The sequence below is a fragment of the Pseudomonas sp. NPDC087185 genome, assembly GCF_044744955.1.
Taxonomy (GTDB): domain Bacteria; phylum Pseudomonadota; class Gammaproteobacteria; order Pseudomonadales; family Pseudomonadaceae; genus Aquipseudomonas.
The window spans coordinates 452,745-500,302 of sequence record NZ_JBIUZK010000006.1; the positions used below are offsets into that span (position 1 = coordinate 452,745).

The 47,558-nt window shown below is 63.2% G+C and carries 42 protein-coding genes (1 of these 42 only partly in view); 22 read left to right on the top strand and 20 right to left on the bottom strand.

Annotation, left to right across the window (positions count from 1 at the left end):
- Positions 1–856, bottom strand: the 5' portion of a protein-coding gene (gene radA, locus ACIPIJ_RS22295) for a DNA repair protein RadA (protein WP_401080573.1). Its footprint begins 512 nt before the window's first position; the window shows 856 of its 1,368 coding nt (coding positions 1–856); its start codon is at positions 854–856; its stop codon lies off the left edge, out of view.
- 177 nt (positions 857–1,033) lie between these two features.
- On the opposite strand from radA, the gene mscL reads away from it, so the two are divergent.
- A complete protein-coding gene (mscL, locus tag ACIPIJ_RS22300; protein ID WP_346613910.1) occupies positions 1,034–1,453 on the top strand; it encodes a large-conductance mechanosensitive channel protein MscL in 420 nt (139 codons plus the stop codon).
- A 32-nt stretch (positions 1,454–1,485) separates the two neighbouring features.
- On the opposite strand, the gene ACIPIJ_RS22305 is transcribed toward mscL, so the two are convergent.
- Positions 1,486–2,262 (bottom strand): ferredoxin--NADP reductase, encoded by a 777-nt coding sequence (locus ACIPIJ_RS22305; RefSeq protein ID WP_401080575.1) that lies wholly within the window; start codon positions 2,260–2,262, stop codon positions 1,486–1,488.
- A gap of 212 nt (positions 2,263–2,474) precedes the next feature.
- Between ACIPIJ_RS22305 and ACIPIJ_RS22310 the strand changes: the two genes are divergently transcribed.
- Positions 2,475–3,188 carry an autoinducer binding domain-containing protein gene (locus ACIPIJ_RS22310; RefSeq protein WP_401080577.1) on the top strand — a complete coding sequence of 238 codons (714 nt, stop codon included), beginning with the start codon at positions 2,475–2,477 and terminating at the stop codon, positions 3,186–3,188.
- 93 nt (positions 3,189–3,281) lie between these two features.
- Positions 3,282–4,406 carry a methyltransferase gene (locus ACIPIJ_RS22315; RefSeq protein ID WP_401080579.1) on the top strand — a complete coding sequence of 375 codons (1,125 nt, stop codon included), beginning with the start codon at positions 3,282–3,284 and terminating at the stop codon, positions 4,404–4,406.
- 33 nt (positions 4,407–4,439) lie between these two features.
- On the opposite strand, the gene ACIPIJ_RS22320 is transcribed toward ACIPIJ_RS22315, so the two are convergent.
- From ACIPIJ_RS22320 to ACIPIJ_RS22330, 3 genes are read right to left on the bottom strand one after another with little or no spacing between them, the layout of a single operon-like run.
- Positions 4,440–4,595, bottom strand: a complete 156-nt coding sequence (locus ACIPIJ_RS22320; protein WP_081663495.1) for a DUF2474 domain-containing protein — start codon at positions 4,593–4,595, stop codon at positions 4,440–4,442.
- 9 nt (positions 4,596–4,604) lie between these two features.
- Positions 4,605–5,612: a cytochrome d ubiquinol oxidase subunit II gene (gene cydB / locus ACIPIJ_RS22325; RefSeq protein WP_401080581.1), complete on the bottom strand. Its 1,008-nt coding sequence runs from the start codon at positions 5,610–5,612 to the stop codon at positions 4,605–4,607.
- Positions 5,613–5,615: 3 nt separating this feature from the next.
- Positions 5,616–7,052, bottom strand: coding sequence for a cytochrome ubiquinol oxidase subunit I (locus ACIPIJ_RS22330; RefSeq protein WP_401080583.1), 1,437 nt, complete (start codon positions 7,050–7,052; stop codon positions 5,616–5,618).
- Positions 7,053–7,398: 346 nt separating this feature from the next.
- Between ACIPIJ_RS22330 and ACIPIJ_RS22335 the strand changes: the two genes are divergently transcribed.
- The 5 genes from ACIPIJ_RS22335 to ACIPIJ_RS22355 all read left to right on the top strand — a co-directional run bounded on the left by ACIPIJ_RS22335 (position 7,399) and on the right by ACIPIJ_RS22355 (position 12,675).
- The gene (locus ACIPIJ_RS22335) at positions 7,399–8,619 is read left to right on the top strand and encodes an MFS transporter (protein ID WP_387532317.1); all 1,221 of its coding nucleotides are present in this window, start codon (positions 7,399–7,401) and stop codon (positions 8,617–8,619) included.
- Between the two features lie 177 nt (positions 8,620–8,796).
- Positions 8,797–10,092, top strand: coding sequence for an NCS2 family permease (locus ACIPIJ_RS22340; protein ID WP_401080585.1), 1,296 nt, complete (start codon positions 8,797–8,799; stop codon positions 10,090–10,092).
- Positions 10,089–11,174: a tRNA (uridine(54)-C5)-methyltransferase TrmA gene (gene trmA / locus ACIPIJ_RS22345; protein ID WP_401080587.1), complete on the top strand. Its 1,086-nt coding sequence runs from the start codon at positions 10,089–10,091 to the stop codon at positions 11,172–11,174. Before ACIPIJ_RS22340 ends, trmA begins: the two co-directional genes overlap by 4 nt.
- 58 nt (positions 11,175–11,232) lie before the next feature.
- Positions 11,233–12,138, top strand: a complete 906-nt coding sequence (locus tag ACIPIJ_RS22350; RefSeq protein ID WP_401080589.1) for a LysR family transcriptional regulator — start codon at positions 11,233–11,235, stop codon at positions 12,136–12,138.
- Positions 12,139–12,240: 102 nt separating this feature from the next.
- Positions 12,241–12,675: a cupin domain-containing protein gene (locus ACIPIJ_RS22355; protein ID WP_401080591.1), complete on the top strand. Its 435-nt coding sequence runs from the start codon at positions 12,241–12,243 to the stop codon at positions 12,673–12,675.
- 36 nt (positions 12,676–12,711) lie between these two features.
- Here the strand turns inward: ACIPIJ_RS22355 and pcaG are convergent, their stop codons facing one another.
- Together pcaG and pcaH are read right to left on the bottom strand one after the other, a co-directional pair.
- Entirely contained in the window at positions 12,712–13,317 is a 606-nt protein-coding gene (gene pcaG / locus ACIPIJ_RS22360; protein WP_401080593.1) for a protocatechuate 3,4-dioxygenase subunit alpha, read from the bottom strand.
- Between the two features lie 10 nt (positions 13,318–13,327).
- Positions 13,328–14,047 (bottom strand): protocatechuate 3,4-dioxygenase subunit beta, encoded by a 720-nt coding sequence (pcaH, locus tag ACIPIJ_RS22365; protein ID WP_401080595.1) that lies wholly within the window; start codon positions 14,045–14,047, stop codon positions 13,328–13,330.
- 188 nt (positions 14,048–14,235) lie between these two features.
- Between pcaH and ACIPIJ_RS22370 the strand changes: the two genes are divergently transcribed.
- Together ACIPIJ_RS22370 and ACIPIJ_RS22375 are read left to right on the top strand one after the other, a co-directional pair.
- Positions 14,236–15,120, top strand: a complete 885-nt coding sequence (locus tag ACIPIJ_RS22370; protein WP_401080597.1) for a neutral zinc metallopeptidase — start codon at positions 14,236–14,238, stop codon at positions 15,118–15,120.
- 318 nt (positions 15,121–15,438) lie between these two features.
- The gene (locus ACIPIJ_RS22375) at positions 15,439–17,223 is read left to right on the top strand and encodes a methyl-accepting chemotaxis protein (protein ID WP_401080694.1); all 1,785 of its coding nucleotides are present in this window, start codon (positions 15,439–15,441) and stop codon (positions 17,221–17,223) included.
- 119 nt (positions 17,224–17,342) lie between these two features.
- On the opposite strand, the gene ggt is transcribed toward ACIPIJ_RS22375, so the two are convergent.
- The 3 genes from ggt to ACIPIJ_RS22390 all read right to left on the bottom strand — a co-directional run bounded on the left by ggt (position 17,343) and on the right by ACIPIJ_RS22390 (position 20,675).
- On the bottom strand, positions 17,343–19,010 hold the full coding sequence (gene ggt / locus ACIPIJ_RS22380; RefSeq protein WP_401080599.1) for a gamma-glutamyltransferase: 1,668 nt from the start codon (positions 19,008–19,010) through the stop codon (positions 17,343–17,345).
- A gap of 117 nt (positions 19,011–19,127) precedes the next feature.
- Positions 19,128–20,024 carry a LysR family transcriptional regulator gene (locus ACIPIJ_RS22385; RefSeq protein ID WP_401080601.1) on the bottom strand — a complete coding sequence of 299 codons (897 nt, stop codon included), beginning with the start codon at positions 20,022–20,024 and terminating at the stop codon, positions 19,128–19,130.
- Between the two features lie 60 nt (positions 20,025–20,084).
- The gene (locus tag ACIPIJ_RS22390; RefSeq protein WP_401080603.1) at positions 20,085–20,675 is read right to left on the bottom strand and encodes an NAD(P)H-dependent oxidoreductase; all 591 of its coding nucleotides are present in this window, start codon (positions 20,673–20,675) and stop codon (positions 20,085–20,087) included.
- A gap of 165 nt (positions 20,676–20,840) precedes the next feature.
- On the opposite strand from ACIPIJ_RS22390, the gene ACIPIJ_RS22395 reads away from it, so the two are divergent.
- Positions 20,841–21,155, top strand: coding sequence for a putative quinol monooxygenase (locus ACIPIJ_RS22395; protein ID WP_401080605.1), 315 nt, complete (start codon positions 20,841–20,843; stop codon positions 21,153–21,155).
- Here ACIPIJ_RS22395 and ACIPIJ_RS22400 read toward each other — a convergent pair.
- Complete coding sequence (locus ACIPIJ_RS22400) at positions 21,145–21,909, bottom strand: sulfite exporter TauE/SafE family protein (RefSeq protein ID WP_401080607.1); 765 nt, start codon at positions 21,907–21,909, stop codon at positions 21,145–21,147. The genes ACIPIJ_RS22395 and ACIPIJ_RS22400 overlap by 11 nt on opposite strands.
- 78 nt (positions 21,910–21,987) lie before the next feature.
- Between ACIPIJ_RS22400 and ACIPIJ_RS22405 the strand changes: the two genes are divergently transcribed.
- The 7 genes from ACIPIJ_RS22405 to ACIPIJ_RS22435 all read left to right on the top strand — a co-directional run bounded on the left by ACIPIJ_RS22405 (position 21,988) and on the right by ACIPIJ_RS22435 (position 28,783).
- Positions 21,988–22,875 (top strand): LysR family transcriptional regulator, encoded by an 888-nt coding sequence (locus ACIPIJ_RS22405; RefSeq protein ID WP_401080609.1) that lies wholly within the window; start codon positions 21,988–21,990, stop codon positions 22,873–22,875.
- A gap of 172 nt (positions 22,876–23,047) precedes the next feature.
- Positions 23,048–23,653: a CDP-alcohol phosphatidyltransferase family protein gene (locus ACIPIJ_RS22410; protein ID WP_401080611.1), complete on the top strand. Its 606-nt coding sequence runs from the start codon at positions 23,048–23,050 to the stop codon at positions 23,651–23,653.
- A 30-nt stretch (positions 23,654–23,683) separates the two neighbouring features.
- Positions 23,684–25,441, top strand: coding sequence for a bifunctional alpha/beta hydrolase/class I SAM-dependent methyltransferase (locus ACIPIJ_RS22415; RefSeq protein WP_401080613.1), 1,758 nt, complete (start codon positions 23,684–23,686; stop codon positions 25,439–25,441).
- Complete coding sequence (locus ACIPIJ_RS22420) at positions 25,438–26,787, top strand: phosphatase PAP2/dual specificity phosphatase family protein (protein ID WP_401080615.1); 1,350 nt, start codon at positions 25,438–25,440, stop codon at positions 26,785–26,787. Before ACIPIJ_RS22415 ends, ACIPIJ_RS22420 begins: the two co-directional genes overlap by 4 nt.
- Positions 26,784–27,215 carry a hypothetical protein gene (locus ACIPIJ_RS22425; RefSeq protein ID WP_401080617.1) on the top strand — a complete coding sequence of 144 codons (432 nt, stop codon included), beginning with the start codon at positions 26,784–26,786 and terminating at the stop codon, positions 27,213–27,215. Before ACIPIJ_RS22420 ends, ACIPIJ_RS22425 begins: the two co-directional genes overlap by 4 nt.
- A 10-nt stretch (positions 27,216–27,225) precedes the next feature.
- Complete coding sequence (locus ACIPIJ_RS22430) at positions 27,226–27,849, top strand: lysophospholipid acyltransferase family protein (RefSeq protein WP_401080619.1); 624 nt, start codon at positions 27,226–27,228, stop codon at positions 27,847–27,849.
- Position 27,850: 1 nt separating this feature from the next.
- A complete protein-coding gene (locus ACIPIJ_RS22435; protein ID WP_401080621.1) occupies positions 27,851–28,783 on the top strand; it encodes a phosphatidate cytidylyltransferase in 933 nt (310 codons plus the stop codon).
- A gap of 34 nt (positions 28,784–28,817) precedes the next feature.
- Here the strand turns inward: ACIPIJ_RS22435 and ACIPIJ_RS22440 are convergent, their stop codons facing one another.
- Complete coding sequence (locus ACIPIJ_RS22440) at positions 28,818–29,225, bottom strand: type II toxin-antitoxin system HicB family antitoxin (RefSeq protein ID WP_401080623.1); 408 nt, start codon at positions 29,223–29,225, stop codon at positions 28,818–28,820.
- Positions 29,226–29,517: 292 nt separating this feature from the next.
- On the opposite strand from ACIPIJ_RS22440, the gene ACIPIJ_RS22445 reads away from it, so the two are divergent.
- The 3 genes from ACIPIJ_RS22445 to ACIPIJ_RS22455 all read left to right on the top strand — a co-directional run bounded on the left by ACIPIJ_RS22445 (position 29,518) and on the right by ACIPIJ_RS22455 (position 31,634).
- Complete coding sequence (locus ACIPIJ_RS22445; protein WP_003258412.1) at positions 29,518–29,862, top strand: cupin domain-containing protein; 345 nt, start codon at positions 29,518–29,520, stop codon at positions 29,860–29,862.
- A 295-nt stretch (positions 29,863–30,157) separates the two neighbouring features.
- Positions 30,158–30,646, top strand: a complete 489-nt coding sequence (locus ACIPIJ_RS22450) for an Hcp family type VI secretion system effector (RefSeq protein WP_401080624.1) — start codon at positions 30,158–30,160, stop codon at positions 30,644–30,646.
- Positions 30,647–30,656: 10 nt separating this feature from the next.
- Positions 30,657–31,634, top strand: a complete 978-nt coding sequence (locus tag ACIPIJ_RS22455) for a hypothetical protein (protein ID WP_401080626.1) — start codon at positions 30,657–30,659, stop codon at positions 31,632–31,634.
- A gap of 483 nt (positions 31,635–32,117) precedes the next feature.
- On the opposite strand, the gene mmsB is transcribed toward ACIPIJ_RS22455, so the two are convergent.
- Together mmsB and ACIPIJ_RS22465 are read right to left on the bottom strand one after the other, a co-directional pair.
- Positions 32,118–33,005 (bottom strand): 3-hydroxyisobutyrate dehydrogenase, encoded by an 888-nt coding sequence (mmsB, locus tag ACIPIJ_RS22460; protein WP_401080628.1) that lies wholly within the window; start codon positions 33,003–33,005, stop codon positions 32,118–32,120.
- Between the two features lie 10 nt (positions 33,006–33,015).
- Positions 33,016–34,542: a CoA-acylating methylmalonate-semialdehyde dehydrogenase gene (locus ACIPIJ_RS22465; RefSeq protein ID WP_401080631.1), complete on the bottom strand. Its 1,527-nt coding sequence runs from the start codon at positions 34,540–34,542 to the stop codon at positions 33,016–33,018.
- 132 nt (positions 34,543–34,674) lie between these two features.
- Between ACIPIJ_RS22465 and ACIPIJ_RS22470 the strand changes: the two genes are divergently transcribed.
- Positions 34,675–35,625, top strand: a complete 951-nt coding sequence (locus tag ACIPIJ_RS22470; RefSeq protein ID WP_401080633.1) for a LysR family transcriptional regulator — start codon at positions 34,675–34,677, stop codon at positions 35,623–35,625.
- Positions 35,626–35,737: 112 nt separating this feature from the next.
- Here ACIPIJ_RS22470 and ACIPIJ_RS22475 read toward each other — a convergent pair whose 3' ends face one another.
- From ACIPIJ_RS22475 to recC, 6 genes are all read right to left on the bottom strand, one after another.
- Positions 35,738–36,229 (bottom strand): OmpA family protein, encoded by a 492-nt coding sequence (locus ACIPIJ_RS22475; protein WP_401080636.1) that lies wholly within the window; start codon positions 36,227–36,229, stop codon positions 35,738–35,740.
- A gap of 3 nt (positions 36,230–36,232) precedes the next feature.
- Entirely contained in the window at positions 36,233–37,504 is a 1,272-nt protein-coding gene (locus ACIPIJ_RS22480; RefSeq protein WP_401080638.1) for a diguanylate cyclase domain-containing protein, read from the bottom strand.
- Positions 37,501–38,067: a YfiR family protein gene (locus ACIPIJ_RS22485; protein WP_401080640.1), complete on the bottom strand. Its 567-nt coding sequence runs from the start codon at positions 38,065–38,067 to the stop codon at positions 37,501–37,503. Before ACIPIJ_RS22485 ends, ACIPIJ_RS22480 begins: the two co-directional genes overlap by 4 nt.
- 72 nt (positions 38,068–38,139) lie before the next feature.
- Entirely contained in the window at positions 38,140–40,215 is a 2,076-nt protein-coding gene (recD, locus tag ACIPIJ_RS22490) for an exodeoxyribonuclease V subunit alpha (RefSeq protein ID WP_401080643.1), read from the bottom strand.
- Entirely contained in the window at positions 40,212–43,883 is a 3,672-nt protein-coding gene (gene recB, locus ACIPIJ_RS22495; protein WP_401080646.1) for an exodeoxyribonuclease V subunit beta, read from the bottom strand. The genes recD and recB overlap by 4 nt, the downstream gene beginning before the upstream one ends.
- Positions 43,880–47,356, bottom strand: coding sequence for an exodeoxyribonuclease V subunit gamma (gene recC / locus ACIPIJ_RS22500; RefSeq protein ID WP_401080649.1), 3,477 nt, complete (start codon positions 47,354–47,356; stop codon positions 43,880–43,882). Before recC ends, recB begins: the two co-directional genes overlap by 4 nt.
- Between the last annotated feature and the right edge of the window lie 202 nt (positions 47,357–47,558).

Below are 47,558 nucleotides of genomic sequence, written 5' to 3' on the forward strand. Positions count from 1 at the left end.
GGTTGAGGAAAATCGCCGAAGGGTTGGACACCTCTTTCAGGCCACGGTCGGTCATACCAAACACGCCCAGCTCGTTGACCGCACCGAAGCGGTTCTTCACCGCCCGCAGCAGGCGCAGGCGGCCATCGGACTCGCCCTCGAAATACAGCACGGTGTCGACCATATGCTCCAGCACCCGCGGTCCGGCCAGCGAGCCTTCCTTGGTAACGTGGCCAACCAGGAAGATCGCCGTGCCGCTCTGCTTGGCGTAGCGCACCAGCAACGCCGCGCTCTCACGCACCTGAGCCACGCCGCCCGGTGCCGACTGCAACTGCTCGGTGAAGATGGTCTGGATCGAATCGATGACCATGACCCGCGGTTTTTCAACCCGCGCCGTGGCGATGATGGTCTCGATGCAGGTCTCGGTCATCACCTTGAGCTGGTCCTGCGGCAGGCCCAGGCGCCGCGAGCGCATGGCCACCTGCTGCTGGGATTCCTCGCCGGTGACGTACAGCGCCGGCATGCCCACGGCGATATTGCACAAGGTCTGCAGCAGGATGGTCGACTTGCCGATGCCGGGGTCACCGCCAATCAACACCACCGAACCATCGACCAGGCCACCGCCCAGCACGCGATCGAGTTCGGTGCTGCTGGTGGTAAAGCGTGGTATTTCCTCGACGCTGACTTCGGCCAGGGTCTTGATCTGCGCCTGTTGCCCGGTCCAGCCGGCGCGGCCGCTGGGCGCCGCCGCGCCGCCGCTCTCGATCATGGTTTCGACCAAGGTATTCCAGGCGCCGCATTCGCCACATTGGCCAGCCCATTTGGGGAAGGTCGCGCCACATTCGGTGCAGCCATACAAACGCTTGGCCTTGGCCATGGGCAGGGTCTCCTGGAAAAAACCGCCATGATAGCCGACACAGACGTGTCTCGAACGCGCCGGGATGCGACAAAACTATTCGTTATAAGCGCAGTCACTAGCCCTGAACACCACGCATGAAGCGTTTTAGTGGCTTACACTGCGTTAACCTCACCATTTGTTACAAAGGAATCGAACATGGGTATGATCAGTGAGTTCAAGGCCTTCGCGGTCAAAGGCAATGTCGTCGACATGGCGGTCGGTATCATCATCGGCGCAGCCTTCGGCAAGATCGTCTCCTCTTTCGTCGGCGACGTGGTCATGCCGCCATTGGGGCTGCTGATCGGTGGCGTGGACTTCAGTGACCTGGCCATAACCCTGAAGGCAGCCGAAGGCGACATCCCGGCCGTGGTGCTGGCTTATGGCAAGTTCATCCAGACCGTGATCGACTTCGTGATCGTGGCGTTCGCCATCTTCATGGGCGTGAAAGTGATCAACCGCTTGAAGCGCGAAGAGGCCGTGGCACCGAGCGTGCCGCCTGCGCCGACGCCGCAGGAAACGCTGCTGACCGAGATTCGCGACCTGCTCAAGACGCAGAACCAGGATCGCCTGCCCTGAAATGAGTGGGGGCGCCTCGCGCGCCCCCTGCATCACCAGTAGTTTTCCACCGCCACCTGACCCGGCCGTTTGCTCAGGCTCAGCTGCAGGTCGCGCGCCTTGAGCACCTTGCGCGTGTCATCAATCATCTGCGGGTTACCGCAGAGCATGATCCGCGAGTGCTCAGGCGAAAACTCAAGCCCCGCCGCCTTCTCCAGTTCGCCGTTCTCGATCAGCGTGGTAATGCGCGCGTTCAAGGCCCCTGGGTGCTGCTCACGGGTGACCACCGGAATGAATTGCAGCTTGCCGGCGAACTCGGCCAGGTAGTCACGCTGCTCAAGCCCGGCGATTTCGTCCACATACGCCAGTTCGTTCGCCTCGCGCACCGAATACACCAGTTTGATGTTGTCGAAGCGCTCCCAGGCCTCGAAGTCCTGCAGGATCGACATGAACGGCGCAATGCCGGTACCGGTCGCCAGCAGCCACAGGTCACGCCCGCCGACAAAGCGGTCAAGCGTCAGGAAGCCAAAGGCCTGGCGGTCGATCAGCAGGGAATCGCCCTCGCCCAGGCGGCTGAGCTCGCTGGTGAACTCGCCACCTGGCACCACGATGGAAAAGAAGTCCAGATGTTCATCATGCGGCGCGCTGACCATCGAGTAGGCACGCCAGACCACGCTGCCGTCGGCCTTGGTGACGCCCAGGCGGGCGAACTGGCCGGAACGGAAACGAAAACCCGCATCGCGAGTCACCCGCAGGCTGAACAGGTTCGGCGTCAGCGGCTGGACGTCGAGCAGGGTCTGGCGGGTAAACTTGTCGGCACTGGCGGTCATGACGGGCTCCAAAAATAGCGTGCGCACAGTGTCGCGCAAAGCGGCCTGGATAAAAACCACCTTAATGTAGGGGCACGGCAAGACGATCGTGCCGATTTGGCAGAGAAACCTGATCGCTATAACAAAAAAATCCCAACATAGCGCTCGGACTTTTCCTACAATCCTCCGGGTATGCGAACGGATTGGATCCGGAAATCGAGGGAGTGTAACGGATGCTTCAATGGAATCATGAGCATCTACATAGGCTGATCAGCGAGAGCACGCCGCAAAAGGTGTTCGACCTCGCTGTGCACCTGGCACAGGACATGGAGATGGACTTTCTGGGCCTTAAGATTCGCATTCAGCTTGCAGCCCAGTCCCCCAAGCTCTACCTCTACAGCAACTATCCGGTTGCGTGGATCGAGCGCTACCAGCGCGATGAGTTCTACAAGCAGGATGCGGCAGCGGCACGCAGCCATGCTTCGACCATGCCGGTGTTGTGGAGCGACGACCTGTACCGCGACACGCCGTATTTTCGCGAGCAAGCCTGCCAGCATGGCCTTCGCCATGGCTGGACCCAGTCACTGCACGATCTGCAGCACAACGAGAGCCAGGTCAGCGTGGCCAGGCCCATCGGCGAAGTGAGCATCGCCGAACTCTACGACAAAGCCGGCAAGGTGCAGTGGCTGTGCCACACCCTGCACGCGATCATCAGCGAGCATCACCTGGCCAGGCTCTGCTCGCCACAGCCGAAGATGAGCGAGCGGGAACTCGAGGTGCTCAAGTGGTCGGCCGCTGGCAAGACGGCTGCCGATGTCGCCTGCATCCTGTCGCTGTCGCAAAGCACGGTTAACTTCCATATCCGCAGTGTGATCACCAAGACCAATGCCTCGAACAAGGCAGCCGCCATTGCGATCCTCGCGATGCGCGGCCTGATCGATCAGTAGCCAGGCCTGCGACCGTCGGCAAAGCCCTGTAGAATCGCGGACCAAAGCCCGTGGCGATCCGCGACGGGCAGATCCGTACCCGAGCCAGACGCCATGCCCCTGTTGACCACCCCCTTTGCCGAACTCGACCTGATCCGCCAGCCGGACCAGGCCAACGACCCGCTGCAGGCCTTCGATGCCGCCGATGAGTACCTGCTCGAGCAGTTGCATGGGCAGCAGCTGGCTGCCGAGAGCCGCGTGCTGGTGCTCAATGACAGCTTCGGAGCCCTGGCCGCCAGCCTGGTTGGCCACCTGTCGGTGGTCAGCAGCGGTGACTCGCACCTGGCCCACCTGGCCCTTGAGAAAAACCTCGCGCGCAACGGCAAGGCGTTCGACAGCGTGCCGTTCGTGCCGGCCAGTGCGCACTGGCAAGGCCCGTTCGATTGCGTGCTCGTTCGCGTGCCCAAGACCCTGGCCCTGCTCGAAGAGCAACTGATCCGTCTGCAAGGCCACCTGGCCCCGGGCGCCCAGGTGATCGCCGGGGCCATGATCAAACACCTGCCGCGGGCGGCGGGCGACCTGCTGGAGCAATACATCGGCCCGGTGCAGGCTTCGCTCGCCCAGAAAAAGGCGCGCCTGCTGACCGCCACCGTCGCCGAGCGCCCTGCCGCACGTTCGCCCTACCCGACTCGCTATCAACTGGACACACCGGTGCTGGAACTGCTCAACCATGCCAACGTGTTCTGCCGCGATGGCCTGGACATCGGCACCCGCGCGTTCCTCCCACACCTGCCACGCGACCTGGGCAATGCACGGGTTGCCGACCTGGGGTGCGGCAACGGCGTGCTGGGCATCGCCAGCGCGCTGGCCAACCCGCAGGCGCATTACACGCTGGTCGACGAGTCGTACATGGCAGTGCAGTCGGCCCAGGAAAACTGGCAGGCGGCGCTGGGCGACCGTGCGGTGACAGTATTGGCAGGCGACGGCCTGGCCGGGGTGGAGAAGCAGTCGCTGGACGTGGTGCTGTGCAACCCGCCGTTCCACCAGCAGCAGGTGGTGGGCGACTTCCTGGCCTGGCGCATGTTCCAGCAGGCGCGCGAAGCGCTGGTGGTGGGTGGGGCGCTGTATATCGTCGGTAACCGCCACTTGGGCTATCACAGCAAGCTGGCGCGGCTGTTCCGGGGCGTTGAGCAAGTGGCGGCGACGCCGAAGTTCGTGATCCTCAAAGCCCGCAAATAAGCAAAAGGGGCGCAAAGCGCCCCTTCAGCCGTATCAGTGGGTGGTGAGCCCGGCAGCCCCCATGAACAGCCGCATCACATAAGCGGCCACACCCAGCGCCGCCACGCTCATCGCCCAGATCAGCAGCAGCCAGCCCAGCCGCTGCCAAAGCGGTTTCTTCTCTTCCAGGCCATGTTTGCCAGTCATCATGCGCCCCTCCTAGTGATAGCCGTCTTCGTGGGTCACCTTGCCGCGGAACACGTAGTAGCTCCAGAAGGTGTACCCGAGGATGAACGGCAGGATGAACAACGTGCCCACCAGCATGAAGCCCTGGCTCTGCGGCGGCGCGGCGGCCTCCCAGATCGAGATCGACGGCGGGATGATGTTCGGCCACAGGCTGATGCCCAGGCCGCTGTAGCCGAGGAAGATCAGCACCAGGGTCAACAGGAACGGCGTGTAGTTGGCACTGCGCGCCACCGCCTTGAACAGGCCGTAGAAGGTCACCAGCACCAGGATCGGCACCGGCATGAACCACAACAGGTTAGGCATGCTGAACCAGCGATCGGCAATCTGTGGGTAGGCGATCGGCGTCCACAGGCTGACGATACCGATCACCACCAGCAACACCAGTGCCAGGGGCCGGCCTAGCTTGTGCATCTGTTCTTGCAACGGCCCTTCAGTCTTCATGATCAACCACGTGCAGCCCAGCAAGGTATAGGCAACGATCAGCCCCAGGCCGCAGAACAGGCTGAACGGGGTCAGCCAGTCGAGCGTGCCGCCGGCGTAATGCCGGTCGACCACCTTGAACCCCTCCATGAATGCGCCCAGTGCAACGCCCTGGAAGAAGGTCGCCACCAGCGAGCCGCCGATGAACGCCTTGTTCCAGATGTGGCGCTTGTCATCCTTGGCCTTGAAGCGGAATTCGAACGCCACCCCGCGGAAGATCAGGCCGATGAGCATGAGGATCAGCGGCAGGTACAAGGCCTCGAGCACCACTGCGTAGGCCATCGGGAACGCCCCGAACAGCCCGGCGCCGCCAAGGATCAGCCAGGTTTCGTTGCCGTCCCACACCGGGGCGACGGTGTTCATCATCACGTCACGGTCACGCTCGCCCTTGACGAAGGGGAAGAGCATGCCGATCCCCAGGTCGAAACCATCCATCACCACGTACATCATGACGCCGAAGATGATGATCACAGCCCAGATCAGCGGAAGGTCGATACCCATGGCTCAGTTCTCCTTGCTCAGGCTGGCGTTGTTGGCCTCGCGGCCATCATCGGCGGCCGACAATGGCCGCGCCGGCGTGCGTTTCTGCCCCGGGCCGCCTGGCGTGTGTTCATCGCCCTCGCCGGTTTTCGGCCCTTTGCGCACCAGGCGCATCATGTAGCCCAGGCCCGTGCCGAACAGCGCGAAGTACACCACCACGAAGGCCACCAGAGTGAAACCGAGCTGTGCATAACTGTGGTTGGACACCCCTTCGGAGGTGCGCATCAGGCCATACACCACCCACGGCTGGCGGCCGATCTCGGTGGTAAACCAGCCGGCCAGGATTGCGATAAGGCCGGACGGGCCCATCCACAACGTCAGGTACAGGAACGGCCGTGAACTGTAGAGCGTGCCGCGCTTGCGCAGCCACAGGCTCCACAGGCCGACGAAGATCATCAGGAAGCCGAGCCCGACCATGACCCGGAACGACCAGAAGACGATGGTCGAGTTGGGCCGGTCTTCAGGCGGGAATTCCTTCATCGCCGGCACCTGTTTATCCAGGCTGTGGGTGAGGATCAGGCTGCCAAGTGCCGGAATCTCTACCTTGAAGCGTGTGGTTTCGGCTTTCATGTCAGGGATGCCGAACAGGATCAGCGGGGTCGGCTCGCCGGGGACGTTTTCCCAGTGGCCTTCGATTGCGGCAATTTTCACGGGTTGGTGCTTCAGGGTGTTGAGGCCGTGGAAGTCGCCAATCACCGCCTGCACCGGCGCCACGATCAGCGCCATCCACATGGCCATCGAGAGCATCTTGCGCACGGCCGGGTTATCGCGCCCGCGCAGCAGGTGCCAAGCCGCCGAGGCGCCAACAAAGAACGCCGTGGCGACGAACGCGGCCGTGGCCATGTGCATCAGCCGGTAGGGGAACGACGGGTTGAAGATGATTGCCAGCCAGTCCACCGGCACCACCCGGCCGTCGATGATCTCGTGGCCTTGCGGGGTCTGCATCCAGCTGTTGGAGGCGAGGATCCAGAAGGTCGAGACCAGCGTACCCAGCGCCACCATTACCGTGGCGAAGAAGTGCAGGCCGCGGCCCACACGGTTCCAGCCAAACAGCATGACACCGAGGAAGCCCGCTTCGAGGAAGAACGCGGTCAGCACTTCATAGGTAAGGAGGGGGCCGGTCACCGCACCGGCAAAGTCCGAAAAGCGGCTCCAGTTGGTACCGAACTGATAGGCCATGACCAGGCCGGAGACCACGCCCATGCCGAAGTTGACGGCGAAGATCTTCGACCAGAAGTGGTAGAGGTCACGGTAGACCTGCTCATGGGTCCTCAGCCAAAGGCCCTCGAGAACCGCCAGGTAGCTCGCCAGGCCGATGGTGATGGCCGGGAACAGGATGTGGAACGACACGGTAAAGGCAAACTGAATTCGGGCGAGCTCTAGGGCTTCTATTCCGAACATGGTGCTTCCTCTTCAGATAATCCGGCTTCCGGGCTTTTAGCCCCGTTGCCCACTGCCCCCACGTTTCAGTCGAGTGCGGCACGTTGGAATTGTTCTGTTCGATCGCAGGGATTTCGGCCCACAGGCCAACTCGTTGCTTCTGGAACGATTGATCCAGATCAACGATTGCTAGGAAGCATAGTCGCGAATGGCCCGTCGGGCCGTGTGGTTGATTGCCGCGTGACGGGTTGCCCCACCCTCTTTCGGAAAGCGTGAAAAAGTGCCGAATGTGGCAAACAGTAACTGTTTGTTACAAACAGATGATACGCTGCCGACCCCTCTACTGCGCCGAGGCCACAGGTTCACGATGTCCGATTCCGCACCGCAGTTATTGCGCCATCACCGCCCCTTCGTTGCTTTCTGGCTGGCCCGTGTGTTCACCGCCAGCGGCTTTCAGATGCTCACCGTGGCTATCGGCTGGCACCTCTATCAACTGACCGGCAATGTGCTCGACCTAGGGCTGGTCGGCCTGGTCGAATTCGCCCCGCGCGTGCTGTTCATGCTGCACACCGGGCATGTCGCCGACCGTTATGACCGGCGCAAGGTCGCCGCGCTGTGCCAGACCCTGCAGGGGTTGATCGCCCTGGCGCTGGCGCTGGGCAGCGCCACCGACAATGTCAGCCGCGAGCTGATCTTCGTGCTGGCGTTCCTGCTGGGCGCCACCCGCTCGTTCGAAATGCCCGCCACCCAGGCTCTGCTGCCCAACGTGGTGCCGCCCGGGCTGTTTCCGCGGGCCGTGGCGGCGTCTGCCTCGGCGACCCAGGCAGCGACCATCGTCGCCCCGGCCGTGGGCGGGTTTCTGTATGCCTTCGGCAGCATCTGGGTGTATGGGCCAACCGTGGCCTTGTACGCCATTGCCTGCCTGTTGATGCTGAGCCTCGATTCGCGCCAGCAAGTGCCCCAGCGCGGCCGCGCCAGCCTGGAGTCGCTGCTGGCAGGGATCCGCTTCATCCGTAGCCGCCCAGACATCCTCGGGGCCATTTCCCTTGACCTGTTCGCCGTGCTGCTGGGCGGCGCCACGGCGCTGCTGCCGGTGTTCGCCAAGGACATCCTGCTCACTGGCCCCTGGGGCTTGGGCCTGCTGCGCTCGGCCCCAGCGGTGGGTGCGCTGCTGATGTCGCTGTGGCTGGCGCGCTTCCCGGTGGAGCGCAAGGTCGGCCGCATCATGTTCACCGCCGTCGGGGTGTTCGGCGTGGCGACCATCGCCTTCGGCCTGTCGACCTCGTTCTGGTTCTCGCTGGCGGTGCTGGTGGTGCTGGGCGCGGCGGACATGATCAGCATGGTCATCCGTGGCGCGTTCGTGCAGTTGGAGACGCCGGATGAGATGCGTGGGCGGGTGAGCGCGGTGAACGGCTTGTTCATCGGTGCCTCAAATCAGCTCGGCGAGTTCGAATCCGGGGTCACGGCGCACTGGTTTGGCACGGTGCCGGCGGTGGTGCTCGGCGGTGTGGGTACCTTGGTGGTGACTGGGGTGTGGATAAAACTGTTCCCGACGCTGGCCAAGCGGGATCGCCTGCACAACGGCTGAGGCCGCTATTGATTCACGCGATGACCAGTCCCCAACGGCCATAGGCCCCCGCCACCCATGCTGGTATGATGCGCGGCTTTTTTCCTCCCCACACAAAACCACGGCACCCGGTACGGTCTGTGCTTTGCTGATGGGGTCGATACAATCACGGCGCCGGGGGCGCCTTGGGGAGCGGGCATGCTGGAAAGGCTGTTTCAACTAAGAGCACACAACACCAACGTGCGCACCGAGATTCTCGCGGGCGTGACTACCTTCCTGGCCATGGCCTACATCCTGTTCGTCAACCCGAGCATCCTCGGCGAGACCGGCATGGACAAGGGCGCGATCTTCGTCGCCACCTGCCTGGCTGCAGCCATCGGCTCGACCACCATGGGCCTGATCGCCAACTACCCGATCGCCCTGGCGCCGGGCATGGGCCTGAACGCGTTCTTCACCTACACCGTGGTCCTGCACATGGGCCACACCTGGCAAGTGGCGCTGGGGGCGGTGTTCCTGTCGGCGGTGATGTTCTTCCTGCTGTCGATTTTCCGCATCCGCGAATGGATCGTGAACAGCATCCCGCTGCCGCTGCGCTCGGCCATCGCCGCCGGTATCGGTCTGTTCCTGGCGCTGATCGCCCTGCATAACGCGGGCATCGTCGTCGATAACCCGGCCACCCTGGTGGGTATGGGCGACCTCAAGCAGCCCTCGGTGATCCTCGCCACGCTGGGCTTCTTCCTGATCGTCGGCCTTGAATCGCTGAAAGTGCGCGGTGCAGTGCTGATCGGCATCCTGGCCGTCACCGTCGCGTCTATCGCGATGGGCGTCACGCCGTTCGGCGGCATCGTGTCGATGCCTCCTTCGCTGGCACCGACCTTCTTGCAACTGGACATCGCCGGTGCCCTTGATGTGGGCCTGATCAGCGTGATCTTCGCGTTCCTCTTCGTCGACCTGTTCGACAACTCCGGCACCCTGATCGCCGTGGCCAAGCGCGCCGGCCTGATGGGCAAGGACGGCCACATGCCGAAGATGGGCCGCGCCCTGATCGCCGACAGCACCGCGGCCATGGCCGGTTCCCTGCTGGGCACCTCGACCACCACCAGCTACATCGAGTCGGCGGCAGGCGTGAGCGCCGGTGGCCGCACCGGCCTCACCGCCATCGTGGTGGCCGTATTGTTCCTGCTGGCACTGTTCTTCGCCCCGCTGGCCGGTAGCGTACCGGCCTTCGCCACCGCCCCGGCGCTGCTGTTCGTCGCCGTGCTGATGGCTTCGGGCCTGGCAGAAATAAACTGGGACGACGTCACCGAGGCCGCGCCAGTGGTGGTGACCGCCCTGGCCATGCCGTTGACCTACTCGATCGCCAACGGCATCGCCTTCGGTTTCATCTCCTGGACCGCCGTCAAGCTGATTTCGGGCCGCCATCGCGACCTGAACCCGGCACTGGTGATCCTTTCCATCCTGTTCGTCATCAAGCTGGGCTGGTTCAACGCATGAGTGCTGCATTCGACCCTAGCGCCTACGATGCGCAACTGCAGGGCAAGGTCGCGCGCCTGCGCGAGCTGCTGGCCCCCTTTGGGGCGCCGGAGCCGGCGGTGTTCGACTCGCCGCGCGAGCATTACCGGCTGCGCGCCGAGTTCCGCCTGTGGCGCCAGGACGGCCAGCGCCACTATGCGATGTTCGCCCCCGGCGATAAGCACAACGCCATCCTGATCGACGATTTCCCCATCGCCAGCGAGCGCATCAACGCCCTGATGCCACGCCTCAAGGCCGCCTGGCAGGCCAGCGAGGAACTGAGCAATCGCCTGTTCCAGGTGGAGTTCCTCACCACCCTGGCCGGCGATGCGATGGTCACGATGTGCTATCACCGCCCGCTGGACGACGCCTGGGAAGTGGCGGCACGGCAGTTGGCCGAGCAACTGGGGGTGAGCCTGATCGGCCGCTCGAAGGGAAAACGCCTGGTCATCGGCCGCGACTATGCCGTGGAGAAACTCGACGTGGCCGGCCGCGTGTTCAGCTATCGCCAGCCGGAAGGCGCGTTCACTCAGCCCAACGGCGCGGTGAACCAGAAGATGCTGAGCTGGGCGTTCGACGCCATTGGCGAGCGCGATGACGACCTGCTGGAGCTGTACTGCGGCAACGGCAACTTCACCCTGCCGCTGGCCACCCGCGTGCGCCAGGTGCTGGCCACCGAGATCAGCAAGACCTCGGTCAACGCCGCGCTGAGCAACCTCGACGAAAACGCTGTGGATAACGTGCGGCTGGTACGCCTGTCGGCGGAAGAGCTGACCCAGGCGCTAAATGACGTGCGGCCGTTCCGGCGGCTGGAAGGCATCGACCTGAAAAGCTACGAATTCGGCACCGTGTTCGTCGACCCGCCGCGTGCCGGCATGGACCCGGACACCTGCGAGCTGACCCGGCGTTTCGAGCGGATCCTGTACATCTCGTGCAACCCCGAGACGCTGGCGCAGAACATCGCCCAGCTGCAAGATACCCACCGTATCGAACGCTGTGCGCTGTTTGACCAGTTCCCGTATACCCATCATATGGAAAGCGGGGTGCTGCTGGTTCGGCGCTGATCCGCGCTGCGTTGGGGCCTCGCTGGCCCCAGCGCACGCTGCCAGGAGAGTTGTGCCGATGGACCAGTTCAGCGCCATGCAGTCCTTCCGCCGGGTCGTCGACCTCGGCAGTTTCAGTGCCGCCGCCAGCCAGGCGGGCGTCTCGCATACCGTCCTGTCACGCCAGGTAAAGCAGCTCGAACGCCACCTCGGCACGCAATTGCTTACCCGCACCACACGCCGGCTGCACCTCACCGAAGCCGGAGCACTGTTCTATCGCCATTGCGTGCAGATTCTCGAACAGATGCAAGCAATGACCCTGGAATTGTCCGAACACCAGCAGCAACCCACCGGTACCTTGCGCCTGGGCGTGGCCACAGCGTTTGGTGAACTGGAACTGGGGCGCTGGCTGCCGGATTTCGTCGAGTGCCATCCCCTGCTGCAGATCGAACTGCATTGCAGCGATCGCTTCGTCGACCTTCTGGAAGAGGAAATCGACGTGTGCCTGCGGGTCACCGACCATCTGCCCGACTCCAGCCTGGTGGCACGCCGGCTGGCGAGCAGCGAAGTGATCCTGGTCGCCGCCCCGGGTTATCTCGAACGCCACGGCACACCGGCTACGCTCGATGAACTCGCCAGCCACGCCCTGCTCGGCTACAGCCAGCTACTGCACCCACAGCGCCTGCAGCTGGCCAGCGCCAGTGGCACACAGCGCGACATCCTCATGCCCCGGCGCCTGAGTGCCAACTCGCCGATGGCCCTGCGCGCCGCCGCCATCGGCGCCCTGGGCATCGCCAGCTTCGACCGGTTCATCGTGCACGACGCCCTGCTGGACGGGCGGCTGGTGCCGGTGCTGGAAGATTGGAAGCAGCCAGCGCGCAGCCTTTACGCGGTTTATCCACAGAGCCGCTACCTGGCGCCCAAGGTGCGGGCATTGCTGGATTACGTGCAGGCGTACTATTCACAAGCGAGATGGGAATACTGATTTGTGCCTTATATGCACAGGTTATGACTAAATTGGCCTGTATTTGTGCACAGCTCGATTAGTTAGCCTTTGTTGGTCGTCATTCAACGAAGGAGTTCCATCATGAAAGCACTACAGGCAATTATCGCGGCCTTGACACTCAGCACGTTGGCCGTCGGCGTCAACGCGGGGCAAACGACCGTTTCCGTCACCGACAACGCGGCCTTGAAGTGGCAGGACGTGCCCAATACCAACGGCGCCGTCAGCTACGCCAATGTCGAAGGCGATATCTTCGGCAAGGGGCCGTACTCGGCCTATGTGAAATTCAGAAAAGGCACCGACAATGGCCTGCACCAGAACACCCAGACGCTGCCGACGGTCGTCCTGGGTGGAACCTTCTATGCGGTAATCGATGGCAAGCGCACCGAGTATACGGCTGGGTCGTATTACAAACTGCCGGCCGATCAGGTGCATGAAAGTGGCTGCACGGCAGTTGGCGATTGCCTGCTGTTCCAGTACCAGGAGGGCGCGTTCGACCTCAAGCCTGTGAAAGGCTGAAAGCTTGGGGCTGCTTTGGCAGCCCCGCGTTGCCTGTCAGAAGTCGAAGAACACCGTCTCCCCTTCCCCTTGGATACGGATATCGAAACGATACGCGGTCTTTCCATCCACTTCGCAACGCTTGGCAACCAAGGTCTCGCGGCGCTGCGGCTGCTCGATCAGGTTGAGCACGGGGCACTTGGCGTTGGCTTCGGCCTCGTCGTCGAAATACAGGCGTGTGTGCAGGTGGATGTTGATGCCACGGGCGAACAGGCTGATGTTGATGTGCGGCGCCATCGGCACGCCGGCGGCATTCTTCACCACACCCGGCTTGACCGTCTGCACGGTCCACTCGCCAGCGTCGAAGGTGGTGGCGGTGCGGCCGAAGCTGTTGAAGGCGTTTTCCAGGTTGTAATCATCCTGGTACTGGCCGGCGGCATCGGCCTGCCACAGTTCCAGGAACGAATCGCGCACCAGGTGGCCGTTGCCGTCATACACCTGGCCGATCAGCAGAATATGTTCACCCGGTGCCTCGGGCTTGGCCAGGCAGTTCCAGATTTCCTGGTCGCGGGTCGGGTTACCAGCCGCTTCCAGGGCAAGGCCGATGTGCACGTAGGGGCCGGCGGTCTGCGAAGGGGTTTCCGGCAGCAGTTCGATTGGCATGGCGGGGTCCTCAGCAGTTTTCGAAGTGGGTCTTGCGCTGGCCGCGCAGCACGATGTCAAAGCGGTACGCCAGGCAGTCCATCGGGTTGCCGTTGCTCATGTCGAGTTTGGCGATCAACTGCTGCACCGCTTCTGGGTTGGCGATCGACTTGACGATCGGGCACATCGGGATCAGCGGGTCGCCTTCGAAGTACAGCTGGGTGATCAGCTTGGTGGCGATCGACGGGCCGCTGACCGCCACGTGGATGTGCGCTGGGCGCCAGTCGTTGGGGCCGTTGCGCCATGGGTACGGGCCCGGCTTGATGGTGCGGAAGCTGTAGTAGCCGTCGCGGTCGGTCAGGCAGCGGCCGACACCACCGAAGTTCGGGTCCAGCGGCGCCAGGTAGCGGTCGTTCTTGTGGCGGTAGCGGCCGCCGGCGTTGGCCTGCCAGATTTCCACCAGGGTGTTGGCCACCGGCTTGCCATACTGGTCGACGACGCGGCCGGCAACGATGATGCGTTCACCGATCGGCAAACCACCGTTGTTGAAGTTCAGCAGCAGGTCATGGTCGTGGGCGCCGAAGCCCAGGTGGGTGAAGTCCGGGCCGGTGGTTTCGCTGATCGACTGCGGAATGCTGACCAGTGCCTGGCGCGGCGAGCGGGCAATGGACGTCTTGTAGTCGGGCGTCAGGGCCTTGGGGTGCCAGTTGCGATCACGGATCACGAAGCGGCTGTTGTCCTGGGCGGGCATGCCGTTTTCCTCTCTTGGAATTATCTGAACGCCTGGGCTAGGCAGGCGGACTTGCAGTTTCAGATAAGTCGGCAGGGATGAAAATTGAATTCAGCGGTCCGTTACTTAACCAAATGGTTATGCATTAGTCCCTTTGGCGGGTGTGAACTAATCTTTGACTTCATGTTTCAAGCTCGGGAGTGCATCTGATGGAATGGCGAAAAGGCCGGCGCAGCGACAACGTGGTCGATGCCCGGGGCGAAGGTGGCGGCGGCGGCATGCGCTTTGGTGGCGGCAAGGGGCTGGGCCTCGGTGCGATCCTGCTGATCGTCGGCATCGGCTGGCTGACGGGCCAGGACCCGCTGCAGATCCTCGGCCAGCTCACTGGGCAGTTGGAGCAGCAACAGCAGGCGCCCAGCGGCGCGGGCAACAAGGCGCCAGCGGCCAACGACGAGCAGGCGCAGTTCGTCGCCTCGATCCTGGGCGACACCGAAGACACCTGGAAGGCCCTGTTCTCCCAGGCCGGCAAGCAATACCAAGACCCCAAGCTGGTGCTGTTCAGCGGCCAGGTGAATTCCGCCTGCGGTTTCGCCTCGGCGGCGGTGGGCCCGTTCTACTGCCCGGCGGATCAGCGGGTGTACCTGGACATGTCGTTCTTCCGCGAGATGGAAACGCGCTTCGCCGCTGCGGGCGATTTCGCCCAGGCCTACGTGATTGCCCACGAGATCGGCCACCATGTGCAGACCTTGCTCGGCGTGTCGGCCAAGATCGACGCCGCACGCCGCAACGGCCAGCGCATGGAAGGTGACAATGGCCTGTTGGTGCGCCAGGAACTGCAAGCCGATTGCCTGGCCGGGGTATGGGCGTATCAGGCGCAAAAACGCTTGAACTGGCTGGAACCTGGGGATGTCGAGGAAGCATTGAATGCCGCCAACGCGATTGGTGATGACCGGTTGCAGCAGAAAGGCCAAGGGCGCGTGGTGCCCGACTCGTTCACCCATGGTACGTCGGCGCAACGGGTGCGCTGGTTCAAGGCCGGGTTTGCCCAAGGTGAAGTGAACAGCTGCGATACCTTTAGTGCGCGCAGCCTTTGAGCTTTACCCGTAAGGCGCCCTGAAAACACAAGCGTTTTCAGGGCGTTACAAATCAGCTGAAAAAGCGTTTCAGCTTCCCCGCCATTTGCCGATAACTCCTGCACGATTCAGCGGGCATCCAGAACAACAACGCCTGGCGATCGAAAAATGATCAAGTGAGCGAAATTTTTCTGGAGAGCGTGCATGAACAGCTGGTTCGCCAACATCAGCGTCAACCTCAAACTCGGCCTGGGCTTCGGCCTGGTGCTGGTCCTTACCGGCCTGCTGGCCCTGACTGGCTGGACCAGCCTGGGCAGCCTGATCGACCGCAGCAACTGGATGGGCGACATCGGCCAGCTCAACAAAGACCTGACCGACCTGCGCGTGGCGCGGCTGCAGTACATGATCGCCAACGGCGACGATACCGCTGCCGCCAATACCCAGGCCAAGCTGGACGCGTTCAGCAAACAGCAGGAATACCTGGTCACCACGTTCAAGAGCCCAGAGAACGTCAAGCTGCTCAAGGAGCTGGGCCAGACCATCAGCGAGTACAAAGTCTCGCTGAACAAGATGCGCGCCGGCTACAAGAGCTCGCTGGCTGCCCGTGACGCCATGAATGTGTCGGCGGCCAAGGCCGATGAGGCCATGGAAACCCTCAGCCAGGACGTCATGGCACGCCCCGAGGCAGACGGCGTGCGCCTGGCGCAATACCAGCTGATCAGCAAGGCGCGCCAGCAACTGCTGCAAGTGCGCATCGACGTGCGCGGCTACATCGCCGACAACACCGCAGCCAACGAGCAGGCCGCGCTGCGCCAACTGGAATCGGCACTGGTGGAAATCGATAACCTCAAACGCCAGTTGCCAGCCGAAGCCACACGTGTGCAGCAGTTCGAGCAGTCGGTTCAGGCCTACCGCGAGGCCGTGCGCCAATTCCGCGATGCCGTCGCCGAAATCACCACCTCGCGCGCGGAAATGACCGTGCAAGGCGCCGACATCGTCAAGCGCAGCGATGCGTTGTACAAGATCCAGATCGACCGCCGTGACGTCGAAAGCACCCAGGCCCGCAGCCTGCAGACCATCGCCACCTTGCTGGCGCTGCTGGCCGGCGTACTGGCAGCTGTGATCATCACCCGGCAGATCACCCGCCCTCTGCGTGACACCCTGCAAGCCGTGGAGCGCATCGCCGGTGGCGACCTGACCCACGACATGCGCGTCACCCGCCGCGACGAAATCGGCGTGCTGCAGCAAGGCATCGCGCGCATGGGCACCACCCTGCGCGAGCTAATCAGCGGTATCCGCGATGGCGTCACGCAGATTGCCAGCGCCGCCGAAGAACTGTCGGCCGTCACCGAGCAGACCAGCGCCGGTGCCAACAGTCAGAAGGTCGAGACCGACCAGGTCGCCACCGCCATGCACGAAATGGCCGCGACCGTTCAGGAAGTGGCGCGCAATGCCGAGCAGGCTTCGCACGCCGCCACCGGTGCCGATGACGAAGCCCGTGCGGGTGATCGCGTGGTCGGCGAAGCGATCAGCCAGATCGAACGCCTGGCCGAAGAAGTGCACCGCTCCACCGAAGCCATGACCCTGCTGCAGCAGGAAAGCCAGAAGATTGGCAGCGTGATGGATGTGATCAAGTCGGTGGCCGAACAGACCAACCTGCTGGCGCTCAACGCCGCCATCGAGGCCGCCCGTGCCGGCGAGGCTGGCCGTGGCTTTGCCGTGGTCGCCGACGAAGTGCGCGGCCTGGCCCAGCGCACGCAGAAGTCCACCGAAGAGATCGAAGTGCTGGTGGCCGGCCTGCAGCATGGCACCCAGCAGGTGGCCAACGCCATGCAGGGCAGCCGCACCCTGACCGACAGCAGTGTCGAGCTGGCGCGCAAGGCTGGGGTTTCGCTGGAGAACATCACCAGCACGGTGTCGAGCATCCAGTCGATGAACCAGCAGATTGCTGCGGCGGCCGAGCAGCAGAGCGCGGTGGCTGAAGAAATCAGCCGCAGCATTCTGAATGTGCGGGATGTGTCGGAGCAGACGGCGGCGGCCAGTGATGAAACCGCGGCGTCTAGCGTCGAGCTGGCGCGCCTGGGTGGGCACTTGCAGATGTTGGTCAGCCAGTTCCGGGTGTGACCTTTAGATAGACTTCGCGGGGCAAGCCCGCTCCCACAGGATTACCGCTGCCTTCCGTGAGCGGTGAACCTGTGGGAGCGGGCTTGCCCCGCGAAGAGGCCAGCACCGGGTTTACAGAATTACTTGACGATCATCCCCACCCCGCGCCCACGCGGATCCGAAGCGGTCTCAAGCTTCGCCCCGTTCACCCGGATCGCCTGGATATCGCCCATCTCCCAGCCCTGATCCTCCAACACATACCCCATTTTCTTCAGGTCATCCGCCACCGGCCCGGTCAGCGGCGCATAGCTGTCGAAGTAGAGGGTGTCCTTGGGCAGCAACTGATGGTGCACACGCTGCGCCGCCACCGCCTTCTCCAGCGGCATGCCGTAGTCGTACAGGTTGTTCATCACCTGGAAGATCGAGGTGAAGATCCGCGAGCCACCTGGCGTGCCGATTACCAGTTCGACCTTGCCCTCGCGGGTCATCAGGCTCGGGCTCATGGAGGACAGCATGCGCTTGCCCGGTGCAATGGCGTTGGCATCACCGCCGACTACGCCAAAGGCGTTGGCCGCACCCGGCTTGGCGCTGAAGTCGTCCATTTCGTCGTTAAGCAGGAAGCCTGCGCCCTTGACCACCACGCCGCTGCCGTAGTCGAGGTTGAGGGTGTAGGTGTTGCTGACTGCGTTGCCCTGCCTGTCGACGATCGAGAAGTGCGTGGTCTGGTGCGGCTCCAGCCCCGGCTTGACGTCGTCGGTCGCGGAAATGGCCTTCGGGTTGACCTGCGCGGCGCGCTTGGCCAGGTAGTCCTTGGCGATCAGTTGATCGACTGGCACCTGGGTGAAGGCCGGGTCGCCCAGGTAGTCGGCACGGTCGGCGAACACGCGCTTCTCGATCTCGGCCAGCAGGTGGATGTACTGCGCCGAGTTGTGCGCCACACCCTTGAAGTCTGCCGCGCGGTCTTCCTTGATGCCCAGCAACTGGGCCAGGGCAACGCCGCCAGAGCTTGGTGGTGGCGCGGTGTACACCACATTGCCGCGCCAGCTCAGGGCCATCGGCTCGCGCCAGAGCGCTTTATAGTCCTTGAGGTCGTCCTTGGTGATCAGGCCCTTGTCAGCCTGCATCTGCGCCACCAGCAGGTCGGCGGTCTTGCCCTGGTAGAACTCGCTCACGCCCTTGTCGGCGATGCGCTCGAGGGTCTGGGCCATCTCCGGCTGCTTGAACAGCTCGCCGACCTTCATGTTGCCGAAATAGTCGTTGAAGTTGGTCGCGGTCTTGAACAAGCCCTGGGCATCGTTGCGGTACTGGTACTGTTTTTCGGCAATCTTGAAGCCGTTTTTCGCATAGCCGATGGCCGGGGTCAGCAGCTCGCTCCAGGGCAGCTTGCCGAATTTCTGGTGCGCTTCCCACAAGCCCATCACCGTGCCGGGTACGCCAGCCGCGCGAACGCCGACCAGGCTGAGGTTCTCGATGACCTCACCCTTTTCATCCAGGTACATGTTGCGAGTCGCCGCCTTCGGCGCCACTTCGCGGTAGTCGAGGAAGTACGGTTTGCCGTCGACGAACAGGGTCATGAAACCACCGCCACCGATGTTGCCGGCCTCGGGGTAGGTCACCGCCAGGGTGAAGGCCGTGGCCACGGCGGCATCCACCGCGTTGCCGCCTTTTTTCAGAATGTCGGCAGCCACCTGTGCGCCATATTGATCAGGCGCGGCCACCGCGCCACCCTCCAGGGTTGCCGCATAGGCCGAGGAACAGCTCAGGATTGCGGCTGCTAGCGCGAGATACTGGAACGGGACGATACGCATGACACTTCCTTGGTGTTGTTTTTGTTGATCACTCAGTAAGGCTGAAGCGCCTCGACTGTGCAATCCGGCGCAGGAAGTTTCGCCGCCCTTGGGCAGGATTTGTCGCGTTCAGGCAACTCAGCAGGCGTACATCGCCAGCTTCTGCTGGATGAAATCGAGGAAGCACTGGATGCGCAGGGCCAGCTGCGTGTTGCGGTAGTAGACGGCGTGGATCGGCTGGCGGTAACCGTTGTTGGCGTCGCGCAACAGCACCTGCAGCCGGCCGGCGCGGATGTCTTCGTGGGTCATGAAGTGCGACAGGCTGACGATGCCCTCCCCGGCCAGGGCCAGTTGGCGCAGGGTTTCGCCGCTGGAGGCGATCAGCGCCGGGCGAATCGGCCAACGGTCGCCCTGGGCGTGGCGCAGCGGCCACTGGTTGAGGGATTCGGGCTGGCTGAAGCCGAGCAGGCAGTGGTTGTTGAGGTCTTCGACGTGCTGGGGTGTGCCGTGCTGCGCCAGGTAGGCCGGGCTGGCCAGTACCTGCACCGGGCTGCAACCCAGCGAGCGGGCATGCAGGCTGGAGTCGGCCAGCTCACCGATGCGGATCGCCACGTCGGTGCTTTGTTCCAGCAGGTCGATGATCAGGTCGTCGGTGTTCAGTTCCAGCTCGATACCAGGGTACTGGCGGCGGAACTCGCCGATCCACGGCAGGATGGCATGCAGCATGAACGGCGCGGCGGCATTGATGCGCAGGCGCCCGGCGGCGCTCTGGTGGTGCATCGACAGGCGCTCTTCCATGTCGTCCATCTGCTCCAGCACCAGGCGCGAGCGTTCGAGGAAGAAACGCCCCTCTTCGGTCAGGTCCATACGCCTGGTGGTGCGGTTGACCAGGGTGGTGCCAAGCTTGGCCTCCAGGCGCGATAGGGTGCGGCTTACCGCCGACGGGGTCTGGCCCACCTGCTCGGCGGCGGCAGAGATCGAGCCGCAGTCGATCACGGCGACGAATACCTGGAGTTCTTCGGATCGGGTTTTCACGGCGGCGCCTGTGTCTGCTGTTCGCGGTGATTGATAGCCGCTTGCTGACGGCAAGTCCAGTTATTCGGCCTTGCCGAACACCTGGTCCAGGTGCGCTTCATAGGCGGCCAAGGCTGCCGGCACATCCGGGCGCTTCATCACGTCCACTGCGAGGTAGGTCGGCAGGCCGGTCATGCCGAGGAACTGGTTGGCTTTGTGGAACGGGAAGTACACCGCGTCCACGCCTTTGCCTTCGAAGAAATCGCTTGGGTCGTCGAAGGCCTGCTGCGGGGCATTCCAGGTCAGCGACAGCATGTACTGCTTACCCTGCACCAGCCCGCCACTGCCGTACTTCTGCGAGGCATCCGAGCGGGTGCGGCCGTCGTTGGCGTAGAGGCTGCCGTGGCCGGCAGTGAAGACCTCGTCGATGTATTTCTTCACGGTCCAGGGCGCGCCCATCCACCAACCCGGCATCTGGTAGATCACCACATCGGCCCAGAGGAATTTTTCCACTTCCGCCTGCACGTCGTACCCCCCGTCGATGAAGGTCTGTTGCACATCGAAGCCTGCGCGGTCGAGATGGGCCAGGGCGGCGTCGTGCAGGGTCTGGTTGAGGCGGCCTTCGGAGTGAGCGAACTGTTTACCGCCGTTGAGCAGAAGAATCTTTTTCATGCTGGGCCTCAATGGGTCGAGTCAAATGGAATGACCGGCAGATTAGAGGCTCGCTTGCGCAGGAAACAGCAGGCGTGGGTCAAAATACAATTGCTTTGAAGTCACGAATTCCAAAGCCATTATTGCCTTAGAATCGTTTCATCATTCAACAGCGAGTAGCGATCCATGAGCGAGCAACACGCCTTCATCCTCAAGGCCAAGACCCGTCCGGAAATGGCCGATGCCTTTGAAACCCTGTTCCGTGCCTATGTCGAACCCAGCCGCCAGGAACCCGGCTGCATCGAATACCACATGCTGCGCGACAAGGCTGACCCGAGCCTGTTCGTGTTCTTCGAGGTGTGGGCCGACAAGGCCGCACTGGATGTGCACTCGGCCCTGCCGCACATGGTCGAGTTTTTCGAAAAACGCATGGACTACCTGGAACGCGACTTCGATATCCAGGCCATCGACATGCTCAGCGCTTCTTCCGCTAGCCGTTGATCAGCAGATGGCCGCCCAGCACGGCCAGGCCAATGAAGAAACAACGCTTGAACAACGCCGCGCTGATGCGCTGGCGCAACCACTGGCCCGCCAGCATGCCCAGCAGTGCTGGCGCCAGCAGCAGCAATGACGCACCCAGCGCCTGGCCACCCAGGGCATCCTGCCCGGCCAGGCCGAGGGCCAGCGCCACGGTCGAGACGGTAAACGACAGGCCCAGCGCCTGGATCATTTCGTCGCGGCTCAGGCCCAGGCTCTGCAAGTAAGGCACGGCCGGCATCACGAATACACCCGTGGCGGCGGTTACAATGCCGGTCACCAGCCCACACAACGGCCCCAGCCACCCTTCCCTGCTCGGCGCCAGCCGCAAGCCAGGCCCGATCAGCCCATAGGCGGCATACACCAGCAGCGCCGCGCCCAACGCGTGCACCGCCCAGGGGCCGCTGTCGATGCCCAGCCAGGCACTGCCGGCCAAGGTGCCAACGAAGATCGCCACCAGCATCGGCCCAAGCCGCCGCAGCAGCGCCAGCAGATGGCCGCCAGCGGCGAGCTGCCAAAGGTTGGTGAGCGTCGAGGGGACGATCAGCAACGCTGCAGCCTGCGCCGGGGGCATAGCCAGGCCCAGCAGGCCCATGGCGATAGTCGGCAGGCCAAGGCCGATCACGCCTTTAACCGTGCCAGCCAGCACGAAAGTGGCCACCACCAGGAGTGTCAGCGCCGGGCCAATGTTGTGGTAGAACGCGAGAAAGGTATCCATGGCCACCATCATGGCGTGCATCGGGCGGGCTGAAAATCTGCCTTATACTCAGCCTGACTCTTGCCAGGACAGAGGCTGATGCACTTCGACCTGATAGACCTCGCGCTTTTCCAGCACACCCTGGAGTGCGGCAACATCACTGCTGGCGCGCAGCGCAGCCACCTGTCACTGCCGGCGGCCAGTGCACGGATCCGGGCCATGGAAGCGTCGTTGGGCACTGCATTGCTGGAACGCAACCGCCGTGGCGTGCAGCCTACGCCCGCGGGCCAGGCACTGCTCCAACATGCCCGGCTGATCGGCCAGCAGGTCGAGCGCCTGCAATTCGACCTGGCCCAGTACGCCCAGGGGCAGCAAGGCCAGGTACGGCTGCTGTGCAACACGGCGGCGCTCACCGAATACCTGCCGGAACTGCTGGCAGGGTATCTGGCCGACCACCCTGGCATCAGTGTCGACGTGCAGGAATTGCCGAGTTTGAGGATCGTGCAGTCGATCACCCAAGGCATGGCTGACCTGGGCATCATCTCCACTGCTGCGCCCAGTGCGCACCTGCAGACCCTGCCGTTTCGCGACGACCCGCTGGTGCTGATCACGCCGCTGGGGCATCCGCTCAGCTCGGAGCCCGCGCCCAGCTTTGTCGACAGCCTTGCCCACGGCCATGTCGGGCTCGGAGCGAACAGTGCGCTGGCGCTGTACCTGGAGGAACAGACGCTGCGCGAGGGCCGGCGCATGCGCGTGAGGGTGCGCGCCGAAGGCTTTGACGGGGTGATCCGCATGGTCGCGGGTGGCGCCGGGGTTGGCGTGGTGCCGCTGGCGGCGGTGAAGCGCTGGGAAGGCGTGTTGCCGCTGCATTGGGTGGCGTTGCGCGAGGACTGGGCCAACCGCCGATTACTGCTGTGCGCGCGGGATTTGGCGGGGTTGCCAGGGTACGCCGCAGGGTTGGTCGAACGATTGCAAGCCGATGCCTGACACGGCCCTGTGCAGGAGCGGGTTTAATCGCGAACCAGAGCGAAGCCCTGGCCTGGCACCGCGTTGAATGCTTCGCGGGAAAAACCGCTCCCACAGGGATTGCGCTGCCCTTGCGTGGCAGGGGCTGTACGCCCACAATCCCCCGTCGCCGCACCATGAAAGGGAGTTCAACGTGCCATCGATCTACCAGCTCAAACCCCGCTTCCAGGCCCTGCTGCGCCCCGGGGTCGAGCGCCTGCACGCCCGTGGCGTCACCGCCAACCAGGTCACCGTCAGCGCCGCCGTGGTCTCGTTGTTGCTGGGCCTGCTGCTGGCCGGGCTCAGCCACATCACCTGGCTGTTCATCCTCATCCCGGTGTGGATGCTGTTGCGCATGGCACTGAACGCCGTCGACGGCATGCTCGCCCGGGAATTCGGCCAGCAATCCACACTCGGCGCCTACCTCAACGAGCTGTGCGACGTGATCGCCGATGCCGCGCTGTACCTGCCATTCGCCCTGCTCGCTGGAGTGTGGCCCAGCCTGGTGGTGCTGGTGGTGCTAAGCGCGACCTTCAGCGAATACGCCGGGGTGATGGGCCCGCTGGCCGGCGCCTCGCGGCGCTACGACGGGCCGATGGGCAAGAGCGACCGCGCCTTCGCCTTCGGCGTACTCGGCACGGGCGTGGCCTTCGGCCTGCTGACTGCGCCCTGGATCAATGGCCTGCTGCTGGTCATCTTCGCGCTCTCGCTCTATACCCTCTACAACCGGGTTCGCCAGGGGTTGCTGGAGACCCGCTGAGCCCATCGCCGCCGGACAAGGATTTTCGCCATGCGCCAAGCGCAATCACTGCATTTCTCTACCCATGACGGTGTCGAGCTGCACTACCGTCACTGGCCCGCCACGCGCACCCAGCACCAGCCGCGCCGGGCTGTGGTGATGTTCCACCGTGGCCATGAACATGGCGGGCGCATGGCCCACCTGGCCGACGAACTGGACATGCCGGGCTACGACTTCTTCGCCTGGGACGCCCGCGGCCACGGCAAGTCGCCAGGTGCGCGCGGTGATAGCCCAAGCTTCGCTACCAGCGTGCGTGATGTGCAGACCTTCATCGAGCATATCCAGGCTCAGCATGGCTTGGCCGAGCAGGACCTTGTGGTGCTGGCGCAAAGTGTCGGCGCGGTGCTGATCGCCACCTGGGCCCATGATTACGCGCCCAAGGTGCGCTGCCTGGTGCTCGCCTCGCCCGCGTTCAAGGTCAAGCTGTACGTGCCCTTCGCCCGCCCAGGCCTGAAGCTGCTCAAGGCCGTGCGCGGCAATTTCTTCGTCAACAGCTACGTCAAGCCGCGCCTGCTCACCCACGACCCCGAGCGGGTCATGTCGTACGTGTCCGACCCGCTGATCAGCCGGCCGATTTCGGTGACCATGCTGCTTGGCCTGTACGAGGCCGCCGACCGTGTGGTGGCCGATGCGCAAGCCATCCAGGTGCCGACGCAGATGCTGGTTTCCGGCGCTGACCTGGTGGTCGAGCGCAAACCGCAGGAGCGTTTTTTCGAGCGCCTTGGCAGCGCGCGCAAGGAGCTGCACGTTTTGCCGGGGTTCTTCCACGACACACTCGGCGAGCGTGAGCGCGGGCATGCCTTGAAGCGTATCGAACGCTTTGTCGAGCACTGCTTCGAAAGCCCCGCTCCGCGACCTTCGCTGCTCGATGCCGACAAGGTCGGCGCCAGCTGCGCCGAGGCCGAGAGCCTGGCTGCGCCCTTGCCGCGCTACTCGCCACGCGACCTCTACTGGCGTGCGACCCGCGCCGGCCTGCGCCTGGGCAAAGGGCTGGCCGACGGCGTGAAGCTGGGCTTCGACACCGGTTTCGACTCCGGCAGCACCCTGGACTACGTCTACCGCAACCAGCCTACAGGCAAGGGCAAGCTGGGGCGGATGATTGACCAGAACTACCTCGACGCCATCGGCTGGCGTGGCATTCGCCAGCGCAAGCTGAACGTCGAGGAGCTGCTGCGCCTGGCCATCGCCCGGCTGCGCGACCAACAACGTCCGGTGCATATCGTCGACATCGCCGCCGGCCATGGCCGTTACATCCTTGAGGCGTTGCAGGAACTGGAGCAACTGCCCGATTCAATCCTGTTGCGCGACTACAGCGAGCTGAACGTGCAGCAAGGCAGTGCGCTGATCGCCGAAAAGGGCCTGGCTGAAATCGCCCGTTTCATCCAAGGCGATGCGTTCGACCGCGAAAGCCTCGCCGCACTTGAGCCGCGCCCTACCCTTGCGGTGGTGTCCGGCCTGTATGAACTGTTCCCTAGCAACACGCTGGTCAGCAACTCGCTGGCGGGCCTGGCCGAGGCCGTGGAGGATGGCGGTTACCTGGTGTACACCGGCCAGCCCTGGCACCCGCAACTGGAGATGATCGCCCGCGCCCTGACCAGCCACCGCGGCGGTGAGGCCTGGGTGATGCGCCGGCGCAGCCAGGCCGAGATGGACCAGCTGGTCGAGGCGGCGGGCTTTCGCAAGCTGGCCCAGCGCATCGATGAATGGGGCATTTTCAGCGTCAGCCTGGCGCAACGAGTGCGAGAATGAACCCACCCCGTGAGCCGGGCCTGATCCGCCGGGGCGTGCTCTGGTTATTGATGCTGGGCCCGTTCTTCTTTCTCAGCTACGGCCTGGTGAACAACTACACCGCTGGCCGCGATGACATCGGCAGCCTGGTCTTCGGCTGGGAACAGCACACGCCGCTGTGGCCGTGGACGATCATCCCGTACTGGTCGATCGACCTGCTGTATGGGTTGTCCTTCCTGTTGCCACGTACGCGTCGGGAAATGGACCGGCATGCCCTGGCACTGCTGAGCGCACAACTGATCAGCGTGAGCTGCTTCCTGCTCTGGCCGCTGCGTTTCACCTTCGAGCGGCCAGGGCTGGATGGCGTGTTCGGCTGGTTGTTCGATGTACTGATGGGCTTCGATAAGCCGTACAACCAGGCGCCGTCGCTGCATATCGCGCTGCTGGTGATCATCTGGACGATGTTTGCCCGCCATGTGCAACGGCAACCCTGGCGATGGGTGATGCATGGCTGGATGGCGTTGATCGGTATCTCGGTGCTGACGACCTGGCAGCACCATTTCATCGACTTGCCTGCCGGGGCGTTGGCGGGGTTTGTGTGTGTCTGGTTGTGGCCGCGTGAAGGCCTGCTGCCTTTGCAGGGTGCGCGCCTGGCGCGCGTTGCCAAGCGTTGGCGGCTGGCAGCCTGGTATGGGCTGGGGGCAGGTTTGTGCGCGGTGTTGGCGGCCAAGCTCGGCGGCGCGTGGCTGTGGCTGGCATGGCCTGCGGTGTCTTTGTTCATGGTCGCGCTTAACTATGGTGTGCTCGGTGCGGGTGGGTTTCAGAAAGGTAGCGACGGCCGGCTTTCGAATGCCGCCTGCTGGCTGTTGGCGCCTTACCTGATCGCGGCCTGGATCAACTCCAGATTCTGGACCTGGCGGCACCCACAGCCAGATGAAGTATGTGACGGGGTGTTCCTCGGGCGCATTCCGGGGCGCGGCGAGGGCACGTCCTTTGCTGCCATCGTCGACCTCTGCGCTGAACTGCCCTTTATTGCCTGTACCACCGCTATCGCTGGCAAGCCGGCGATGAGGCCAGCGCAGTCAGCCTACCGATCATTGCCCACTCTGGATCTAATAGCGGCCGATGCCAATCTGCTGCAACAAGCCGCCGACGCCATCGAGCACCTGCGCACTCAAGGGCCCCTGCTGGTCTGCTGCGCGCTGGGTTATTCGCGCAGCGCCAGCGCAGTGGCCGCCTGGCTGTTGCTCAGCGGCCGCTGCAGCGATGCAGCCCAGGCCGAGGCCCTGATCCGCCAGGCACGCCCCGGTATCGTCCTGCACCCAGCGCATCGCCAGGTGCTGCAACACCTGGGAGCCCACGGATGAACCTGCACCTGGTCGCCAGCCTGCTCGGCCGTGGCGCGCAACTGGAGCGCCTGTCGGATGGCATCACCCTGCTCGCCCTGGCCTACGGCCTGGCACCTTTGCTCGGTACGCCGCTGCAGCCGCTGGCCAGCGTGCTATGCGTTGTTTTGCTGGTACTCGGCCTGCTGCACAAGTACTGGGCGATCCGCGTGGCACTGGATGCAGAGCTGTTTGCCAGGCTGAGCGCCAGCACTGACCTGCCTGCGGCTACCCAGGCCCTGGACCGCGCCCTGTTCGACCTGCGGCTCAAGCCGCAAGCCGTCGACGCCCGCGACTGGCCCAGCCGCAGCCAGGCCGCGCTGGCCCTGTTACGGCGCCAGGCCGTGTGCCTGGCCCTGCAACTGTTACTGACCTTGACTACCCTGCTCACACTCCCCTTCACCGGATAACCACCGCGCCATGCTCGCCGCCCTGACCGCCTTCGTCATTACCTCCGCCGCCCGCCTGATCACCGGCGCCCGCGCCCTTTGGCTCGGCTGCACACCGCTGCCGGTGCAACGGCTGTACTTCGCCAACCACAGCAGCCACGGCGACTTCGTGCTGCTCTGGGCCTCGCTGCCAGCGCCCCTGCGTGAACGCACGCGTCCCGTGGCCGGGGCCGACTACTGGGCCAAGCCTGGCATTCGTGATTTCCTGATCCGCAAGGTGTTCAACGGCGTGCTGATTGACCGCCAGCGCAGCGAAGGCCAGGGCAGCCCACTGCAGCCGATCCTGGAAGCGGTGGCCCAGGGTGATTCGCTGATCTTCTTCCCCGAAGGCACGCGCAACCTCAGTGACGAGCCGCTGATGCCCTTCAGAAGCGGCCTTTACCACCTGGCGGCGGCCAACCCCGGGGTCGAACTGGTGCCGGTGTGGATTGCCAACCTCAACCGGGTCATGCCCAAGGGCCGCGCCCTGCCCTTGCCGTTGCTGTGCACGCTAAGCTTCGGCGAACCCATCCACCTGCATGCAGATGAGAGCAAGCAGGCGTTTCTCGAGCGGGCCAGCCAGGCCTTGCTGAACCTGGCCCCTAAGGAAGCCTGACATGGACGACAACACCCTTTCGCTGTTCGCCGGCATCGGCGCCCTGTTGCTGCTCGCCAGCGTGATCGGCCGCCTGCTCAAGTGGCGCGCCGGCCCGGCGCCGCACGCGGTCATCGATAACCTCAATGCCCGCATCAACGCCTGGTGGGTGATGGTGCTGGTGATCGGCATCGCCTTCGTGTTCGGCAAGTACGGCGTCATCGTGCTGTTCTACGGCGTGTCGTTCTACGCCCTGCGCGAGTTCATGACGCTCACCCCGACCCGGCGCGGCGACTACCCGGCACTGGTGGCGGCCTTCTACGTGGCGCTGCCGGTGCAGTATTTGCTGATCGCCATGGACTGGTACGGCATGTTCAGCATCTTCATCCCGGTGTACCTGTTCCTGCTGTTGCCGATCCTGGCCAGCTTTGGCGGCGATACCACGCGCTTTCTCGAACGCGCATCGAAGGTGCAATGGGGCTTGATGATCGCGGTGTATTGCGTGTCGGCGGTGCCGGCGCTGCTGACCCTGGACATCCCAGGCTTCGAGGGCCGCAACCTGCTGCTGATCGCCTGGCTAATCCTGGTGGTGCAGATCAGCGATGTGCTGCAGTACGTGTGCGGCAAGCTGTTTGGCAAACGCAAGGTGGCGCCCAACCTGTCACCCTCGAAAACCCTCGAAGGCCTGGTCGGCGGTGTGGCCCTGGCCACATTGGTCGGCGCCCTGCTGTGCTGGATCACCCCGTTCAGCTTCTGGCAGGCAGCACTGATGGCGCTGACCGTGAATGCCATGGGCTTCTTCGGCGGGCTGGTGATGTCGGCGATCAAGCGCGACCGCGGTGTGAAGGACTGGGGACACATGATCGAAGGCCACGGCGGCATGCTCGACCGGATGGATTCGGTGTGTTTTGCGGCGCCGGTGTTTTTCCACTTCGTGCGGTATTGGTGGGCTTGAATAATGAAGCTGCCATTTCAGGCAGTACCTTGGTTCAGTGCGCGATCGCCAACTCTCGCAACGCTGCCGAAGCCAGAAACCCTGACCGCGATGCGTACCGATGATCGCGCTTCACTTTCTCATCGATCCGCTGCAGCAGATTTTCCGGCAGCGTTGCGTTGAAGCGCACCGCTTTGCCCAGATACGGAGTTACATCGAAGTCCACTACGGCCCAAACTCCGCCTTGGTAATCGGGATTGGCCACGTGAACATCGACATCTTGCGCCTGCGGTAGCGCCTCGTTATCAGCGACCAAGCCCTCAAAATGCAAGGCCAAAGCTTCCTGAACATTTTCCAACGCTTGAGACACGCTCGTCCCCGCGGAAAAGCAACCGGGGACATCAGGAACGGTCACGCCGTAATCCGAATCGGCGTTCTTATGCAACACGATGGGAAATTTCATTGCGCGTCACCACTTAAGTTCGAGCGGTTGAAGCTACTAGGCTGCTTCAACTGGATCAGAACAAAGAGCAGTACACACTATGCACAAGCAAGGCGACCAGCGGACGGGGCGGGCGCTCAAGTAGGCACAATCCAATTGCCATGCAGGATTTAGCAGCCGCCTGGTTGCCGTGGAGTCAAACTACGTTCGCCCATAGCGCAGTCAGGCACCTGGACGTCGAGCCCAGGCAACTGCGGCGCGGCCGATGGCCCTATGGTGTCGAGTCATTCAGCCAGTCACCAGGAGTTGTGCCATGTCCGATTTCATCACCGTCCTGCGCGAGACCTGCCCGACGCCGGTCGTGGACGCCACCAAGTGGAAGCGCATCGGCGGCGACCCGCACACCGTCAACCTCAACGCCTACCTGTCGGCCGACGGCAGCAAGATCATGGGCACCTGGATCTGCACACCTGGCAAGTTCGAGGTCAATTACGAGAAGTGGGAGTTCTGCCACTTCCTCGACGGCTACTGCATCATCACCCCGGAAGGTGAAGAGCCGAAGCACCTGAAGGCGGGTGATGTGTTCGTGATCGAACCGGGGATGAAAGGCACGTGGGAAGTGGTTGAGACTGTACGTAAATATTTCGTCTTTGCCTGAACTGTAACTGCAATCCGGTAATGTCCCTGTGGGAAACTTGAAACGTCCCACAGGGCATTCCCAAACATTCTGCCTGAAAATTCAGTGAACAAATAAAATCTTGTAACATTCTTGACCATAGCTACATCTTCTTACATTCACCATCAGTCCTATCCCTATCTCTGTAGTCCTTTTCCGAAATACATCCCCGCTCCCCATAAAGTATTGCCCTCGCATGCTCGCAAGCCTAGGCTTCTCCTCTCGGCCAAGTCGCCGGGAACCATTACCCATTTAAAATTTCCAGGGAGAGGGACGCATGGCTTTCGACGCATACATTCATGTCGACGGTATTCCAGGTGAAGCACTGGACGAAAAATACAACAAATGGATTGAAGTACTTGGGTACGACTTCGGGGTCACTCAAAGTATATCCGCCACTGCCAGCTCCGCCGGTGGCGCAACCTCTGGCCGCACCTCCGTGACCAACTTCACCTTCAGGAAATACCTCGACAGTGCCAGCTGCAAACTGATGGAGGTTAGTTGTACCGGGCAACACCTCAAGGAAGTGAAACTGGCGCTCTGTCGCGCCGGGGGCGACAAACTGAAATATTACGAGATCATTCTCGAAGAAGTGATCATCGCCGAGTATTCGCAAAGCGTTGACACGGGCGTACCGCTGGAAGTGGTGCAGCTCAATTACGGCCGCATCAAGACTACCTACACACTCCAGCGGCGCCTTGATGGCGGCAGCAGTGGCAATATCGCTGGAGGCTGGGACCGTATCGCTAACAAAAAGTACGCGTGAGGGCACTGCCATGTCCGAAGCCCGCACATTTCTCAACCTGAAATTGCAGAACTATCACCGGCTTAAAACTGATCTCGGATTGACAGGTCATTCGCTGGAAAAGTTTGATGCCCTGAACGCCCACATTGCAAATACGGTGGTCCGTAGCGGTGAGCTGGTCATCATCGGCGACCCCACCACTGCCTCCTGCACCAGCCAGGAGGCCTGGATGATGAAACAGGCCGCAGTTGTGCACATGGGACTGATGCGCAACGGTCAGGGTGTGGATAACTTTTTCCTGGATAACTTCGAGGCCCTGAAAAGCCTCATTGCCCATGCGTCCATTGGGGCTGGAACGGTCAGTGAAGGTTGGAGCAAACACCTGAAGGCTATCGAGGCCACCTTGATAGATATTGAGAAGCTGCATCAGCAGCATCTCGGGTCAGGGGCCATGGCGGCTCGCGATCAGTTCTATGCAAAGCGTTCGGCCTTGTTCATGAAATTGGATGAGCAGTTGAACAAGCTGGCCGCTTACGGTTCAGGTCTAAGGAACAAAAGCTCGATCAAAAGGACGTTGGGAATATCCACCAAGAGATATTTACATACAGGCGAAATTGCAGGATATGCCAACAAGGTCTCTGGCGTAGCGAAGGCTGCTAACCTGATCAAGAAAGGAACGTATGTAGGGATTGCGTTAGACGTCGCTGCTACGGGCCTAGAGATACATAAAGCCTGTACGCTTGGACGCGAGGAAGAATGCAAAAAGGCGCATTATGTCGAGATCAGTTCCTTAACTTTTGGTTTAGGAGGTACGGCTGCTGGGGCCGCCGCTGGTAAGCTTATTCTTGGTGCAGCTTGCAGCGTGGTTTTTGGCGTACCAACAGGTGGAACCGGAGCACTCGCTTGCGGAATATTCGGCGGTACAGCGGGGGGAATGGCAGGCGGCGAATTGGGAAGCAAAATAGGAGCCAAAGCGGGAGAGCTTCTATATGAGGCTGTAACAAAGTGAAATTCATACACCTAGCTTTTTTAGTTTGCGCCATGACAGTCACGGCTTTAATCTTCTTGAGTTTTTCAATAACGCTGTACATAGCGCATCGCAAAATTGATTATATTGAAGGCTTTTTATTAAACTGCAACGTAATAAACGGCGAAAAAAAATTATGGCTACATGCCGGACTTCTGGGGAAATTTCTTCGTCTTTCAAATATCTCGTTTATCCTGCTCACCCCAAAAATTTACGTGCGCAAAAACCTCATTGACATCAAGGAAATAAATAGTCTACCCACAAAAATCAAGAAGCTTCTCATCATCTTAGGCGCTGCGAATTTAATATTAACCATTGCATTTTTTGGATTAGGCATATTCATGTATTACTTACCCTCCTCGCCTATATAATGCTCAAAAAACATCGCGGGCCGGACACCCTTCCCTCTGGTGCGCAGTTACAGAGGGAAGGCCGCCCGGCCCGCGATGAAGTCCACCTCGCTCGTCAATCCTTCTTGCGGTACCCCTCGACGATCGCCGAGAAATCTTTGCCCCCCTCACCGCGCAGGCTCATCGCCTGATACAGCTGCTGGGCCACGGCCCCGAGAATAACTGGCTGATGCGCCTGGCGCGCAGCCTCGGTGGCCAGCCCCAAATCCTTGAGCATCAGTTCGGCGCCGAAACCGCCGGTGTAGCCACGTGAAGCAGGCGCGGTTTCGATGATGCCCGGCCAAGGGTTGTAGGTATCGGAACTCCAGCAACGGCCGGTGGAGCTGTTGATGATGCCGGCCAGTACCTTGGTGTCGATGCCGAGCGCGTTGCCAAGCGCCATGGCTTCGGATACGCCGATCATCGAGATGCCCAGCAGCAAGTTGTTGCAGATTTTGGCAATCTGCCCGGTACCGACCTCGCCACAGTGCACGATATTGCGGCCCATCTTTTCCAGGACGGGCTTGAGCGTGGCAAACAGCTCGGCACTGGCGCCGACCATGAAGGTCAGCGTACCGGCCGCCGCCCCGCCGGTGCCGCCGGAAACCGGTGCATCGCCCATATCGACGCCCTTGGCCGCAGCGGCCTTGGACACCTCGCGGGCGGTCTGCGGGTCGATGGTGCTGCAGTCCACGGTCGGCGTGCCCGGGCGCACGCCCGCCAGTACACCGTCTTCGTTCAGATAGACGCTGCGCACATGGGCTGCGGCCGGCAGCATGGTGATCACCAGGTCACTGCTGGCCGCCGCTTCCTTGGGCGAAGCACTGACCTGCCCGCCCAGTTCGGCGAGCTCGGCCAGTACGGTCTTGTTCAGGTCGAACAGGTTCAGCTGGTGCCCGGCCTTGATCAGGTTTCGGGCCATGGGCGCGCCCATGTTGCCCAGGCCGATGAATGCGATACGCATGGCGATCTCCTTAGCGCAGGCTGATGGTGGTGTTCACACCGTCATTGACGCTGTCGTCATCGAACCAGCGGGCGGTGACGGTCTTGGTCTGCGTGTAGAACTGCACCACCTGCTTGCCGTAGGGGCCGAGGTCGCCGAGCTTGGAGCCACGCGAACCTGTGAAGCTGAAGAACGGCACCGGTACCGGGATTGGGATGTTGATACCGACCTGGCCGATGTCGATTTCGCTCTGGAACTTGCGCGCCGCCGCGCCGCTCTGGGTGAACAGGCCGGTGCCGTTGCCGAACGGGTTGGCGTTGACCAGGGCGATGGCTTCATCGAGGGTGTCGACTTCCAGGGTCACCAGTACCGGGCCGAAGATTTCCTGGGTGTAGACCTGCATATCGGTTTTCACACCGGAGAACAGGGTCGGGCCGACGAAGTTGCCTTGCTCGTAGCCCGGCACTTTCACGTCGCGGCCGTCGAGCTCGAGTTTGGCGCCTTCCTTGATACCGCTTTCGATCAAGCCGAGCACGCGCTCCTTGGCGCGTTTGGAGACGACCGGGCCAACATCGGTACCCGGTTCGCTACCGGCATTGACCTTGAGCTTGCTTGCCGCCTCCTTGATATCTGGCAGCCACTCGCGCGCCTTGCCCACCAGCACCGCCACTGAGGTGGCCATGCAACGCTGGCCAGCGGCGCCAAAAGCTGCACCGACCAGGGCGTTGATAGTCTGCGTGCGGTTGGCATCGGGCAGCACCACGGCGTGGTTTTTTGCGCCCATCATCGATTGCACGCGCTTGCCGTGCTGGCTGCCCAAGTTGTACACGTGGGTGCCCACTTCGGTGGAGCCGACGAAGGAAATTGCCTTGATGTCCTGGTGCGTGCAGATCGCATCCACCACCTGCTTGCCGCCGTGCACCACGTTGAGCACGCCAGCCGGCACACCGGCTTCCAGCGCCAGCTCGACCAGCATCATGGTCGACAGCGGGTCCTGTTCGGACGGCTTGAGCACGAAGGTGTTGCCGCAGACGATGGCCATCGGGAACATCCACAGCGGGATCATCGCCGGGAAGTTGAACGGGGTGATGCCGGCGCACACGCCGATAGGCTGGCGCAAGGTGTAGGTGTCGACACCGCCAGCGACGTTTTCGGCGAACTCGCCCATCTGCAGGGTGCCGATGGACGCGGCATGCTCAACCACTTCCAGGCCGCGGAAGATGTCACCTTCGGCATCGGCGATGGTCTTGCCCTGTTCGGCGCTAAGGGTAACGGCAATGCGTTTGCTGTGCTCGCGGATCAGCGCCTGCAGCTTGAGCATGATGCGCATGCGTGCGCCGATCGGGGTGTCGCGCCAGGTCTTGAAGGCGCGCTCAGCGGCGGCCACGGCGGCATTCACTTCTTCGACGGTGGCGAAGGGTACCCGCGCCAAGACTTCCTGGGTGGCCGGGTTGACGATGTCGCGCCATTCGGTGGTGTTCGACTCGACCCACTGGCCGTCGATCAGCAGCTTGACCTGCGCGACCTTGGTCTGGCCGGGGGATTGGGGTGCGTTCATCTGCGTTCTCCTTGGAATTATTGTCAGGACGAGATCGCCAGCGCCGTGCAAACGCGAGGTGGCGTCGTGGGGCTTTTTTCGAGTATAGATGTGCAAACATCCAACAAGAACGCACAAAAAAACCGGATCAACATGCAAAAAGACCTGACCTCACTCAGTTCGCTGAACTGGGACGATTTGAAGTTCTTCCTCGAAGTGGCGCGCACCCGCAAGGCCAGCAGCGCCGCCAAACGCCTGAGCGTCGACTACACCACGGTGTCGCGGCGCATCACGTCGCTGGAGGGCGCGCTGGGCACGTTGCTGTTCGAAAAGTCGCGGACCAATGGCTTTGTGCTGACCGCCGAGGGCCAGCGTTTGCTCGGTTATGCGGAGTCGATTGAAAGCACGCTGCACATGGCCTGCGAGCAGGTCTCCGGTTCCGGCGTGGCGCTGTCGGGGCATGTGCGCATGGGCTGCACCGAGGGCTTTGGCAGCTTCTTCGTCACCCCACAGCTGAGCCATTTTGTCGATGCCTACCCGGCCATTTCAGTGGATATCCTGCCGCTGCCACACTTCATCAGCCTGTCCAAGCGCGAGGCGGATATCGTCATCGCCCTGGAGCGGCCGGAGCATGGGCCTTATGTATGCTGCAAGCTGTGCGACTACCGGCTGCGCCTGTATGCGACCCAGGATTACCTGGACAACCATGCGCCGATCGACCAGGTCAGCGACCTGGTGGGCCATCCGTTCATCAGCTATGTGGATGACCTGGCGTTCAGCTCCGAACTGCTGTACCTGGCCAACCTGATTCCCAATGCCAGTGCGCACTTGCGCAGTACCAGCGTGATTGCCCAGTTCACAGCGGCGCTGCAGGGGCGTGGGCTGGCGATTCTGCCGTGCTTTTTGGCGGCGCAGGATCCGCGGTTGGTCACGGTGCTGCCTGAAGAGATCGAGGTGACGCGGCAGTTCTGGATGTACTGCCGGGAGGACTTGCGCAAGTTGAAGCGAATTACCTTGTTATGGGATTACATCCGCGGTGTGACGGAGGCGAATGCGCCGTTGTTGATGGGCGAGACGCGCGAGATGAGGTTCGCTCAAGGGTGATGGGGGCTGCTTTGCAACCCATTCGCGGGGCAAGCCCGCTCCCACAAATACTTCATTGCCCCCAAGATCAGTTGAGTATTTGGACTGCCCCGCGAAGGGTACAGCGCGAATTTCAGTAGGACGCCACCACAATCGACACCCGCCGATTCTCGGTGCGCCCGCCGCTGGTGCGGTTATCCGCCACCGGTTGGCTGCTGCCCAGGCCGCGGGTATGGATATTCTGCGCCGGCATGCCGATGCCGATCAGGGTCTTGGCCACGCTCTGCGCGCGACGTTCGGACAGCTGCTGGTTGTACGCCGCCTTGCCCGAGGCATCGGCATGGCCGTCCACCCGCACGCCCTGGATACCCACACCGAGCAACGCCTTGCCAATACGCTCGACAATCGCCTGGCTCGCGCCATTGAGGCTGTCCAGGTCACTGCCGAACAGCACCTTGCCCGACAGGTCGAAGGCCCAACCCTCGTCGGTGGGGGCAAAGCCTTCGCGCTTGAGCACGGCGACCTGTTCGGCCGTCAGCCCTTTTTGCGGTGTGCTCTGGCAGCCGGTCAGCGCCAGCAAGGCCAGCAGCAGGGCGACGAAGGGAAAACGCAAACGCTGTATCACGGTTCAACTCCTGTTCTTGATCTCGGCGGCGGACCGTTCCGTCTGCGCCGCTTGCCAATGGCCACGGCGCTTGCGCTTGGCCTGGTACATCGCCGCGTCAGCGGCATTGAGGAGGCTGGCGGGGTCATCGCCATCATCCGGGTAATAAGCGATGCCGACGCTCAGCGAGGTGCTGATGCTGCCACCGCCGTCCAACTGCATGGGCAGTTGCATACTGGCGATGATCTTCTCGGCGATGCGTTCGGCGTCTTCGCGTGACTGCAACGGTGTCAGCAGCACGGCAAATTCATCGCCGCCCAGCCGCGCCACCAGGTCATGCTCGCGCAGTTGCGCGCGCACGCGGTCGGCAACGTTGATCAGCACCGCGTCACCCACGGCGTGGCCGAGACTGTCGTTGATCTGTTTGAAGTGGTCGCTGTCGAGGAACAACAGCGCCATGTGATTGTGCTGCCGGGCGGCATTGCGCAGGCTGCGGCTGAGGCGGCCTTCGAAGAACGCACGGTTGGGCAGCCCGGTCAGGCTATCGTGGCTGGCCTGATGGGCCAGGGTGGCATTCTCGTTCCGCAGGTGGCTGTGCCAGACCTCCAGTTCATCCAGCAAGGCGTTGAAGTCGTTGCCCAGTTCGTTGAGCTCGGCAATGGGCGCCTCCGGCACGCGGCGGTCGAAACTGCGCTCGCGCCGTGCGGCGTGGGCGACGCTGGCCAAGGCGCGCAGGGGGCGGACGATATCGCCGAGCAGGCGCCGCGACAGATACAGCGCCACGAAAGCGCTGAGGACGGTGCAGAACAGGATGCCGCCAAGGCCGCTGAGGAGGAACAGCAACAAGCTGCGGCCCTGGCCAACCAGCTCGATGTGCCCGACCTTTTGCTGCTGGTGCATGACCGGCAGGTTGATCGGCTTGCCCAGCAAAGCCGTTGCCACCTGCGCCTCCAACTGCCCAAGCATGCCATCATCGCTGCGCTGCCAGTGCGCCAGCTGCTCACCGTCGTTGTTGAAGACCTTGGCATCGGCCACTTCCTCGGCCCTGGCAATCAGCTCCAGCGCCTCGTTGGCCGCGGCGCTGTCATCGAACACCACGGCAGCTTCGACGGTGTAATTGATCGAGCGGGCGATCAGGTGCAGGTTGTGGTTGGCGTAGACGCGCAAGGCAAGCACACCCAACACGGTCAGCGAGATACCGACCAGGCCTACGGCCAGCAAGGCCACGTTGAGGTGGCCACGGCCCAACACCGAGCGCAGGGTCGGGCGCACGCGTTTTTTGCCGGTCACTTTCATGGCTGCACCGCCCGGCGCCGCGACAACTGCAGCACGCTGGGGTGAATACGCACGCCGGAACGTGCCACCGAGTCGAGGTTGACCTCGAATGCCACCTGCTGGTCGCTGACCCGCAGGCAGAACAGGCTGCCGACCGTGCACGGGTCGTCGGCTTCGCTGATGCTCAAGACCGGCTTGCCGCTGACCGCCTGGAACAGCCGATCACGCTGGCCATCGTCGAGCTTGCCGATGTACACCGCATCACAGGCCTGGGCCACTTCGCGATCATCGGCGAGCAGGCGACGCACCTGCAGCGGCTGGCCGGAGTTCTGCAGGTTGCCTTTGATCAGGTCGTCGGCGTATTCGGTGGGGCCTACCAGGCACAGGCGAAGCGGCACCGGCTCGGCCGGCCAGCGTGCATAGCTGAGAATCCCCAGCACCACCTGGGTCACGGCCCTGGCCCGTTGCTGGGCCTGGGCCGAGGTGGCCGAATCATTCGCCCAGGCAGGGCCGCCCAATAACAACAAGGCGACCAGCAACAGCGAATGCGCACAGCCCGTCACTCGTCTCCCGGCCACTGTCATGTGGGAAATCTCTCAAAGTCCCTTCAGATATTGGCGCAACGATAGCACAACGCCGCCACTTCTGTAGGCGCCTCAGACCTGCTCGAGCATCAGCCCGGAGATCCGCCGCACCTTGCGTGCTACCGCTTCTTCGAAGATGCCCTGGCGCGGCTCGATCAGGCTGAAACAGTGCTTGGCCCGGGTAATGCCGGTGTAAACCAGCTCCTTGGTCAGCACCGGGTTGAGGGCGTCGGGCAACACCAGCGCGGTGTGGCTGAACTCTGAGCCCTGGGACTTGTGGACGGTCATGGCGAATACCGTTTCCACCTCGTTGAGGCGGCTGGGCAGGACGAAACGCACCCCGCCACTGCCGTCATTGCGCGGGAAGGCCACACGCAGCAGTGGCTCCCCATGTTCATCCGGCAAGCGCAGGGCGATGCCAATGTCGCCGTTCATCAGGCCGAGGCCATAGTCGTTACGGGTCACCAGCACGGGGCGCCCTTCATACCAGGGCTGCTGGCTATCGATCAGCCCGGCGCTGTGCAGCACTCGCGCCACCCGCTCGTTGAGCCCTTCGACACCCCAGGCGCCCTTGCGCACCGCGCACAGCAACTGGAAGTCCTCGAAACTGCGCAGCACCTTGCCAGCCCATTGCTCCCAGCGCGGGTCGTCGAAGGCGCTGCCGTGCGCAGGGCGGTAACGGCCGATGGCGCGCAAATAGCTGCGATAGCCTTGCGGGCCTTCGGCCCCGCGATTGAGGCCATCGAGGATCAGGCGGTCGAACGCGCGGTCCTGCTCGCCGCGCAGGGCCAGGCCGAACACATCCGCCGGGGGCATCGTCAACAGGTCGCGTGCCGCCTGGGCTTGCTGGCGGTTGACCAGGCGGGCCAGCTGGCCGATGCCGCTGCCCTCGCCAAAGCGCCGGGAGAACCGCAGCATCACCACTTGCTGGGCAAGCGGGTTGCGCCGTGCATCGCCTGGCTTGAGGCCGCTGTCCGTCAACGACTGGCCGCCGATGTGCTCCAACCAGGCTTGGGTGGCGGGTGAGTAACACCCTTCTTCGGCATCCCGGCACAGGTCACCGAGCACCGCGCCGGCCTCGACCGAGGCCAGTTGGTCCTTGTCACCCAGCAGTACCAGCCGCGCCTTGGGCGGCAAGGCATTGAGCAGGTTGGCCATCATCTCGAGGTCGATCATCGACGCCTCATCGACCACCAGTACATCCAGCGGCAGCGGGTTGCCGGCGTGGTGACGAAAGTGCCGCGACCCCGGGCGGCTGCCAAGCAGGCGGTGCACGGTGCTGACATCGGTAGGGATCTGCCCGCGTACCTCGCTGCTGACCTGCAAACGCTCGACCTGCTGGCCAATCGATTCGGTCAGGCGTGCGGCGGCCTTGCCGGTCGGTGCGGCCAGGCGGATGCGCAGGGGCCTGCCCTGCTCCACCGCAGGGGCCTGCAGCAAGGCCAGCAGGCGCACCACCGTGGTGGTCTTGCCGGTGCCAGGGCCGCCGGTGATGATGCTGAAGCCCGCGCGGGTAGCCAGGGCGCAGGCCAGCTTCTGCCAGTCCACCTGCCCGGCCAGGGCGCCTTCGTCGAACAACTGTGCCAGGCGCACCGGCAGGTCTGCCGGGGCCGCGTCTGCCTGGCTCAGACGTTGGCGCAGGGTCTCGTCGATCTGCCGCTCGTAACGCCAGTAGCGACGTAGGTAAAGGCGCTCGCCACTGATGACCAACGGCCGCGACTGCTGGCCCAGGGTATTGCCAGCGGCCACCAGCGGGCTGGCGGCAATGCGTTGGCGCCACGTGTGCAGATCGAGGTTGGCCAGCAGTTGCGATGGCAGCAGCAAGGGGCCGGCCAGGGCATCACCTTCCGGCGGCAGCGACAAGGCGAAATCCGGCTCGGCGAGGGTCTGCTGCAAGTCAAGGCAGACATGCCCATGGCCAAGCTGATGGCTGGCCAACGCGGCGGCCAGCAACAGCAACGGGTCGCTACCGTGGGCACGCTCTTCGAGGAACGACACGAACGCCCGGTCGAGGGCGCGCAACCAGCCACGCTCGACCCAGCGGTCTAGCAGCTGCAGCAGGTCGGCGCTGTTGCGCTGCGGGGCCAGCGCCAACAGGTAGTCGGCGTTCAGTGGCGTGGGCAAGAGGTCATCGAGGGTGCGGCTCATGGCGCGGCTCCGGCAAACAGGTCCTGCTGTTGAGGCGGGTGAACACCGCGGAACAGTGCATCGAGTGCCTCGATCAGTTCGCGAGGCGGCTTGGCGTAATACACGCCATGGCCACTGCTGTGGGCGCCGCGCAGGAAGATGAACAAGGCGCCGCCGACATGCTGGTCGTAATCGTAATCGGGCAGCCGGGCTCGCAACTGACGATGCAGGGCCAACAGATACAGCACGTACTGCAAGTCGTAGCGGTGCTCGAGGATCGCCTTTTCCATGGCCGAGGCGTCATAGGCCTGGATGTCCGGGCCCAGCCAGTTGGACTTGTAGTCGGCCACGTAGTAGCGCCCCTCCAGCTCGAAGGCGAGGTCGATGAAGCCCTTGAACATACCGTTGAGCAACGTTGGTTGAGCGGCCGGGCGCGCTGCGCCTGGGTGGGTGTGGCGGGCTACCAGGCGGTCGAGCTGCTCGGCATCGACCTGGTGGCTGGCGAACCAGAACTCCATCTCGATCTGGTAATGCTGCAGTTGCGCCAGTGTCAGGATCACATCGCGGGCCGGCAGCGGCTCGCTCAGCAGTCGCTGCAGCCATTGGCTGAGGGTTGGAATCCAGCCGGCCCAGCCGCGCCGGTTGCAGCGCTGGCCGACGGTGCGTTCGATCAGCTTGGGATTGGCCGCGACTTCGGCGAAGCCTTCGCGACCGGCCCACTCGAGCAAACCGTGGAGGAAGGTACCCGGGTTCGGCCCACGCGGGAAGCGATGGATGTCACCACCGTCAGGGGGCACTTCACGCAGTACCTGGGCATCGACGACTTCGTCGTCCAGCAACTGCTGCGCCTGGGAGCTGTCGGCGCCCAGCGTCTGTTCACCGACCCGCAAGGCACTATAGGAAGCAATCCACCAATGCTCGGTTGCAGCGCGACGCGGCTTGCGGGCGGGCAACAGCTCACGTTCGGCGTGAGGGGGGCGGTAACAGGTGGCTTCGGCCTTCGGCAGGGCTGTGCAGGCAATGTGCGGGCAACCCGCCAGCAACCCCCGCAACCAATCCCCCAGCTGTGCCGAGCCCTGCAGCGGCAGGCCACCACCCAGCAGGTAGCCGAGCGCGGAGCGGTGCAGCTGCGAGCTCTTCTGGTTACCGCGCTTGAGGTCGGCAACGCCCAGCCAGCAGGCATGCTGAGCACGGGTAAGGGCCACATACAGCAGGCGCAGGTCTTCGGCCAGGCGCTCCTCATCAGCCAGGGCGATCTGCGCTTGGTCGGGGGTCAGGGTCAGCTGCGCATTGCCTTGGCTGTCGTGCCAGGCCAACGGCAGGCGACTGCCATCTACCGGCTTGCTTGTACAGATGAACGGCAGGTACACCAGCGGGTATTCCAGGCCCTTGGATTTGTGGATGGTCACCACCTTGACCAACTGCTCGTCGCTTTCCAGGCGCAAGATCTGGTCTTCACCGGCCTGGCCGGCGTTGGCCAGGTGCTCGGCCAGATGACGGATCAGCGCCTGTTCGCCATCCAGCTCGCCGGCCGCTTGCTGCAGCAGCTCGGCCAGGTGCAGCAAGTTGGTCAGCACCCGCTCGCCATCGCTGCGGGCGATGAGCGTGCGCGGCAGCTGGAAATCGTGCAGCAGGTGCCGCAGCATCGGCAGCACGCCTTGGCGCTGCCAGGTATCGCGGTAACGACGAAAACGCATCACCCAGTCTTCCCAGACCCGCTCGTCCTGATTCAGCTGGTCCAGTTCGGCCAGCGACAGGTCCAGCGTCAGGCTGGCCAACGCGGCCTTGAGCAGGCGCTCGGAGTCGGGTTCGGCGCAGGCCTTGAGCCAGGCCAGCAGGTCATTCGCCTCTTGGGCGGCAAATACTGAGTCCTTGTCGGACAGATAAACGCTGCGTACATCGCGGGCCGCCAGTTCGGCGCGCACCAACTGCGCCTCATGACCGTCACGCACGAGGATGGCGATGTCAGATGGCAGGCATGGCCTCAGTTCGCCTTCAGCCTTGCTGAAACCGCTCACGCCGCGCTGGGCGCCATTGAGCAGGGCGACGATATGGCTGGCGCAACTGGCCGCCAACTGCTGTCGATACTGCGTGCTGGAGACCGGTTCGTCACTTTCGAGTTGCCAGCACTGCAAGGCCGCGCTGGCCTCGCCGTCGATCAGCAGGCGCTCACTGCGGCCCTTGGCGCGCACTTCGATGAACGGCAGCGGGTTGTCGTCGGTTTCACGGAACAGGAACGCGCCGCGCCCTTGTTCACGTGCTTCGGCTTGCAGGAATACCTGGTTGACCGCCGCCACCATTGCCTCGCTGGAACGGTAGTTGGTATCCAGGCTATGCAGGCGGCCGGCGGTGGCGCGCCGGGCGGACAGGTAGGTGTAGATGTCGGCGCCGCGGAAGGCGTAGATCGCCTGCTTGGGGTCACCGATCATGAACAGGCCGGTTTGCGCGCGGTTTTCGCTGATGCAGTAGATGCGCTCGAAGATCCCGTATTGCACCGGGTCGGTGTCCTGGAATTCATCGATCAGCGCGACCGGGAACTGCTCACGGATCAGGCTGGCCAGGCGCTCACCCGCGTCGCTTGCCAGGGCCTGCTGCAGGCGCAGCAGCATGTCGTCGAAACCCATCTCGGCGCGGCGGCGTTTTTCCACCTCGAAGCGCGCCGAAACCCAGACCGCGGCATGCTCCAGCAAACGCGCATCCGGGCTGGCCAGAGCCTGCAGTTGTTGCGGCAGGTATTGCATCGCCTGCAGGGCCGGGTGGTCAGGCGGCTCGCCGGCCTTCCAGGCTTCGGCCATGCCGCTGGGGGTCAGCCGGGTAAAGCCGGTACCCAGGTCGAGCTCTGCTATCTGGTCGTCAGCGGCCCAGGCGCGCAGCTTTTCGAACCATGGCTCGAAGAAGCGCGCCTGCAGCTTGCGCCCATCCGCCTGCTTGGCGGCCACAGCGTCCCGGCAGATCTGTTGCAACTCATCGGCCCACTGCGCCCAGGGCGCCTTCAACTGGCACAGCTGATCGACGCGCTGCTGCAGCGCGACATCGATCAAGGCTTGCGGTTCTTGCTCATCCTGCTGCGCGCGCACGCGGCCAAACAGCGGGCGAATGCGTGGCAACAGTGCATCGGGGCTGCTCCAGTGACTGCGCACCCAAGCCAGCGCCTCGCCCTGCATGCCGTAGCAGAAGCGCCGCCAGTAGTCGCGCATGACCTGCCCCAGCAAGTCGCTGTGGTCGGTCTCCAGGCTCTGGGTGAACAGGCTGCCGCTGTCGAAGGCGTGCTCGCGGAGCATGCGCTGGCACCAGCCGTGGATGGTCGAGACAGCCGCTTCGTCCATCCATTGCACGGCGACTTCCAGGCGGTTGGCGCAACGTGGCCAGTATTCTTCGGGGTAATCGTCACGCAGCAGGTGCAGCAGCGGGTCGGCTTCTGGCAGTTCGCCGCGGAAGAAACGCGCGGCTTCGGCCAGGCGCGCGCGAATACGCTCGCGCAGCTCCTTGGTGGCGGCATCGGTAAAGGTCACCACCAGGATCTGCGGTGGCAGCAACTCACGGCCGAAGCCTTGCTCGCCGCCATGGCCGAGGATCAAGCGCAGGTACAGCGCGGAAATGGTGAAGGTCTTGCCGGTGCCGGCACTGGCTTCGATCAGCTGGCTGCCATGCAGGGGAAAACTCAGTGCCAAGGGACGGGCCTGGGTCATGCGCCACTCTCCGGATTGCCCAGGGTCTGCCAGGCTGCGCTGAATAACGGGCGGTACAGGGTTTCGCACCAGCCCTCGAAGGTTTCGTCGGCGCTGAGGGCGGCGAAGTCGCGGAACTGCCGGGCCAGGGCCAGGCTTTCGCTGCGCTCGCCGAAACGGGTGCGGCCGTCCCCTTCGTAGGCGTGGATGGCAGCGGCGAGCGCTTTGTCAGGGTCGTCCTGGGCCAGCCAGGCGAATGCGGTCTTGGCGGCCACCGGCAGCGGCGCATTCATTGCGGCCTGACGCGACACCAGCAGATGACCAAGCTGCTCGGCAGCCTCGTGGTGTGGCAGTGGTGCGAGCAGCAAGGTGATGTCACTGGCCAACAGGGCGCTGTGTAGCGGATAGCCTGCAGCGCACGCGGCCAAATGCATGACCCAGCTGGTGATCAGGCGGTGCCACTTGAGGCTGTTGCGCCCGGCGCTGAGGGTGTTGGGCACGGTGGTGATGCTCAGCAAGCTCTGATCGTCGGCCTGATACACCCGGCCAAGCCAGCCTTCCAGGCGGTGGCTGGCATACTCGAAATGGATTGGCAGTGCGCCCTCGACCACGGTGGGCCAACGTTGCAACAGCTGGCGGTGGCGCTGCAACAGATCGGGCAGCGGCTGGATCAGCTCGGCCTGCAACAACTCGCCGAAACCGGCCAGCGGCAGCAAGCCGCAAGCTTGCAGGCGGCGCGCCTGGGCCTGCAGCGCCTGTTCGGCGTTTTCAGGCTCGACCAATGCGGCACTGAGCAAGCTTTCACTGGCGCTGTAACGCTGCAAGGCATCGAGGACGAACGGCTCCTCGTCCGGGGTCGGTGCTTCCAGTGCCTCGAAGAACACTTTCAGCCGCTGACTGAAGAAGTGCCGTACCGGGTGGCGCAGAAAGTCCTGCAGCTGCGTCAAGGTCAGGGCTTCATCATTGCTGTAAGGGGGCAGGCCGAGTTCGGGCTGCATCTGCTCATCGGCATGCTGGTGCAGTAACTGCCACTCATGGGCGTAACTGAACAGCGCACTGCCCTTCTGGAAATAGCGGGGGCTGAAGGGTTGCAGCGGGTGCTCTTGCGTCAACGCATGCAGCAAGTGCTCGCCCGCTTGCGGATCATTGCCATCACCGACCAGGCGCCAACCGCTGGCCAGGTGGTCGCGCAGCTGGCCGATCAGCACGGATGCCGGGCGCTCGCTGTTGTCACGGATGCTGCGGCCGACCCAGCTGATATAGAGCTGGTCACGTGCAGACAGCAGTGCTTCGAGCAACAGGTAACGGTCGTCCTCACGGCGCGAGCGATCGCCGGGGCGGTAGTCGCTGGCCATCAGGTCGAAGTCCAGCGGCTGCTGGGCACGGGGGTAGTCGCCATCGTTCATGCCCAACAGGCAGACCACCCGGAACGGGATGGCACGCATCGGCATGAGGGTGCAGAAGTTCACCGAGCCGGCGAGAAAACGCTGGGACAGCTTGCCCTGGTCAAGGCCCGACAACCAAGCCTCGCGGATAACCGTGAGGGGCAGCAAGTCTTGCAGCCCGACGGTCTCGCAGACCTCAAGCCAGCTGTCGCGCAGCTCCTGCAATTGCATGAGCAGAAACTCGTCGTGCTCGTCCTCGGCCAGGAAGAACACCTGCAGCAACGCATTCAGGCGTTCGCCCCACTGGGCTGCTGTCGCGGGCTGGGACAAGGCGTGGTTGGCCACATCGAGGGCGTCGAGCAGGGCCACCAACGGACCGATCAAGGCCGCATCCAGGCCGCCGATTTCGTCATAGGGCTCGATACCGTCGCAGCCCTCGCCCATGCCCACGGCATAACCCAGCAACATGCGCCGCAGGCCGAAACGCCAACTGTTCTGCTCCAGGCCTTCGGGCAGGCCCAGGGTGGCGCGCTGCTCGGCATTCAAGCCCCAGCGGATACCGGCACCTTCGATCCAGCGGTGCAGGGTGGGCAGGTCGCTTTCACGGATGCCGAAGCGTGCGCGCACTGCCGGAACGTCCAGCAGGTCGAGCACTTCGCTGACGGCGAAACGGCTATCGGGCAGCTTGAGCAGGTGTTCGAGGGCAATCAGCAGCGGATCGCGCCCGCGCTGGCCCTGGTCGGTCAGAGTGAAGGGAATGTAACGCGGGTCGTTGCGTTGCAACTGGCCGAACACGGCGCGGATGTGCGGTGCATACGTGTCGATCACCGGGAGCATGACGATGACGTCACGCGGGCGCAATGTGGGGTCGGCGCTGAAACGGGCGAGCAACTGATCGTGCAGGATCTCCACCTCGCGCTGTGGGCTGTGCGCGATGTGAAAGCGAACGGAACGGTCCTTGGCCAGATCGACCTCGGGCCATAATTCTCGGGTTTCGGTGAGTGGACGCAGCTCGAGGATATCGTCCTGCAGCTGGTTGAGCAGTGTGGTTGGCTGGCTTTCGCTGAACAGGTCGATGCGCCCGTCACTGAATACACCCTGATAGCTGCCTGGGTCGTCGTAGCTGTCGAGCAGGTTGATGTAGTCACGGCCTTGCTTGCCCCAAGCTGCCAGCAAGGGATGGGCATGCTGGTGCAACGACTCGTCGTCCAGTTGCAAAGGCATGCCCTGCTTGCGCTGCTGACGTTTGTACTGGTGGCGCAGCAGGTCCTTGTCGGCAACGATGTCAGCCCAGTGGTGGCGGCAAGGGTTGTGCACGCACAGCAGCACCTGGCTGAAACGCGCGAGGCCGGCGAGTGCTTCCAGGGCTTGGGCGGGCAAGGAGGAAATACCGAACACGATGACCCGCGAAGGCAAGCCCGCAGGCGGCCGCTCGAGGCTATTGATACGTTCGATGAAACGCTGATGCACCCCTGCCCGGCTTTGGGCCATGCCCTGCTCACCGACATCTTCGAGCAAGGCCCGCCACAATTCCGCCTGCCAGCGGTTGCCCGGGGGCAGAGGTTTACGTTCGCCACGGGCCGTGTTGAGAATGTGCTCACCGGCCGACCAGTCCTTGAGCCAGTCGGCGCGGTAGACCTGGTACTGGTCAAACAGGTCAGCCAGACGTTCCGACAATTGGTAGCGTTTGCGCAGGTCGCTGTCATCGGTGAGAAAACGGCGCAATGGCTCAAAATGCGGGCGCTCGATCAGCGCTGGCAACAGACGCATCAGGCGCCAGGTCAGCGGCGCCTTGTCGAGCAGCGAAACCTCAGGAATTTCGTCGCGGCCCAGCACCTTTCTGTACAACTGCCACATGAAGCTGCCCGGTAACTGCACCTCGATAGCCGCGGCAATACCACAGCCGCCCTGGTCATCTTCTAGCGGGTCTTCGGCCAAGGCCAGCTTGAGCCATTGGGCGATACCATTGCTCTGCACCAGGGCAATCTCGTTTTCCAGCGGGGCCAGCGGATAACGCCGCATCCAGCTCACCACCAGGCTGCGCAGGTCGTCCAGGCGGTTGCCGTGCACGATCATGAAGCCGGGCTGGAGTGAGGTGGAATTGGCCATTGAGAGTTCTCTAGAAGGCGGATGCGAACTGATAGGGAACGATATCACGGCTGGCTGCCGTGACCGGACTTAGTAAAATCCAGAAAAGACAAAACCCCTACCTGCGTGCGCAGATAGGGGTTTTGCGAAATGAATCTTGACGATGACCTACTCTCACATGGGGAAACCCCACACTACCATCGGCGATGCATCGTTTCACTAC

What these genes read in the sequence shown, in the direction of transcription:
- mscL (WP_346613910.1), top strand. Translation starts at nt 1,034, where the DNA reads ATGGGTATGATCAGTGAGTTCAAGGCCTTCGCGGTCAAAGGCAATGTC.
- ACIPIJ_RS22305 (WP_401080575.1), bottom strand. Translation starts at nt 2,262, where the DNA reads ATGACCGCCAGTGCCGACAAGTTTACCCGCCAGACCCTGCTCGACGTC.
- ACIPIJ_RS22310 (WP_401080577.1), top strand. Translation starts at nt 2,475, where the DNA reads ATGCTTCAATGGAATCATGAGCATCTACATAGGCTGATCAGCGAGAGC.
- ACIPIJ_RS22315 (WP_401080579.1), top strand. Translation starts at nt 3,282, where the DNA reads ATGCCCCTGTTGACCACCCCCTTTGCCGAACTCGACCTGATCCGCCAG.
- ACIPIJ_RS22320 (WP_081663495.1), bottom strand. Translation starts at nt 4,595, where the DNA reads ATGATGACTGGCAAACATGGCCTGGAAGAGAAGAAACCGCTTTGGCAG.
- cydB (WP_401080581.1), bottom strand. Translation starts at nt 5,612, where the DNA reads ATGGGTATCGACCTTCCGCTGATCTGGGCTGTGATCATCATCTTCGGC.
- ACIPIJ_RS22330 (WP_401080583.1), bottom strand. Translation starts at nt 7,052, where the DNA reads ATGTTCGGAATAGAAGCCCTAGAGCTCGCCCGAATTCAGTTTGCCTTT.
- ACIPIJ_RS22335 (WP_387532317.1), top strand. Translation starts at nt 7,399, where the DNA reads ATGTCCGATTCCGCACCGCAGTTATTGCGCCATCACCGCCCCTTCGTT.
- ACIPIJ_RS22340 (WP_401080585.1), top strand. Translation starts at nt 8,797, where the DNA reads ATGCTGGAAAGGCTGTTTCAACTAAGAGCACACAACACCAACGTGCGC.
- trmA (WP_401080587.1), top strand. Translation starts at nt 10,089, where the DNA reads ATGAGTGCTGCATTCGACCCTAGCGCCTACGATGCGCAACTGCAGGGC.
- ACIPIJ_RS22350 (WP_401080589.1), top strand. Translation starts at nt 11,233, where the DNA reads ATGGACCAGTTCAGCGCCATGCAGTCCTTCCGCCGGGTCGTCGACCTC.
- ACIPIJ_RS22355 (WP_401080591.1), top strand. Translation starts at nt 12,241, where the DNA reads ATGAAAGCACTACAGGCAATTATCGCGGCCTTGACACTCAGCACGTTG.
- pcaG (WP_401080593.1), bottom strand. Translation starts at nt 13,317, where the DNA reads ATGCCAATCGAACTGCTGCCGGAAACCCCTTCGCAGACCGCCGGCCCC.
- pcaH (WP_401080595.1), bottom strand. Translation starts at nt 14,047, where the DNA reads ATGCCCGCCCAGGACAACAGCCGCTTCGTGATCCGTGATCGCAACTGG.
- ACIPIJ_RS22370 (WP_401080597.1), top strand. Translation starts at nt 14,236, where the DNA reads ATGGAATGGCGAAAAGGCCGGCGCAGCGACAACGTGGTCGATGCCCGG.
- ACIPIJ_RS22375 (WP_401080694.1), top strand. Translation starts at nt 15,439, where the DNA reads ATGGGCGACATCGGCCAGCTCAACAAAGACCTGACCGACCTGCGCGTG.
- ggt (WP_401080599.1), bottom strand. Translation starts at nt 19,010, where the DNA reads ATGCGTATCGTCCCGTTCCAGTATCTCGCGCTAGCAGCCGCAATCCTG.
- ACIPIJ_RS22390 (WP_401080603.1), bottom strand. Translation starts at nt 20,675, where the DNA reads ATGAAAAAGATTCTTCTGCTCAACGGCGGTAAACAGTTCGCTCACTCC.
- ACIPIJ_RS22395 (WP_401080605.1), top strand. Translation starts at nt 20,841, where the DNA reads ATGAGCGAGCAACACGCCTTCATCCTCAAGGCCAAGACCCGTCCGGAA.
- ACIPIJ_RS22400 (WP_401080607.1), bottom strand. Translation starts at nt 21,909, where the DNA reads ATGGATACCTTTCTCGCGTTCTACCACAACATTGGCCCGGCGCTGACA.
- ACIPIJ_RS22405 (WP_401080609.1), top strand. Translation starts at nt 21,988, where the DNA reads ATGCACTTCGACCTGATAGACCTCGCGCTTTTCCAGCACACCCTGGAG.
- ACIPIJ_RS22415 (WP_401080613.1), top strand. Translation starts at nt 23,684, where the DNA reads ATGCGCCAAGCGCAATCACTGCATTTCTCTACCCATGACGGTGTCGAG.
- ACIPIJ_RS22420 (WP_401080615.1), top strand. Translation starts at nt 25,438, where the DNA reads ATGAACCCACCCCGTGAGCCGGGCCTGATCCGCCGGGGCGTGCTCTGG.
- ACIPIJ_RS22425 (WP_401080617.1), top strand. Translation starts at nt 26,784, where the DNA reads ATGAACCTGCACCTGGTCGCCAGCCTGCTCGGCCGTGGCGCGCAACTG.
- ACIPIJ_RS22430 (WP_401080619.1), top strand. Translation starts at nt 27,226, where the DNA reads ATGCTCGCCGCCCTGACCGCCTTCGTCATTACCTCCGCCGCCCGCCTG.
- ACIPIJ_RS22435 (WP_401080621.1), top strand. Translation starts at nt 27,851, where the DNA reads ATGGACGACAACACCCTTTCGCTGTTCGCCGGCATCGGCGCCCTGTTG.
- ACIPIJ_RS22440 (WP_401080623.1), bottom strand. Translation starts at nt 29,225, where the DNA reads ATGAAATTTCCCATCGTGTTGCATAAGAACGCCGATTCGGATTACGGC.
- ACIPIJ_RS22445 (WP_003258412.1), top strand. Translation starts at nt 29,518, where the DNA reads ATGTCCGATTTCATCACCGTCCTGCGCGAGACCTGCCCGACGCCGGTC.
- ACIPIJ_RS22450 (WP_401080624.1), top strand. Translation starts at nt 30,158, where the DNA reads ATGGCTTTCGACGCATACATTCATGTCGACGGTATTCCAGGTGAAGCA.
- ACIPIJ_RS22455 (WP_401080626.1), top strand. Translation starts at nt 30,657, where the DNA reads ATGTCCGAAGCCCGCACATTTCTCAACCTGAAATTGCAGAACTATCAC.
- mmsB (WP_401080628.1), bottom strand. Translation starts at nt 33,005, where the DNA reads ATGCGTATCGCATTCATCGGCCTGGGCAACATGGGCGCGCCCATGGCC.
- ACIPIJ_RS22465 (WP_401080631.1), bottom strand. Translation starts at nt 34,542, where the DNA reads ATGAACGCACCCCAATCCCCCGGCCAGACCAAGGTCGCGCAGGTCAAG.
- ACIPIJ_RS22470 (WP_401080633.1), top strand. Translation starts at nt 34,675, where the DNA reads ATGCAAAAAGACCTGACCTCACTCAGTTCGCTGAACTGGGACGATTTG.
- ACIPIJ_RS22480 (WP_401080638.1), bottom strand. Translation starts at nt 37,504, where the DNA reads ATGAAAGTGACCGGCAAAAAACGCGTGCGCCCGACCCTGCGCTCGGTG.
- ACIPIJ_RS22485 (WP_401080640.1), bottom strand. Translation starts at nt 38,067, where the DNA reads ATGACAGTGGCCGGGAGACGAGTGACGGGCTGTGCGCATTCGCTGTTG.
- recD (WP_401080643.1), bottom strand. Translation starts at nt 40,215, where the DNA reads ATGAGCCGCACCCTCGATGACCTCTTGCCCACGCCACTGAACGCCGAC.
- recB (WP_401080646.1), bottom strand. Translation starts at nt 43,883, where the DNA reads ATGACCCAGGCCCGTCCCTTGGCACTGAGTTTTCCCCTGCATGGCAGC.
- recC (WP_401080649.1), bottom strand. Translation starts at nt 47,356, where the DNA reads ATGGCCAATTCCACCTCACTCCAGCCCGGCTTCATGATCGTGCACGGC.